General features: G+C 45.6%; 55 protein-coding genes (2 of these 55 cut by a window edge). 25 read left to right on the forward strand and 30 right to left on the reverse strand.

The window, feature by feature from the left end; translation table 11 throughout:
* Together LN893_RS01600 and LN893_RS01605 are read left to right on the forward strand one after the other, a co-directional pair.
* Positions 1-832 carry the 3' portion of a prephenate dehydrogenase gene (locus LN893_RS01600; RefSeq protein WP_229967628.1) on the forward strand. 11 nt of this gene lie to the left of the window's left edge, so 832 of the gene's 843 nt are visible here — the last part of the coding sequence; its start codon lies off the left edge, out of view; the stop codon is at positions 830-832.
* Between the two features lie 95 nt (positions 833-927).
* Entirely contained in the window at positions 928-1644 is a 717-nt protein-coding gene (locus LN893_RS01605) for a 3-ketoacyl-ACP reductase (protein ID WP_229967629.1), read from the forward strand.
* Positions 1645-1698: 54 nt separating this feature from the next.
* Here LN893_RS01605 and LN893_RS01610 read toward each other — a convergent pair whose 3' ends face one another.
* From LN893_RS01610 to recQ, 4 genes are all read right to left on the reverse strand, one after another.
* On the reverse strand, positions 1699-2493 hold the full coding sequence (locus LN893_RS01610; protein WP_229967631.1) for a thymidylate synthase: 795 nt from the start codon (positions 2491-2493) through the stop codon (positions 1699-1701).
* A 156-nt stretch (positions 2494-2649) separates the two neighbouring features.
* Complete coding sequence (locus tag LN893_RS01615; RefSeq protein ID WP_229967633.1) at positions 2650-3369, reverse strand: pirin family protein; 720 nt, start codon at positions 3367-3369, stop codon at positions 2650-2652.
* Between the two features lie 243 nt (positions 3370-3612).
* Positions 3613-4404 carry an XRE family transcriptional regulator gene (locus tag LN893_RS01620; protein WP_229967635.1) on the reverse strand — a complete coding sequence of 264 codons (792 nt, stop codon included), beginning with the start codon at positions 4402-4404 and terminating at the stop codon, positions 3613-3615.
* Between the two features lie 202 nt (positions 4405-4606).
* On the reverse strand, positions 4607-6751 hold the full coding sequence (gene recQ, locus LN893_RS01625; RefSeq protein WP_229967637.1) for a DNA helicase RecQ: 2145 nt from the start codon (positions 6749-6751) through the stop codon (positions 4607-4609).
* 148 nt (positions 6752-6899) lie between these two features.
* Here recQ and LN893_RS01630 point away from each other — a divergent pair, with 148 nt between their 5' ends.
* Positions 6900-7235 (forward strand): four-helix bundle copper-binding protein, encoded by a 336-nt coding sequence (locus LN893_RS01630; RefSeq protein WP_229967639.1) that lies wholly within the window; start codon positions 6900-6902, stop codon positions 7233-7235.
* A gap of 79 nt (positions 7236-7314) precedes the next feature.
* Here LN893_RS01630 and LN893_RS01635 read toward each other — a convergent pair whose 3' ends face one another.
* The 3 genes from LN893_RS01635 to speE form a co-directional block, all read right to left on the reverse strand.
* Positions 7315-7662: a phage holin family protein gene (locus LN893_RS01635; RefSeq protein WP_229967640.1), complete on the reverse strand. Its 348-nt coding sequence runs from the start codon at positions 7660-7662 to the stop codon at positions 7315-7317.
* A gap of 163 nt (positions 7663-7825) precedes the next feature.
* Positions 7826-8896, reverse strand: coding sequence for an agmatinase family protein (locus LN893_RS01640; protein ID WP_229967642.1), 1071 nt, complete (start codon positions 8894-8896; stop codon positions 7826-7828).
* Entirely contained in the window at positions 8889-10220 is a 1332-nt protein-coding gene (gene speE / locus LN893_RS01645) for a polyamine aminopropyltransferase (RefSeq protein WP_229967644.1), read from the reverse strand. Before speE ends, LN893_RS01640 begins: the two co-directional genes overlap by 8 nt.
* 468 nt (positions 10221-10688) lie before the next feature.
* Between speE and LN893_RS01650 the strand changes: the two genes are divergently transcribed.
* Together LN893_RS01650 and LN893_RS01655 are read left to right on the forward strand one after the other, a co-directional pair.
* Positions 10689-11963 carry a PAS domain-containing protein gene (locus LN893_RS01650; RefSeq protein WP_229967646.1) on the forward strand — a complete coding sequence of 425 codons (1275 nt, stop codon included), beginning with the start codon at positions 10689-10691 and terminating at the stop codon, positions 11961-11963.
* A 34-nt stretch (positions 11964-11997) separates the two neighbouring features.
* Positions 11998-12351: a histidine kinase gene (locus tag LN893_RS01655; RefSeq protein WP_229967649.1), complete on the forward strand. Its 354-nt coding sequence runs from the start codon at positions 11998-12000 to the stop codon at positions 12349-12351.
* Between the two features lie 32 nt (positions 12352-12383).
* On the opposite strand, the gene LN893_RS01660 is transcribed toward LN893_RS01655, so the two are convergent.
* The 10 genes from LN893_RS01660 to LN893_RS01705 all read right to left on the reverse strand — a co-directional run bounded on the left by LN893_RS01660 (position 12384) and on the right by LN893_RS01705 (position 23770).
* Entirely contained in the window at positions 12384-13193 is an 810-nt protein-coding gene (locus LN893_RS01660) for a putative phage abortive infection protein (protein WP_229967651.1), read from the reverse strand.
* 49 nt (positions 13194-13242) lie between these two features.
* Positions 13243-13887: a chemotaxis protein CheC gene (locus LN893_RS01665; RefSeq protein WP_229967652.1), complete on the reverse strand. Its 645-nt coding sequence runs from the start codon at positions 13885-13887 to the stop codon at positions 13243-13245.
* Between the two features lie 39 nt (positions 13888-13926).
* Complete coding sequence (locus LN893_RS01670; RefSeq protein ID WP_229967654.1) at positions 13927-15561, reverse strand: chemotaxis protein CheA; 1635 nt, start codon at positions 15559-15561, stop codon at positions 13927-13929.
* On the reverse strand, positions 15558-16652 hold the full coding sequence (locus LN893_RS01675; RefSeq protein ID WP_229967656.1) for a chemotaxis protein CheB: 1095 nt from the start codon (positions 16650-16652) through the stop codon (positions 15558-15560). Before LN893_RS01675 ends, LN893_RS01670 begins: the two co-directional genes overlap by 4 nt.
* A gap of 57 nt (positions 16653-16709) precedes the next feature.
* Entirely contained in the window at positions 16710-17084 is a 375-nt protein-coding gene (locus LN893_RS01680) for a response regulator (protein WP_229967658.1), read from the reverse strand.
* A 32-nt stretch (positions 17085-17116) separates the two neighbouring features.
* A complete protein-coding gene (locus tag LN893_RS01685) occupies positions 17117-17710 on the reverse strand; it encodes a chemotaxis protein CheW (protein ID WP_229967660.1) in 594 nt (197 codons plus the stop codon).
* A 2-nt stretch (positions 17711-17712) separates the two neighbouring features.
* Positions 17713-18669, reverse strand: coding sequence for a methyl-accepting chemotaxis protein (locus tag LN893_RS01690; RefSeq protein ID WP_229967662.1), 957 nt, complete (start codon positions 18667-18669; stop codon positions 17713-17715).
* Positions 18670-22263 (reverse strand): HAMP domain-containing protein, encoded by a 3594-nt coding sequence (locus tag LN893_RS01695; protein ID WP_229967664.1) that lies wholly within the window; start codon positions 22261-22263, stop codon positions 18670-18672.
* 149 nt (positions 22264-22412) lie between these two features.
* Positions 22413-23162, reverse strand: coding sequence for a ParA family protein (locus LN893_RS01700; RefSeq protein ID WP_229967666.1), 750 nt, complete (start codon positions 23160-23162; stop codon positions 22413-22415).
* Between the two features lie 125 nt (positions 23163-23287).
* Complete coding sequence (locus LN893_RS01705) at positions 23288-23770, reverse strand: SixA phosphatase family protein (protein WP_229967668.1); 483 nt, start codon at positions 23768-23770, stop codon at positions 23288-23290.
* A 167-nt stretch (positions 23771-23937) separates the two neighbouring features.
* On the opposite strand from LN893_RS01705, the gene topA reads away from it, so the two are divergent.
* Positions 23938-26388 carry a type I DNA topoisomerase gene (topA, locus tag LN893_RS01710; RefSeq protein WP_229967670.1) on the forward strand — a complete coding sequence of 817 codons (2451 nt, stop codon included), beginning with the start codon at positions 23938-23940 and terminating at the stop codon, positions 26386-26388.
* A 734-nt stretch (positions 26389-27122) separates the two neighbouring features.
* Here topA and LN893_RS01715 read toward each other — a convergent pair.
* Positions 27123-28403, reverse strand: a complete 1281-nt coding sequence (locus LN893_RS01715; RefSeq protein WP_229967672.1) for a Y-family DNA polymerase — start codon at positions 28401-28403, stop codon at positions 27123-27125.
* Entirely contained in the window at positions 28378-28854 is a 477-nt protein-coding gene (locus LN893_RS01720; protein WP_229967673.1) for a LexA family protein, read from the reverse strand. Before LN893_RS01720 ends, LN893_RS01715 begins: the two co-directional genes overlap by 26 nt.
* 230 nt (positions 28855-29084) lie before the next feature.
* Between LN893_RS01720 and LN893_RS01725 the strand changes: the two genes are divergently transcribed.
* The gene (locus LN893_RS01725; protein ID WP_229967675.1) at positions 29085-29780 is read left to right on the forward strand and encodes an SIR2 family NAD-dependent protein deacylase; all 696 of its coding nucleotides are present in this window, start codon (positions 29085-29087) and stop codon (positions 29778-29780) included.
* 648 nt (positions 29781-30428) lie between these two features.
* A complete protein-coding gene (locus tag LN893_RS01730) occupies positions 30429-32666 on the forward strand; it encodes a TonB-dependent receptor (protein WP_229967677.1) in 2238 nt (745 codons plus the stop codon).
* Positions 32667-32917: 251 nt separating this feature from the next.
* Here the strand turns inward: LN893_RS01730 and LN893_RS20445 are convergent, their stop codons facing one another.
* Positions 32918-33052, reverse strand: coding sequence for a hypothetical protein (locus tag LN893_RS20445; RefSeq protein ID WP_255709833.1), 135 nt, complete (start codon positions 33050-33052; stop codon positions 32918-32920).
* A 330-nt stretch (positions 33053-33382) separates the two neighbouring features.
* Positions 33383-34465, reverse strand: coding sequence for an o-succinylbenzoate synthase (locus LN893_RS01735; RefSeq protein ID WP_229967680.1), 1083 nt, complete (start codon positions 34463-34465; stop codon positions 33383-33385).
* Positions 34466-34684: 219 nt separating this feature from the next.
* Between LN893_RS01735 and egtB the strand changes: the two genes are divergently transcribed.
* The 5 genes from egtB (at position 34685) to LN893_RS01760 (ending at position 40397) form a co-directional block, all read left to right on the forward strand.
* Entirely contained in the window at positions 34685-35953 is a 1269-nt protein-coding gene (gene egtB, locus LN893_RS01740) for an ergothioneine biosynthesis protein EgtB (protein ID WP_229967682.1), read from the forward strand.
* 5 nt (positions 35954-35958) lie between these two features.
* Positions 35959-36966: an L-histidine N(alpha)-methyltransferase gene (gene egtD / locus LN893_RS01745; RefSeq protein ID WP_229967684.1), complete on the forward strand. Its 1008-nt coding sequence runs from the start codon at positions 35959-35961 to the stop codon at positions 36964-36966.
* A gap of 3 nt (positions 36967-36969) precedes the next feature.
* On the forward strand, positions 36970-38079 hold the full coding sequence (locus LN893_RS01750) for a pyridoxal phosphate-dependent aminotransferase (protein WP_229967686.1): 1110 nt from the start codon (positions 36970-36972) through the stop codon (positions 38077-38079).
* Positions 38080-38395: 316 nt separating this feature from the next.
* On the forward strand, positions 38396-39739 hold the full coding sequence (locus LN893_RS01755; protein ID WP_229967688.1) for an MATE family efflux transporter: 1344 nt from the start codon (positions 38396-38398) through the stop codon (positions 39737-39739).
* Between the two features lie 70 nt (positions 39740-39809).
* Positions 39810-40397 carry a DUF922 domain-containing protein gene (locus tag LN893_RS01760; protein ID WP_229967690.1) on the forward strand — a complete coding sequence of 196 codons (588 nt, stop codon included), beginning with the start codon at positions 39810-39812 and terminating at the stop codon, positions 40395-40397.
* A gap of 88 nt (positions 40398-40485) precedes the next feature.
* On the opposite strand, the gene LN893_RS01765 is transcribed toward LN893_RS01760, so the two are convergent.
* On the reverse strand, positions 40486-42027 hold the full coding sequence (locus tag LN893_RS01765) for an FAD-dependent oxidoreductase (protein WP_229967692.1): 1542 nt from the start codon (positions 42025-42027) through the stop codon (positions 40486-40488).
* Between the two features lie 216 nt (positions 42028-42243).
* On the opposite strand from LN893_RS01765, the gene LN893_RS01770 reads away from it, so the two are divergent.
* Positions 42244-42579 carry a tRNA-binding protein gene (locus LN893_RS01770; RefSeq protein ID WP_229967694.1) on the forward strand — a complete coding sequence of 112 codons (336 nt, stop codon included), beginning with the start codon at positions 42244-42246 and terminating at the stop codon, positions 42577-42579.
* Positions 42580-42655: 76 nt separating this feature from the next.
* On the opposite strand, the gene LN893_RS01775 is transcribed toward LN893_RS01770, so the two are convergent.
* A complete protein-coding gene (locus LN893_RS01775; protein WP_229967696.1) occupies positions 42656-43036 on the reverse strand; it encodes a DUF4296 domain-containing protein in 381 nt (126 codons plus the stop codon).
* Between the two features lie 58 nt (positions 43037-43094).
* On the opposite strand from LN893_RS01775, the gene LN893_RS01780 reads away from it, so the two are divergent.
* The 7 genes from LN893_RS01780 (at position 43095) to LN893_RS01810 (ending at position 48742) form a co-directional block, all read left to right on the forward strand.
* The gene (locus LN893_RS01780) at positions 43095-43976 is read left to right on the forward strand and encodes a DUF58 domain-containing protein (RefSeq protein ID WP_229967698.1); all 882 of its coding nucleotides are present in this window, start codon (positions 43095-43097) and stop codon (positions 43974-43976) included.
* Positions 43969-44877: a hypothetical protein gene (locus tag LN893_RS01785; RefSeq protein ID WP_229967700.1), complete on the forward strand. Its 909-nt coding sequence runs from the start codon at positions 43969-43971 to the stop codon at positions 44875-44877. The genes LN893_RS01780 and LN893_RS01785 overlap by 8 nt, the downstream gene beginning before the upstream one ends.
* Positions 44864-45916 (forward strand): vWA domain-containing protein, encoded by a 1053-nt coding sequence (locus tag LN893_RS01790; RefSeq protein WP_229967702.1) that lies wholly within the window; start codon positions 44864-44866, stop codon positions 45914-45916. Before LN893_RS01785 ends, LN893_RS01790 begins: the two co-directional genes overlap by 14 nt.
* A 156-nt stretch (positions 45917-46072) precedes the next feature.
* Complete coding sequence (locus LN893_RS01795; RefSeq protein WP_229967704.1) at positions 46073-46756, forward strand: YggS family pyridoxal phosphate-dependent enzyme; 684 nt, start codon at positions 46073-46075, stop codon at positions 46754-46756.
* A 33-nt stretch (positions 46757-46789) separates the two neighbouring features.
* Positions 46790-47251 carry a DUF2750 domain-containing protein gene (locus LN893_RS01800; protein ID WP_229967706.1) on the forward strand — a complete coding sequence of 154 codons (462 nt, stop codon included), beginning with the start codon at positions 46790-46792 and terminating at the stop codon, positions 47249-47251.
* A 119-nt stretch (positions 47252-47370) separates the two neighbouring features.
* Positions 47371-48282 (forward strand): glycerophosphodiester phosphodiesterase family protein, encoded by a 912-nt coding sequence (locus LN893_RS01805; protein ID WP_229967708.1) that lies wholly within the window; start codon positions 47371-47373, stop codon positions 48280-48282.
* Between the two features lie 82 nt (positions 48283-48364).
* Positions 48365-48742 (forward strand): DUF423 domain-containing protein, encoded by a 378-nt coding sequence (locus LN893_RS01810; RefSeq protein ID WP_229967710.1) that lies wholly within the window; start codon positions 48365-48367, stop codon positions 48740-48742.
* A gap of 37 nt (positions 48743-48779) precedes the next feature.
* Here LN893_RS01810 and LN893_RS01815 read toward each other — a convergent pair whose 3' ends face one another.
* The 4 genes from LN893_RS01815 to LN893_RS01830 all read right to left on the reverse strand — a co-directional run bounded on the left by LN893_RS01815 (position 48780) and on the right by LN893_RS01830 (position 52125).
* Positions 48780-49376: a hypothetical protein gene (locus tag LN893_RS01815; protein WP_229967712.1), complete on the reverse strand. Its 597-nt coding sequence runs from the start codon at positions 49374-49376 to the stop codon at positions 48780-48782.
* A gap of 160 nt (positions 49377-49536) precedes the next feature.
* Entirely contained in the window at positions 49537-49986 is a 450-nt protein-coding gene (locus LN893_RS01820; protein WP_229967714.1) for a DUF1573 domain-containing protein, read from the reverse strand.
* 79 nt (positions 49987-50065) lie between these two features.
* A complete protein-coding gene (locus LN893_RS01825) occupies positions 50066-51472 on the reverse strand; it encodes an ATP-dependent DNA helicase (protein WP_229967716.1) in 1407 nt (468 codons plus the stop codon).
* 173 nt (positions 51473-51645) lie between these two features.
* Positions 51646-52125, reverse strand: a complete 480-nt coding sequence (locus tag LN893_RS01830) for a PaaI family thioesterase (protein ID WP_229967718.1) — start codon at positions 52123-52125, stop codon at positions 51646-51648.
* 37 nt (positions 52126-52162) lie between these two features.
* On the opposite strand from LN893_RS01830, the gene LN893_RS01835 reads away from it, so the two are divergent.
* From LN893_RS01835 to coaD, 3 genes are all read left to right on the forward strand, one after another.
* Positions 52163-52645, forward strand: coding sequence for an NUDIX domain-containing protein (locus LN893_RS01835; protein WP_229967720.1), 483 nt, complete (start codon positions 52163-52165; stop codon positions 52643-52645).
* 92 nt (positions 52646-52737) lie between these two features.
* Positions 52738-53625: a DUF3822 family protein gene (locus LN893_RS01840; protein WP_229967722.1), complete on the forward strand. Its 888-nt coding sequence runs from the start codon at positions 52738-52740 to the stop codon at positions 53623-53625.
* Between the two features lie 106 nt (positions 53626-53731).
* Positions 53732-54211: a pantetheine-phosphate adenylyltransferase gene (gene coaD / locus LN893_RS01845; protein WP_229967724.1), complete on the forward strand. Its 480-nt coding sequence runs from the start codon at positions 53732-53734 to the stop codon at positions 54209-54211.
* Here the strand turns inward: coaD and LN893_RS01850 are convergent.
* Positions 54165-54845 carry an NUDIX hydrolase gene (locus LN893_RS01850; RefSeq protein ID WP_229967726.1) on the reverse strand — a complete coding sequence of 227 codons (681 nt, stop codon included), beginning with the start codon at positions 54843-54845 and terminating at the stop codon, positions 54165-54167. The two genes, coaD and LN893_RS01850, sit on opposite strands and share 47 nt — an antisense overlap.
* A 109-nt stretch (positions 54846-54954) precedes the next feature.
* On the opposite strand from LN893_RS01850, the gene pyrE reads away from it, so the two are divergent.
* On the forward strand, positions 54955-55590 hold the full coding sequence (pyrE, locus tag LN893_RS01855) for an orotate phosphoribosyltransferase (protein WP_229967728.1): 636 nt from the start codon (positions 54955-54957) through the stop codon (positions 55588-55590).
* 171 nt (positions 55591-55761) lie between these two features.
* On the opposite strand, the gene LN893_RS01860 is transcribed toward pyrE, so the two are convergent.
* Together LN893_RS01860 and gltB are read right to left on the reverse strand one after the other, a co-directional pair.
* Positions 55762-57234 carry a glutamate synthase subunit beta gene (locus LN893_RS01860; protein ID WP_229967730.1) on the reverse strand — a complete coding sequence of 491 codons (1473 nt, stop codon included), beginning with the start codon at positions 57232-57234 and terminating at the stop codon, positions 55762-55764.
* Between the two features lie 11 nt (positions 57235-57245).
* Positions 57246-57671: the 3' end of a glutamate synthase large subunit gene (gene gltB / locus LN893_RS01865; protein ID WP_229967732.1), read on the reverse strand. Its footprint extends 4089 nt past the window's final position; the window shows 426 of its 4515 coding nt (coding positions 4090-4515); the start codon falls outside the window, past its right edge; its stop codon occupies positions 57246-57248.

Consider the following 57671-nt stretch of genomic DNA (forward strand, 5'->3'; position numbering starts at 1 on the left):
TGTGATCGGTTTGGGCTTACTCGGTGGCTCCCTGGCTTTAGGAGTAAAGGCGAAGCATCAGGATATTAAAATACTAGGCGTAGATGCAAACGAGGCTAATGCTCAAAAAGCAATTGAACTGGGTATAGCCGATCAGGTGCTCGCTTTAGAAGAGGCTGTGCCCCAGGCCGACCTGGTGGTACTGGCAACGCCTGTAAGTGTAATAGCCCAACAAATACTTCCTGTGCTTGATCTGTTACCCGCTGATGCCGCACTTATTGATTTGGGCTCTACAAAAGAGCTGATCTGCAGAACGGTGGAGATCCATCCGAAGCGCGGGCAGTTTGTGGCCTCCCACCCTATTGCAGGAACAGAGTATTCGGGTCCTGAAGCAGCCTTTGTAAGCCTGCTCCAAAACAAAACCATGATCATCTGTGAAAAGGAAAAGAGCAACCCAAAAACGCTACAGTTAGTAGAGCAGTTGTGCCTGGACCTGGAGATGAACTTACGCTATATGAGTGCAACAGACCACGACCTGCACCTGGCCTATGTTTCGCACCTTAGCCATATTAGCTCCTTTGCACTTGGCATTACGGTGTTAGATAAAGAAAAAGACGAGGAGAATATTTTTGATATGGCAGGCAGTGGTTTCTCCTCCACCGTTAGATTGGCAAAAAGCTCCCCATCTATGTGGGCACCTATCTTTACACAGAACAGGCAGAATGTTTCGGAGGCATTGGGAAGTTATATAGAGCAGCTTCAGAATTTCAAAACTATCATAGACAGCGAAGACGAAGAAAAAGGCAAAGAACTGATGCTGCGCGCCAACGAAATACGCCGTATTCTCGGCTAAGGCTTCTACTCCACTCACCAAAAATTCCCTTTTCGTTCTTCTAAAACTTCTGTCTGTAGTATATTTGTAGCTACAAACATTAACGAAGATAAAACATGGAATCAATAGCAGGAAAGAACGCTTTGGTAACGGGTGCTGGCAAAGGCATTGGGCGTGCCGTAGCACTGGCACTTGCCAACGAAGGCGTAAACGTGGCGCTTTTAGCGCGTACCGAGAACCAGTTAGAAGAGGTAGCCGCTGAAGTTAGAGCAACTGGCGTGAAGGCAACCGTAGTTACAGCCGACGTAGCCAACATAGAAGCCGTAAACGCAGCAGTAGCCAAAGCTATCAATGACCTAGGCTCAATCGATATTCTGATCAACAATGCTGGTACTGCCAAATTCGGAAAGTTCCTGGAGCTCGAACCAGCAGAGTGGGAAAAAATTATTCAGGTGAACGTGCTGGGTGTTTATTATGCCACCCGTGCCGTTTTGCCAGGTATGATTGAGCACCAGACTGGCGATATCATTAATATCTCCTCTACCGCAGGCCTGAAAGGTGCGCCTGTTACGAGTGCTTATAGTGCCTCTAAGTTTGCCGTTATGGGCCTAACAGACTCTCTGATGCAGGAGGTGCGCAAGCATAATATTAGAGTAACAGCGTTAACGCCTAGTACGGTAGTTACAGAGTTAGCTCACAGCGCCAACTTAATTACAGGAGACCCTGAGCGTGTGATGCACCCAGAGGACCTGGCAGAGTTAATCATAGCACAATTAAAACTGAACCGCCGCGTGTTTGTGAAAGAAGCAGGCATGTGGTCTACAAATCCATAAAGTAAAAGGCCCGAAGTTTACGCTTCGGGCCTTTTACTTTATTTATACTTTAACTTACACCGCCACAGGGGCTTTTATGCCTGGGTGTGGCTCATAGTTAAGCAGCTCAAAATCCTCGTACTTAAAGTCGAAGATGTTTTTAACATCAGGATTCAGCTTCATCGTAGGCAGCGGCTTTGGCTCCCTTGTAAGCTGCTTCTGAGCCTGCTCCAGGTGGTTGAGGTATAAATGCGTGTCGCCACCTGTCCAGATAAACTCCCCTGGCTCCAGACCTGTTACCTGCGCCATCATGAGTACCAGCAAAGCATAAGATGCAATGTTGAAAGGCACGCCTAGGAACACATCGGCTGAACGCTGGTATAGCTGGCACGAAAGTTTACCCTCGGCTACATAGAACTGGTAGAAGGCATGGCATGGCGGCAGTTTCATGTTCTCGATTTCAGCAACATTCCAAGCACTTACAATAATGCGGCGGGAGTCAGGGTTGTTTTTCAGCTGATGTACTACCTGTGAAATCTGGTCGATGTGGCGGCCATCTGATGTTGGCCAGCTGCGCCACTGCGAACCGTAAACAGGGCCTAAATCCCCGTTTTCATCTGCCCACTCATCCCAGATGGTAACGCCGTTTTCCTTAAGGTATTGAATGTTGGTATCGCCTTTCAAAAACCAAAGCAGTTCATGCAAGATAGACTTCAGGTGCACCTTTTTAGTTGTGACCATAGGGAAACCATCAGCCAGGTTAAAGCGCATCTGGTAACCAAAAACACTTAATGTACCTGTTCCTGTTCTATCTTCTTTCTTTACCCCGTTGTCCAGGATGTGCTGCATCAGGTCTAAATATTGCTTCATGGTGTAATGTCCTATTTAATGTCGGGTGATAAAGATAAGGAGTAAAATTGAAAGGCAGGAAGCTAGCTTCACGTTTTTGAAGAGAAAAGAGCTAAGCAAAAAAAAGCTATACTTGCTTGCGCAAGTATAGCCAATCAGTACAAAATATTTCTCTTTTTAGTAGTTCACTTCTAAGGCAGGAACGTCTACCAAAATAAAAGAAGAATCGGCTGTGGCATGTATGGCAACAACCTCCTGGTCCTCTAATCGTACCTGGTCGCTAGCTTCTGTCTCTAAATTATTAATAAGGCAATTGCCGCTGAGCATGTAAATCAACGTCTTGCGTATTTTAAAGGTTCTGAAGTCTATCTCATCCCCTTGCTTCAGATTAGCATAATATACCGTAGAGTTAGAGTTCATGTAAAGCACATCTTCCAGAACCTTTTGCCCCGTTACCAGCGGTATAAGTTTATTATCAGCATTCAGGAAGTCTATCGGCATGTGCTCATAAGATGGCGCCAAACCGCGTTTGTTGGGTAAAAACCACAGCTGCAGCAAATGCGCCTCATCCTCTGTGTCATTGCTTTCGGAATGTGTAATGCCTGTACCAGCCGTTATACGCTGCACCTGACCTGCGGCTATGGTTGTATCATTTCCTAAGCTGTCTTTATGTGTAAATGTGCCACTCAATACAATCATTACGATTTCCATGTCAGCATGAGGGTGCGACGGAAAACCTGATTTTCCAGCTACATAATCATCATTGAAGGCTCGCAGAGGTCCGAACTGCACATTTGCAGGATCGTAGTAGTCCGCGAAAGAGAAAAGATAATTTGACTTTAGCCAGTCATCGATGCTCGCCTGATGTCTTTCGGCTGCGGTAATGAGTTTTATCATAGTGCTAGTGGTATAGGTTCAGCTACAGTTATATATCTATAGTTAGTTCTATAGCAATTACGAAGAATATCTTTAGTTGTTAGAAAAATGGCTTCTAAGAAGCTAAAAGCAAAAGAGCCTGCACATTGCTGCACAGGCTCTTTTGTTGTTTTATAATTCTTTTTTACCTTAAACAGACACAAGATATAAGGCTAAATGACTGCTGCTTTCAACGAACAACAATCAAAAAACAACGCTTAACGACTATTCCGCCTTTTTAAGCTTAAGGACTTCTTTCTGAAGATCCAGCACGATTGAAGACAGTTTATCTAAAGACAAATCTGCAATTGGGAAAGTAGAGCTAATGTATGATTTAGCTTCCCAAATCTCCAGTACATCCTCTACATGCAGCTCGTACGGAGAGTACACGGGGTTATCGGAGTGCAGGCGCAGCACAGCAGCATCTTTGATTTTATTGTATAGTCTTTTAAAGACAACGCCTTCTTTCTGGCTCACAATAATACATGGCGTACCGTCTTTTATAGCAGACCATTCTTCGATGAAGCGACCTACGATAACAGTTCCAGAGGCAATCGGCAGCATAGAGTCACCCGAAATTTCGAAAGCACGATAGGTACCACCACTTCCCAACATCGGCAGGTTGAAGCGAGGCAGTTCCTCCATAAACTCTGGATCGGCGTAGCCATTTAAATATCCAGCGCTAGCTTTATAAGGAACCAACTCAATATTTTCCTTATCCTCTTTATCAACCGTTATGGCCAGCACCCGCAGTTTACCGCCTGCCCCAGACGTACCATTACCATCGGAGGATAACGCATTGGTATCGGGCTGTGATAAATCAATTCTGATCAGACTATCCAGAGAAACATTGAATAGCTGCGCGATATTAACGAGTGTGCTTAGCTTAGGTTCCGCTCTCCCCTCTTCGTAAGCCCCTACTAAAGAGCGTTTTATATCTAAACGTTCTGCGAGTTGTGCCTGGGTATAACCAGCATTCTTTCTCAGAAACCTCAAATTTGTAGTTACAGTTTGCAAAATGATGCCAATTGTTTTAGTGTAAAACAAAAAAATTAACCTGCAACAGGTTTTTCATTTGTAAATATACGATATTTTACTAAAACAAGCTGTAGTACTACTAATTTATTTAGCATTTTTTTATTTCCTGTTTTTCCAAGTCCTTCTAAAGCAGGAAAGGCTACCTGAGTTAAGGCAGCCTTTCCTGCAAAATTATAATGCTCTATTGGTGCTCTTTCTTATAAACAGCCACTGAAAGCCTTATTTTAAAGTATTCGTACTGCTCTCCTAGCGCCTCAAACAGATCTTTCAGTTTTGCATCCGCCCCAAGTTTTGCAATAGCTTTGGCTATAGCATTGTATTCAGCCTTCGTCAGGTAGTTATTCAGCGATACATTATACCCCTGCTCATATAGGGTGGCAATATGAGAAAAGATAGTTACCGGGTTCAGGTTTCGCTGCTGGGCAATCTGCTCTACCGTATGGCCTTGCTGCAGTGCCTCAAACGTAACCAGGTGGGTTGCTCCCTTGATCTTATTCCCTTTCGATTGCTCTTCCGTCATAAAGCTCATAATCTCGTTGATGAACTCATGGCCGTAGCGTTCGTACTTCTGCGACCCCACACCAGAAATAGCCAGCATCGCAATTCGGTTTGTTGGTTTTTCTGCCGCCATTTCCTGTAGTGTGCTATCGGTAAACACTACATAAGGCGGCACGTTGGCTTCGTCGGCAATGCGTTTGCGCAGCTGGCGTAGGCGCTCGAACAGCGCATCTTTTACCAGCTCCCGCTTCGGACGTGAACGCACAGTTGCCTCCGCTTCCTGCTGCTTCACTTCCTCAAACTTCACAAGCTCTACCTTTTGTCCCTCAAACAGCACCTGCTTACTTTGCTCTGTCAGCTTTAAGGTATAGTTCTGGTCGTAGGCCAGCTCCACTAGCCCCGCATTCAGCATCTGGTGCAGGTAACGGTTCCAGTCCATGGTACTTATGTCGCGACCTGCGCCGTAGGTCTTGATCTTATCGTAGCCAGCAGACATAACCTGGCTGTTGCGGGAACCACGTAGCACATCCACTAACAAAGTCATATTCACATTTTCCTGCGTACGGGCAATGGCAGAAAGGGCCTTTTGCACAAGCAAAGTACCATCGAAGGTGCTGGGAGGGTTTCGGCAAATGTCGCAGTTGCCACAGTCTTTTGTTAAAGTTTCGCCAAAATACTGCAGCAAAATGCGCCTGCGGCAGGCGGCCGCTTCGGCAAACTGTTGCATGCGCTCCAGCTTCACCAATTGCAACTCCGACTGGTTTTTAGCAGCATCATTGTCCTGCAGCATGTTGCGCAGGTTCATCACGTCGGCAAAAGAATAAAACAACAGCGCATCCGACTGCGCACCGTCACGCCCTGCCCTTCCTATTTCCTGGTAATAACTTTCGATGTTCTTGGGCAGATTGTAATGTATTACCCAACGCACATTCGATTTATCGATACCCATACCGAAGGCAATGGTAGCACACACTATCTGCACATCGTCGCGCAGAAAAGCCTCCTGTGCCTTTGCCCGCTGCTGCGGTGACATACCCGCGTGATAATAGGTAGCACTAAAACCACTTGTCTTCAACTTATTCGCTATAGATTCGGTGGCATTACGGCTAAGGCAATAAATTATGCCTGGCTGCTTATGGTGCCGCTCCAGAAACTCTGTTATCTTATTAAAACGGTCTCGGCCTGGCTTTACCATCAGGTTTATGTTCGGCCTATCAAACGAGGAAATAAATACCTTTGGATTCTGGAGATACAGCTGCTCCTGCATATCCTTTTGTGTAAGCTTATCGGCTGTGGCAGTAAGTGCTACAACGGGAATCTGCGGAAACTGCTGTTTCAGTGCCTTTAGCTGTGTATACTCAGGTCTAAAATCGTGGCCCCAAGCAGAGATACAGTGTGCCTCGTCTACGGCAAAAAGCGATACGTTGATACGCTTCAGAAAAGAAAGGAAGCCAGAGGACAATAACTTCTCAGGGGAAACATAAAGCAGCTTCAACTCTCCCGCCAGGCACTGGTTTTCGATAGCATATTGTTGTTCAGAGCTTTGAGAACTGTTGATATAAGCCGCAGGTATACCGTTCACCAGCAGCGCCTCCACCTGGTCTTTCATAAGAGCAATAAGCGGCGACACTACAATACAGATGCCAGGCATTACCACGGCAGGCACCTGGTAACAAATCGATTTACCGCCACCTGTTGGCATTAGCACCACCACGTCCTGCTTCTGCAAAAGGTTTGAGATAATCTCCTCCTGCATGGGGCGGAATTTATCGTAACCAAAGTATAATTTTAGTGCTTCTCTTGCCTCTCTTATATCCATCTGAACCATAAAACTAGTGCTGCTTTTGCCTTGCCTCTAACACAAAGGTAACTATAAAAGTTTGCAAGCACAGCAGTGCATAGAAGCAGCAGAAACAACAATGGCAGAAAGAATGGCGTAAACAAAAAGCATTAAATCATTCACAAACAAAAAAGCTATGAAATCTGAAATAACGAACAACCTGGAACATGTATTGGTAAAATGTATAACTGCCTGCGAAGCATGTGCTACGGCTTGCTTACAAGAGGATAATGTAAAAATGATGGTGCGTTGCATTATGCTGGACCGTGATTGTGCCGATATTTGCGCCCTTACCTCCCGCTTTGTGGCCAGAGGCTCTGAACATGCCAAGCACGTTATGAAGGAGTGCATCGAAATTTGCCGTCAGTGCGAAGCAGAATGTCGCAAGCATGAAGCAGACCATTGCCAGAAATGTGCCGATGCCTGTGCAGAATGTGCGCAAGCCTGTGAAGAATGGATGAACAAGAAGTAAGCTAAGATATTAACAATAAAGGAATAGGGCCTGGAAGACATAAGCTTCCAGGCCCTATTCCTTTACAGCGCTCAGTTTCTTATTTAGATGTATCGAAAATCATATCTAAGATGTAGGTAATCAGGGCTAGCACCAGACTAAACAGTAGCGCATACAGAAAACCCGCCACTTCAAAACTGCTTCCCATCAGGGCGTCTGCCAGCAAGATAATAATGGCATTAATCACGAGCAGGAATAAACCCATTGTAAGTATTGTGATCGGTATTGTCAGGAATACCAGAATGGGTTTGACAATAGCATTTAGTACAGCCAGTATCAGGGCTAATAAAACAGCAGACAGAAAGCCGTCTATCTTAACTCCTGGTAAAACATAGGAGGAAAGCATGGCCGCTGCTCCTACAATCAAAATTCTTATAACAAATCCCATAGTATTGTTTTAAGTTTCAGAACAATAAGCTCTAGTTTTTATAATCCCTTATTTCTTACGGATGCAGGACTGCTAAAGATGGAAAGAAAGGTTGAGCTAACAAAGCCAAAAAGCCTTACATCAAGTTATGATGCAAGGCTTTAGGTTAACAAAATGTTACGGATTAAAACTGCGCTTCCAGTTTATGCTGCGAAACAGCCATTAAGTTGCATAGCTTATACAGCAAACGTGCACCTACGTTTCCGTTCCATTCTGAATCGCCTGGGGCCACCTCACAAAGGTCAAAACCAACTATTTCACGGCCAGACTTTACCAACTGCTTAATGAGGTATACCGCCTGCTCAAACTCTAAACCACCAGGTACTGGAGTTCCTGTGCCTGGGCATAGTTTCGGATCGAGTCCGTCTATATCAAAGCTGATGTATACTTTCTGCGGCAGCTGAGCTATTATCTTCTTGCACTCTTTCTTCCAAGTGTCGCCTTCGTACATGTTCTCCTTCATCACAGCATCGTAGAAAATAGCGATGCGGCCGTTAGACTGCTCCGCCATTTCCGCCTCCGACTGAGCCAGATCACGGATGCCCACCTGCACCAGCTTCTTTACCTGCGGCAGCTTAAGGGCATTGAACATAATGGAAGCGTGAGAATACTCAAAACCTTCGTAGGCATCACGCAAATCGGCATGAGCATCTATTTGCAATATACCAAACTCTTCGTGCTTCTCGGCTAGCGCATGCATCAGGCCTAGTGGTGTGCTATGGTCGCCGCCTAAAACGCCAACCAATTTGCCTTGCTCCAAATAACCAAGAGCCTTTTGTTTTAGCCATTGCAGTAGCTCCTCTCCTTTTTGAGTTACTTCAGCAGGCAGGTTCTCAAACTGACTCTTACTTTCAGCAGGGCTTCCTTCTTCCAACCAGCCTATGTATGCCTCTGCTTTCTGGCGCAGCTCCTCGCTTGTTGCCTCCCACTCTTCCGAGATTTCCTCCATACAGATACCCAGTTTCCAGGCATCTTTTATGCTTGCCTCGTACAAATCGAGCTGCGGCGATGCTTCTTTTACGGCTTGAGGACCTTGTGCCGTGCCAGCACTATAAGAGACAGTTACTTCCCAGGGCACAGGAATCAGCACTACTTCCGATTCTTCAATAGAAAAAGGCAAACCAAACAGGCCACCGTTGATGTCACCTACTCCGTTCGCGTCGAAGTTAGCTATTTTTTGTTCTTTGCTATTCATTTGTCGGTTCAGCTGAGTATTCTTCAATGGCGCCTTCAGATGGGCTGCTTAATAGTTCCTTTACGAAGTTTGGCAACGCAAACGCGGCTGCATGTATATCCTCGTTATAATACTTTAGTCCTTTTTCTTTTGAAAACTTGGCAGCAGCCTCACGGTCGAAGCGCAGCGGGTGCGACTCTCCTTTAGAAGAATAAGAGAAGCTCCAGGTACCAGTTGGGTAGGTAGGTATAGCAGCTAAATAGCAATGTACGTTGTCGTTGCCGAAGATCTTGCGGTATGTTTCATAAATCTCTACAAACACTTCGCTGTTGAAGCGCGGAGATTCGCTTTGCGTTATCATGACGCCGTCTGGCGTTAAGCAACGGTGTACCTGGCTGTAAAACTCTACGGTAAACAAACCTTCTCCTGGGCCAACTGGGTCAGCTGAGTCTACTATAATTAAATCGTAGCGCCCGTCTTCGCACTCGTTTATGTATTTGATGCCGTCCTCTACCAACAGGTTCAGGCGCGGGTTCTCAAAAGACACAGCAGTTTCAGGTAAATGCAATTTGCAGGCTTCAATTACCAACTCGTCAATCTCCACCAGCGTTACCTCTTCCAGTTGCTCATGGCGCAGCAGCTCACGTACGGTACCACCGTCGCCGCCGCCTATCACCAAGGCCCGCTTTGCTTTCGTGTGGCTGAACATTGGCACATGCGTAATCATTTCGTGGTACACATACTCGTCTTTCTGCGTGCACATCACCATACCGTCCAAAGTCAGCATATTGCCGTAGGCCAGTGTTTCATAAACCTCTACGCGCTGGTAATCCGACTCTTTTTTGTATAGCTGCCTGCCTGTGTGCTTCAAGGACAAAGCAATGTTCTCGTCGCGCTCCGTAAACCACACGTCGCGTGTAATCATGCCTGCTTGCTCCTGTGGCTTAGGCGACACATCGCGCAGCTGATCCAGATTAAAATCTTTACGTTTTAAAAGATCAAGCTGCCCGCGGCGGCACTCCATCGAGGAACCATGTCCTGCCTCGAAAGCTTCCTTTAAAAACTTATAAGAAACCCATGGGTCAACAGAATCGCCGCAGGTAAACAAGTCTACAGCTGCGTAGCCATACTCTGGCCATGTATGTATAGCCAAGTGGCTTTCCTGAATAACCACCACACCAGACACACCATAAGGCGAGAAGTGATGGAAGGTGCTGTTGATAACAGTGGCTCCGGCTGTTTCGGCAGCGGCAACCATGCTGTTTTCTATATGAACGACATCGTTCATGAGTTCAGGAGAGCAATCGTAAAATTCTACTAGTATGTGTCTTCCTAAGGCGTTCATCTATCTGAAAATAGGTTTAAAAAAGTATAAGTCAGCAAAAAAACGAAAACTATGGGTATAATCAAAAGCTGAACTCTTGCAAGAACGTATACCCTGTTACTAACCAATTAGTTAAATATTTGTCTTTTCTATGGTACGCCAATACCGCTCCACACGCTACTATTCATCAAAAAAATAAGGCAAACTATGCACAAGCAAAGCCGTAAAAAGGTTGAAATTTATTCAGATAAGTAAAGGGACACAAGTATCAAGACACAAGACATAAGACTTTTTACTGAAGACAGTACTGATGTTCAGCATATGGCAGAGCATGATACACTTTTCTTCAAGTAAAACTAATTTTGGCTCCTTACTCAAAACCTGTACTTTCAACAAAAGCTTATTTTTTAATCACTTACTTGCACCTCTTATCTCTATAATCTCCTCTAATGCCTGACAATCGATGTTTAAACTACAGTATGCTTTTAGATGGACTTCGCTAAAATATTTAATCATATTCCTGAAACTATTGTAGTTCTCTCTCCAGACTATGTGGTACTTGCGGCCACAGCAGAATATTTACAGGCAACGTTACGAAGCCATGATGAGCTGATCGGGCAAAACTTCTTACATGCTTTTCCTGATAACCCGAACAATACAGCCTCTAAAAACGAGAAACTACTGCGCACTTCGCTCGACAAGGTTCTGGAAACAAAAGAAGTTGATTACCTAGATGTGCTGAGGTACGATATTCCAAAACCTAAGGAACAGGGAGGCGGCTTCGACATTCGGTATTGGGAGGCTTCTCATACACCAGTGCTGAATGATGCGGGCGAGGTGATATATATTATACAAAGAACCATTGATGTAACAGAGCGAGAAATAGCAAAACTTGCCTTATCTGAAAGCGAAGACAAGTTCAGGTTTATGGCGGAAGCAATGCCTCAACTTATTTCTACAGCCAACGCTGCAGGCGACGCCACATACTTTAACCAACGCTGGACAGCATATACTGGTTTGCCAGTAAAAGAGTTGATAGACGCAGGCTTAAAAAAGGTAGCGCATCCAGAAGACCTTGAAATGTTGATGGACCGCTGGGCTTCTTCTTTTAAGAACAACACAGACTTTCAGGCAGAGATGCGGATACGGGCCAAAGATGGCAGTTACCGCTGGCATTTGCACCGAAGTGTGCCGATGCAGGATGAAAGCGGCAAAGTTATGATGTGGGTTGGCAGCGCTACCGATATACACGATACCAGGCAACTTGTGCAGGAACTGCTGCAGACGAATGAACAGATGTCTTCGCTATCTGACCAGGTGCAACATGCTTATCAGAAAGCAGAAACAGAACGCCAGACGTTGGAACGGCTAATCATGACATCACCAATTTTCTTTTGCACCCTGAAAGGCAGGGACTATAGGTTTGAGCTGGTAAACGAAAAGTATCAGCAAATTTTTCCTGGCAGAGAGTTAGTAGGCAAAAGATTAACAGAGGCCATACCCGAAGTGAGAGAACAAGGGTTTCTGGAGCTATTGGACCAAGTTTACACCACAGGCAAAGAGCTGATAGCAGAAAATGTTTTATTTAGAGTAGACAAAACCAACACAGGGAATTTAGAGGATATTCATGTGACTTTTACTTACCAGCCCATGTATGATGCTGGTGAAATAACAGGCATATTGGTTTGTGGCTACGAAATGACAGAGGTTTTTAAGCTTAAGCAACAGCTACAAGAACTAAATTATGGAACGCAGCAACAGTGATAGTGACACAAGAAGCTAAAAATAAGCACCATTCATGAACGAAGCGCAGGTAGATTTACAACAACTTCGCATTAAACATATTCTGTTTAAGTCGAAGGTGCGCTCTGTTTTGTATGGCGGCACCTACGATGAATTCTTTTTCTCTTCTTCTGGGCCTATCGGTACTTGGTTTAGTGCTGTCGGAAGAGTGAAATACGCTAGTGTGCCTGAAATTATAAAGCTAAGCCAAATCCATAACGCCTTATCTTTAACAGCCGCTAAACTTTTCCAGCTTTACAAAAGAGGCTTGATTGAACAAGCGCACGAAGGACTAAAAGAGATTGACAAATCTTCTGACTTGTTTCTGAGTTTGCTTGCTCGGCTGGAGACTCGGCTCGCAGCAACTTAATTTTACTTAAAACTTTTTTCGTAGCTTCCCTCCTACTTAAGTTCTCCTGCCACTATAGATTCAACTTTATACTCTTCCAACATATCTTCAAAAACATCGAAAGTATCTTGAAAGTAGCTAAATTCTGGTAGCAGGTTAAACAGCATTACGTGGTAGATCAGGAACAGCTCAGACTGCGTAAAGTTAGCTTTGGTTATAAAGCTGTAGTACTCGCCTTCATCTTCCGTTTCAGAGCGGTAACGCTGAATCAGCTTAAAGAGCACACTCAGGTTTTTGAGGTATGGGTTAAGGCTGGACTGGTAAAAGCTGAAATGGTAGGTAAAGTATTCTTTATATAGATTGTGCAGTGTTTCAGCATTCTTTTCCTGCGGAGTTAAGCTACGCACTTTCTGCACAAACGAGGTAAGCACTTTCTCCTGCAGAAAAACAAAGAAGTTTGTGCCCGACCACACGCTTTCATTTATATCGTAAGCGGTAAGGGAGTTGATGGCATCGTTGTGCTTATTGATAAAGCTGATGTAGAGGGTAGAAAAGTTTTGCTGCTGAAAAATCTTCTGGGTTTTATGCAGCTCGATGCGCTGAAGCTCAAATTCCCTTTTTTGGTAAGTAAGGGTGGCAAAGAAAAGAAAAACACCTGCCAGCGCCCAAAGCGATCCGACTATGCCTCCTACAAACTCTCCGAACTGCCCAAACACATCGCCTTTTCGCTCGGCTGGGTCCAGGTACAGTTCTCTTATCAAGTTAAATTTGACTGTGCCCCATACCAACACTAGTATTCCTGTTAGTATAAGTACGTAACCTGCAATTTCGTATCGGCTTAAGTTTGTTTTAGGCTTTAGCATTAGCTAAGTAAGAGTAGCTGTTTTTATGCTACACTTACTGTTTCTAGCTTCAATCGGTTTCCATCAAATTAGTATTTCCAAAATTGAATGTTCGGATGATGTCTAATATCTTCAGGAAAGTGTTTGTATCAAAGAACAGCAGTAGCGGCAACTCTACGGTTTTGGTGTTATGGGTAAAGCGTGTGATAACTGTAAACACAAGCGGTTGAAAAAGCGGATGCTGTACCAGTATGTCTTTCAAGGAATCGGCTATATGACTTTTAGGAGCCTTAGGAGGCGACCCATAGATATTGGATTTCAGAATATTAGCAAGCTGCGTCACCAGAGCGCCTGTTATGATATTGCTTATCTCTAGCAAAAGTGACTCCTGCATCGTGCTCAGTTCCCCTTTCTGCACATCAAGCATGGTTAGGCAAACTTCTGATAGCCTTACAATGTGGTCGTCGGAGAAAAGCATGAGCGTGGCTCCGTTGAAGTCTCCTTTTATATCAGATTGAATGATGATATGGGTACTCTCGTAGCTAGCTACCAGGTGCAGCAACTCTTTAACCTCTATAAGCTTGATATCAGGCACTTTTAAAAGCACTTTATCTTTGGCTATAACCGCAAAGGAATCTGCAGCACGGGCTAAGCCAATGTTCAGAATTTCTTTGATGATATCGCGCTCTAACTCCGTAATATGAGGTTCTGTCATAGTTCTCGTATTAGTAGTATTTTCGTCCATCGCCGCATCCTATCTTTTGTTTACATAAAAACGTGTAATGGCAGGCACATCTAAAACCAGGCATACTTTGCCTGTTCCCAGCAGCGTTACTCCGCCATATAGGTCTATTGTATCTAACGGCTTTCGAAGTGGTTTAACCACAATATCCTGCTGTCTGTACAATTTATCTACAATCAAACCAAGCTTGCGGTTATTATAAGATACAATAATAATGTTTTGCACCTGTCCTTTTAACCTTCTTTTATCGCCCAGCCTCATGTCTGAAGGGTCCGCATTCAAAAGCTCGTGCAGGTATACTACTGTCACGGTCTCTCCTAATATGTCGGTCACTAAAGCGCTTCCAACTTCATGTAGTTCATCTTTATCTAAAGACACCACCTGCTCGGTATGAATGAGCGGAATGGCGTAAAATATTTCATCAACCTCAAAAAGAAGCGCACCCTTAACAGCAATTGAGGTTGGTAGCCTCAACGTAAAAGTAGTGCCTTTCCCCTGTTTAGAATCTATGCTTATCCGTCCTCCAATGGAGTCGATGGCATTTTTCACGACATCTAAGCCAACGCCTCTGCCAGAAAACTCTGTCACCTCTTTTGCGGTAGAAAATCCTGGCTCGAACAGCAGCGATAAAGCATCTACTTCAGACAGATCGTTGGCTACATCAGCAGTTACGAGTTGCCGCTCTATAGCCGTATTCTTTACCTGCTTCAGGTCAATTCCTTTTCCATCGTCTGAAAATCTGATGAGCACATTCTCTCTATCATTCTGAGCTGTTAAAGACACCCGCCCCGCCCTAGGCTTTCCTTTTTTCTCCCGTTCTTCTGGCTTCTCCAAACCATGCGAAATGGCATTCCGCATTAGGTGCAGCAAAGAGTCTGTCATTATCTGCAGTATATTCCTGTCTATCTGAATATCCTGCCCTGCCAGTTCCAGGTCCACTTCCTTGTGTTCAGCGGCCGCAATGTCGCGCACAATACGCGGAAACTTGTTGAACAGCGTACCTATACTTACCAAACGAGCATCCATCACGCTATACTGCAGGTCTTCTGTAATGCGGTACAGGTGTGAACTTACGTTCTGCAGTTCATCATTATTCAGCTCTCTGCTGATAGAGATGATACGATCTCGATCTATCATCAACTCGCCCACCAGGTTCATCAGGTGGTCCAGCTTTTTTATCTGAATATAAATCAGGTCTGACAGCGATAAGTTTTTAGAAGTGTTATACTTCTGCACCTTCGCCAGTTCAATGGTGCTGTCAGAAAGATTATCTACTATAATATCGAGATTGCGCAGCAGCACAGGGTCTGCCTCCCCGTAATTTTCATTATCGATGTTATGAATCAGCTCGCCAAGCAAATCAATTCCATCGAAAAGCACTGTAACCACCTCATCGCTGAACGTGAGCTCTCTGTTCCGAATAAGGCTAAACGCCGTTTCCAGCTTATGAGACACATCAGAAATTTGCAGATAACCGATGGCTTTCGCATTTGCTTTCAGGTTATGCAGCAAACGGAAAACCTCCGCCAGAATCTGATCATCCTGTGGCTTGCGCTCCAGTTCACTTATGTGCCTGTTCAGGGCATCATAATATTCCAGCGCTTCCGCTACAAATATTTCTTTATATTCCTCTTCTCTCGATTTCATGCAATACCGCCAGTTACACTGACCTGTTGCTGCTCTGCCACATAATTATTTATAAACACAGGTATCTGTGCCAATGGCAGCACTTGGTTAATACAACCGCTGTCTATTGCGGATTTAGCCATCCCGAAAATGGCTGATGTTGCTTCATCTTGTGCCAGCACAATTCCGTTTCTGCTCTTGATCAGGTTGGCTCCTAAGGTACCGTCTTTGCCCATACCCGTCAGGATAACGCCAACTATATTTTTTACAGTGCTTTTGGCAACCGAAGCCATTAAAGCATCTATCGAAGGCAAATCCAAAGGGCCTGTACCGTCCTCCGAAAAACAAACTTTCAGATTTGCGCTGTTCCCCATCACAGGTTGCACTTCCATTCTTCTTCCTCCTGGCGCAACTATAAGCTTTCCTGGTTTCAGCAACAGTCCGTCTTTTCCTTCCTCTACCGTAAGTGGTGTCAGTTCCTGCAGCCTTTTGGCAAACGATTTAGTGAACCGAGCTGGCAAATGCACTGCTAACAACACGCAAGCTTTTAAGTTTGGCGACAAACTGCGAACTATGGTTTCTATGGCCTGTGTTCCTCCCGTAGAGGCTCCGATCACAATTACAGTTTCTGCTGTTGCCAATGTTTTTTTTAGGTACTGATGCGCTTTTTTGTGCTCCATCTCCAGCGATTGCGCCAGTAGCAGCATATCCCGCTTGTCCTGTTTATCAAAGGCTTTCACTTTCGCTACCAGTTCATCCTTCATGCCCCTAAAGCTTGGATACTTCTCAGACCCTTGTTTTATAATGATAGCATACACACCTAAAGCAACAGCTTCTTCAACCAGTTTAAAGGATAGTTGGCCATAGCTAAGAATTAAAATAACAGGTACAGGCACTTCGCTAAAAATCCGTTTCAGTGCCAAAAGCCTGCTGTTTTGTGGCAGGTCGATATCTACTATTGCCAGATCAGCGTTTGTTTGCATTAACTGATTTAGAAGCGAATCGCCATCAGCAGCCACTCCAACTACATCAACATCTTCTTCCTCGCCTAAAATATCCTGCAACACTATTCTTGTGTAGCTCGATTTATCAGCGATTATTACCTTCGGCATGTTTATCCAACCCTACGTCTATCCTCTCCTGTCCTTTGTTAGCTATACAAAAACTCGTTAAGCTTTCGTATCGTCCTGCAAGGCCTTACTAACTACCTCCAGCACCTTTTCCTCCGAAAAAGGCTTTACGATGTAAGCAAGAGCGCCATACTCTATTGCTTCATTTACTATCACCTCCTGGCCAACAGCGCTCACAATGATCACTTTCATGTCTGGCTGTTCGCTTTTTATACCTTTCAGTACATCAAGGCCTGTATTATCTGGCAAAATCACATCCAGCGTAACCAGATCTGGCTTAGTAGATTTTGCCAATTCAAGGGCTGTCTGCCCGTTTGGCGCCTCACCTACCACCTCGTACCCAGCGTCGGTAAGCATGTTCTTTAACATGGTGCGCATGTAGAAAGAATCATCTACAACTAAAATCCTTTTCATACTTCTATTTGGTTTCGTCTTAATGTACTGGATTATCCTATCAATTCATTTACTTCATCTTGTGTCAGCACCTTATACATGTCCAGCACAATGACCAAGCGGTTGTTTACTTTAGCAATACCCTCTATATAATTCTCCTGAATGTTAATGTCCTGAAGAAAAGAAGGCGTTTTATCTATTTTAGAGACAGGCAGGTTAATGGACTGCGGCATCTCCCGCACTATAATTCCTAAGTTATAGTCTTTCGCTTCTAATACTAAGGTATAGGTTACATTAGGATTATGCAGCCCCTGCTCTACAGGCGTAGGCTCTATGTTAAAACGCTGCTCCAGGTCCATCACCGCTATAATATCGCCCCGTATGTTGGCCACACCTTTAATAAAATGAGGTGTGCGTGGCATACGGGTTATTGTAGGTGTTATGGTTACTTCTTTTACCAGCCCGATTTTGATAGCATAATATTCACTACCCAACCTAAACATGATCAGGTGTACCATCTCCTCATTAGCTCCCCCCTTTGCTGGAACTGTTTCTACTGCCCGCGGTTCCTTTGTGTTTTGAGCAACTGCTTCTGCAACGGGCTCCTTCTCTCCAGAAACTTGCTTCTTCTCCTCTTTTTTCTCCATGGCTATATCTGAGAGTCACCTGTTTTAGCATTATTATTTCCCGTAGCTGACCTGTTGTTACCGACTGACTGCCGCAGCGGTTTGCGCGTAGTTGGTATCGAAGCCAATCGTCGGTTTTTAGAACTGTTCGTGAAAACAAGGTTGCCATCTATCAGCTTAAACGCCGATATACTAATTTGTAGGTCTGCCGCAATATCGTTCAGGTTCTGCGAAGAAGATGTAAGCTCCTGCATGGAAGCCGATAGTTGCTTGGCTGTACTTGCCACTTGCTGTGTACCAGAGGCCGTTTGCTCGGCAATAGCCACTACTTCCTCCACATACTTCACAACGTCTCCGATAGATGACTTCTGCACCTCGGTTGCCGTTAAGATGTCTTGTGCCGTACGGAGTGTCTCACCGCTTCCTGCTGCAATATTTTTGAAGGCCCCAGATGCTTCGAAGGTTGCGTTTTTTCCTTTTAGTACACGGCCTTCCATGGTAGAAATCGCTGTAGCGGCAGAGGCTGTATCTTTCTTCACATCATCTACCAGCGTGGCAATTTCACTTGCTGACTTACGCGAACCTTCAGCCAGTTTCCTAATTTCTTCAGCTACCACTGCAAAGCCTCTGCCTGCCTCGCCTGCACGGGCTGCTTCAATGGCTGCGTTCAAAGCAAGCAAGTTTGTTTGGGAGGCAATATCTGTGATGACACCAAGCGATTTGGAAATTTCTTGAGAGCGTGTGCTCAGTACTTCAATGGTTTTAGCTGTAAGGGCTGCTGAACTGGAAATTTCTTCCATGTTTCTCACCACTTCGGCCACAGTTTTCAGACCGTTCTGAGAGCTTTCCTCTCCTATTAAAGCCGCTTTGTTTACTACTTCCGCTCTGTTAGCGGTTTCTTTCGTGGCCTTCATAATCTCCTCGATCAGTTTGAAGGCCTGATCTGTTTTAAGCGCTTGATTTTGAGCACCTTCTGCCATCTATTGCATAGCAAGGGCCACATCTAGCGTTACGGTGTTCATCTCCAATCCTTTATCAGCCATCTCTTCTGAAGAGCTTCCTACAATCAGGGAGGAGTCGTTTATTTCACCTAGCAGTGCGTTCAGGTTGTCCACTGCAAGATTCAAAGCATTCGCCATGTCCAGGATGTCACCTGCTGTTACGGTTTCTACTTTCTGCGTCAGGTCACCTTCTGAGATGGCACGCACTACGCGAGACACTTCCAGTACTGGTGTTACAATAGATTCCAGCAGGTCGTTTACAGTATCTACCAGTTCTTTCCAGCTACCGCCTACACCTTGTAGTGTAGCACGCTCCGTTAGTTTACCTTCCACACCCGCTACTCTGGCCACACGGCTAACCTCACCAGCTAATCGGTTCAGGTCCACCACCATGGTGTTGATGGTTTCTGCCAACTCGGCCACTTCGCCTCTTGCATCCAGAGTCAGTTTCTGCGTCAGGTCACCTTTCGATACCGCTGTTACCACTTTCACGATGCCTCTTACCTGTGTGGTAAGATTTGTAGCCATGGTGTTTACATTATCTGTCAGATCTTTCCAAACACCTGCCACATTCGGCACGTTGGCCTGTCCGCCTAGTTTACCCTCTGTACCCACCTCACGTGCCACACGCGTTACCTCACCAGCAAATATATTGAGCGAGTCCACCATCTGGTTTAGGTTTCCTTTCAAGTCAGCTAGCTCGCCTTTTACATCTACCGATACTTTCTGCGTCAGGTCACCTTTCGCTACAGCGGTTGCTACGTTGGCAATGTCCCGCACCTGTAGTGTCAGGTTGCTGGCCATTGTATTTACATTGTCGGTAAGTTCTTTCCAGGTACCACGCACTTTCGGCACGTTGGCCTGTCCGCCTAGTTTACCCTCTGTACCCACCTCACGAGCCACACGGGTTACCTCGTCTGCAAATACGTTCAGCGAGTCCACCATCTGGTTCAAGTTTTCCTTTAGGTCGAGTATCTCACCACGTGCTTCAACAGATACTTTCTGCGTTAAGTCTCCTTTCGCAACCGCGGTAGCTACTTTGGCAATATCCCGTACCTGTGAGGTAAGGTTAGAAGCCATGGAGTTTACATTATCGGTTAGGTCCTTCCAAGTTCCAGCCACGTTTGGCACGTTGGCCTGACCGCCAAGCTTACCCTCTGTACCCACTTCACGGGCCACACGGGTTACCTCATCACCAAATATATTCAGCGAGTCCACCATGAAGTTGATGTTCTCTTTCAGTTCTGCAATCTCGCCACGGGCCTCCACTGTAATTTTCTGTGTCAGGTCACCTTTGGCAACACCAATAGCTACTTTAGCTATACCTCGCACCTGCGTTGTCAGGTTAGAAGCCATGGTGTTCACATTGTCAGTCAGGTCTTTCCAAACACCTGCTACATCTGGCACATTGGCCTGCCCACCTAGTTTACCCTCTGTACCCACTTCACGTGCCACACGGGTTACCTCACCTGCAAAGATGTTCAGCGAGTCCACCATCTGGTTCAGGTTCTCTTTCAGCTCAGCCATCTCGCCCTTTACATCCACAGATACCTTCTGGCGCAGGTCACCCATGGCCACAGCAGTTGCTACGTTTGCTATATCACGCACCTGGCTGGTTAAGTTGGCAGCCATGGTGTTCACGTTATCGGTCAGGTCTTTCCAAACTCCGCCCACATTCGGTACCGATGCCTGGCCACCCAGCCTACCTTCCGTACCCACCTCACGAGCCACACGCGTCACTTCGTCTGCGAAGATGTTCAGTGAGTCAACCATCTGGTTCAGGTTTTCCTTTAGGTCCGCCAACTCACCTTTCACATTTACAGATACTTTCTGACTCAAATCACCTTTCGCCACGGCAGTTGCTACATTGGCAATATCCCGTACCTGAGAGGTTAAGTTAGAAGCCATGTAGTTCACATTATCCGTCAGGTCTTTCCATACCCCTGCCACGTTTGGCACACTTGCCTGGCCACCTAATATACCCTCTGTCCCCACTTCACGTGCCACACGCGTTACTTCCGCGCCAAACACATTCAGTCGGTCCACCATTTCATTCAGGATATCTTTCAGTTCACCAAGTTCTCCTTTTACATCTACTGATACCTTCTGTGTCAAGTCACCTTTAGCCACGGCAGTTGCCACGTTGGCAATGTCTCGTACCTGCGAAGTCAGGTTGCTGGCCATCAGGTTCACATTATCGGTGAGTTCTTTCCAGGTACCTTCAACTCGTGGTACAGTGGCCTGACCACCCAGTTTACCTTCTGTCCCCACTTCACGTGCCACACGGGTTACCTCACCAGCGAAGATGTTCAAGGAATCCACCATCTGGTTGATGATGTCCTTCAACTCGGCCATCTCCCCTTTTACATTCACTGTTATTTTATGGGTCAGGTTACCTTTCGCCACCGCAGTAGACACATTAGCAATGTCTCGCATCTGCGCTGTCAGGTTGCTGGCCATGGTATTCACATTGTCGGTCAGGTCTTTCCAAACTCCGCCCACATTCGGTACTCGGGCCTGTCCGCCTAACTTACCCTCAGTTCCTACCTCACGTGCCACACGGGTTACCTCGTCTGCAAATATATTCAGCGAGTCCACCATTTGATTCATGTTATCCTTCAACTGTGCAAACTCACCACGCACATCCACAGACACTTTCTGTGTCAGGTTACCCTTCGCCACAGCAGTTGCCACATTCGAAATGTCGCGCACTTGTGAGGTCAGGTTAGAAGCCATGGTGTTCACATTATCGGTTAGGTCTTTCCATACCCCCGCCACGTTTGGCACACTTGCCTGGCCACCTAGTTTACCCTCAGTACCTACCTCCAGGGCCACACGGGTTACCTCACCTGCAAACAGGTTCAGGTTATCGATGGTACGGTTTATTGTTTCCGCCATCACCTTAAAATCACCTGAAACTGGAATCTGAAATGTCTCATCCAGGTTACCTCGGGAGATATTCTTAAGTACTTTCCCCACCTCCAGTACTGGCACCGCAATAGAATCTACCAGACCGTTGATGTTGTTGATCATGTCCTTCCAGAAACCAGAGGCATTTTCAGCAGAGGCACGGGCCTTTAGGTTACCTTCCACACCGGCCACCTTCGAAATCCTGGACACCTCACCACCTACACCACCGATCATCTCCACCATGGAGTTATAAGCTTCGGCTATTTCAGCGAATATATCGCTGTTCTGCTTTGTCAGTCGAACAGAAATATCTCCCTTTTTAAAAGCATCAAGGGCATACAGCACCTTGTTTAGCTGCTCGTTTAGGTATTCTGGGCTAGTAGGCAGCGCCTGTTTCTCCTGCTCAGGTGTGTCTGTATCGTTTTCACTATCTGTTACAGTAGGACTGTCCACCTCTTCTTTGGCCTGAGCAGTAATCTCATCCCTCAAAGTATTTTTGGGTGCATCTGGTGTTTCTTCCGTCGATGGCTTATTTGGAGGAGTAGTTGCAGTAGCTGGCTTGCTTTCCGCTTTGGCTTTTGGTGCAGGCTTTTTCTCTTGATTGGCTTCCACGTCACTAATGAGCTTTTCTTTGCTCAACTTCAAGTTTTTACCTAAGGCCATATGTAAGATTAATTGAGTTGGGTGTCATTTATTTATAAAGCAAAAGACGGGGCCAAAGCCCTAAATCAATATGCTGCTATAGTTCAAGTTTATGCAATTTAGCTAAATTACATGAATGTCGGAAACGGCAAAGCATGCTTATAGCACCATTAGTGCGCATTCAGAAATTCTTTCCCGAGCGCCATGTAATCTTTGGCTCCATTAGAAGACGCATCGTAGTTAATAACGCTTTTCCCAAAAGAGGGCGCCTCTGCAAGTTTAACATTAAGACGGATGTGGCTATCGAAGATTTTTTCTTTCACGTTTTCGCGCAGATATTCCAATACCTCCTGGCTTAGTTTTCTCCTGATATCAAACATCACCACTACGATTCCCTTTATCTTAAGTTTCGGGTTAAACGCCTTTTTTACTTTGTTAACCGTATTCATAATCTGGTCGAGGCCCTGCAGGGTCAACACTTCCATCTGAAGCGGTATCAGCACCTCCTGGGCAGCCGTAAGCGCGTTCAGCGTCAGCACCGACAGCGAAGGCGGACAGTCAATCAACACATAGTCAAAGCCTTTTACATCGGCCAGCATGTTTTTAAGAAATTTCTCTCTTTCTGGCTGAGACACCAGCGATATTTCTATATCAACTAAATCATTGGAGCCTGGTGCAATCCACAGTCCGTCTTTCTCAACAAGAATGTCTTTGAGTGATTGATTTCCGAGGAAAACATCGGCCAGTGTGGCCTCTGGGGCCGTTACAGCCAAAGAATAAGACAGGTTGCTTTGTGGGTCCAGGTCCAGGAGCAGCACTTTTTTGCCTTCTTTAGCCAGGGCGCTGCCAAGGTTAATGGTGGTAGTGGTTTTACCCGTACCGCCCTTTTGATTGATAACAGCTACAATAGTCGATTTCATAGAGAGATTTGAAGTAAAAACCACAAAAGAAAGGCTACATGCGCTTGTGTGGCGTCTAAATATAGGGAATCTATTGTTAAAACAGAAAGACTACGCACACGACAACACCCTAAAAGCTGCTTTCGCTACATGTTCTGTTTTTCTATACGGCCTGTAACAGAGTGAATTTCCTCCCATTTTTCTATATCAAGACTAACTGCTACAACATTGGCAGGATCTAAGTAAGGAATGCGCTGCTCGGTCAGGTTCCGAATCAATTGCGTGACACCTGGGTTGTGTGCCACTAGAAGCACAATTTTCACTTCGTCGGGCAGTTTGCCCAAAGCATTTTCTAAATTTGCCTCTCTTGCATTGTACAAATCAGGATCGAAAGAAATATTTTCCTCCTCGAAGTATAAGCGTTGTGCCAGCGTACAGGCTGTGGCAGCGGTTCTTTTAGCTGGACTGGCTAGTATAGCATCTACCTTTCTGTAGTTTTCGCGAAGCCACAAACCAGTTTGGTGCGCTTGTTGCAGCCCATTTTTTGTAAGTTCGCGTTCAAAGTCTGGTTGTAGAGGATACGGTTCGTGTGTTTCGGCATGCCGACAAATAAGTACGAGTCGCTGCATATATTTCGGGTGTGGTGCGTATAGATGCTTTTTAAGTACTTTCGTTAAGAATTGGAGACGTTTAGCTGGTTTTTAAACCTAACTTATACGTTTGTGGTTGTAATAGTTTGAAAAAATATTTGATCTTTGGGCAAATTTGGAGCCTTGCTCGCCTGTAACTACATAGAATGATTAAAAACTTAGTAATAGTGGAATCGCCTGCAAAGGCGAAAACAATTGAGGGATACCTGGGGAAAGACTTTGTTGTAAAATCTAGCTTTGGCCATGTGCGTGACCTGCCTAAAGGCAACGGCGCCATTGACATAGAGCATGGTTTCAAGCCAACATATGTTGTGTCCAGCGATAAGAAGGATGTTGTTTCGCAGTTGCGCAAACTGGCGAAAGAGGCGGAAACTGTATGGTTGGCATCGGACGACGACCGCGAGGGAGAAGCTATATCCTGGCACCTGACACAGGCGCTTGATCTGAATAATACCCAAACCCGACGAATTGTTTTCAGGGAGATTACCAAAAACGCCATACTAAATGCCATCAGCACGCCGCGCGGCATTGACATGGACCTGGTAAACGCCCAGCAGGCAAGGCGCATTCTTGACAGGCTAGTAGGTTTCGAACTTTCTCCTGTGCTCTGGAAAAAGATCAAGACTGGTTTATCGGCTGGTAGAGTACAGTCGGTAGCCGTGCGACTGGTGGTAGAGCGCGAGCGCGAAATTGAAGCACACAACGCTGAATCTTCTTTTAAAATTTCTGCTCAATTTGATGTGCAGGGCAAGACTTTGGAAGCGGAGCTACCTACTAAGTATAAAACAGAGGAAGAGGCACAGGCATTTCTACAGCGTTGCATCGGAGTAAGCTATAACATCGAAAACCTGGAGACGAAGCCATTGAAGCGAAGCCCAGCTGCTCCCTTCACCACTTCTACCCTACAGCAGGAAGCAAGCCGTAAGCTGTACTTCTCGGTTGCCCAAACCATGACGGTGGCTCAGCGCCTGTATGAAGCAGGTAAGATATCTTACATGCGTACCGATTCTTTGAATTTATCAGATGAAGCTATAAACGGTGCCTCCAGCGCCATCCGCAACTCTTATGGCGAGCAATTTGTAAAAACCCGCCGCTTCAAGACAAAATCTTCTGGAGCACAGGAAGCACACGAAGCCATACGCCCAACTGACTTTTCAGCAATGGTGGCCAGCAGCGACCGCAACGAGCAGCGCCTTTACGAGCTGATCTGGAAGCGCGCCATTGCCTCCCAGATGGCAGATGCCGAAATAGAGAAGACAACAGCTACCATTGGTATTTCTACCCAACCCGAAAAACTGGTTGCCACAGGCGAGGTAATTAAGTTTGAAGGTTTCCTGAAAGTATACATAGAGTCGAAAGATGATGAGGAAAGCCAGGATGATGACACAAAAGGCATGCTACCTCCGCTAAGTATAGGGCAGCAATTAGGACTGCGCCAGATGCAGGCTACACAGCGTTTCTCTCGTCCTGCTCCACGTTTTACCGAAGCAAGCCTTGTGAAGAAGCTGGAAGAATTGGGAATTGGTCGTCCTTCTACCTATGCTCCTACCATCTCTACTATTCAAAAGCGAGGTTATGTAGAAAAAGATACACGAGAAGGCAAAGAGCGTAATTACCAGGTGCTCACCCTAAAGAGCGACAACATCACAACGCAAACCAAGACCGAAATTACTGGTGCCGAAAAAGGCAAGTTATTTCCGACGGACACGGCTATGATTGTGAATGACTTTCTGGTAGAGCACTTCCCCAACGTGATTGACTATTCTTTCACGGCACGTGTTGAGGCTGAATTTGATGAAATTGCGCAAGGCCACAAGGAGTGGGAAAACATGCTGGATAATTTTTACCAGAAGTTTCACCAGCGCATCGAGTCGAGCGAGAATATATCCAGGGCAGAAATTTCTGGAGCCAGAGAATTAGGCACAGACCCTGTTACAGGTAAAAAAATACTAGCGAAACTAGGGCGCTTCGGTCCGTTTGTGCAATTAGGAGAAGAAGACCCTGAGACAGGTGCAAAGCCAATTTACGCCAGCTTGCGCAAGGGGCAGTTTCTGGAACGACTGAGCCTGGAGGATGCCTTAGAACTCTTTAAGCTGCCACGCAATGTGGGTGCTTTCGAGGAAAAAGAAATGATCGCTGCCATTGGTCGTTTTGGCCCGTACATCCGCCACGACAGCAAGTTCTATTCTCTTCCGAAAACCATGGACCCTATGCTGGTAACAGCAGAAGAGGCCGTAGACCTGATCCAGGCGAAGCGAAAAGCTGATGCAGAAAAGCTGATCAAGTCCTTCCCCGAAAACCCTGATGTGCAGGTGCTGAACGGACGCTACGGCCCATACATAGTGGCAGATAAGAAGAATGTAAAAATTCCGAAAGATAAAGAGCCAGCTGACTTAACGCTGGAAGAATGTTTAGCCCTAGCTGAGGCTACCCCTGAGAAGAAAGGCCGAGGCGGCTTTAAGAAGGCTGCAGCCACTACTGCAGAAAAGAAACCAGCGGCAACCAAGAAGCCTGCTGCTACAAAGAAAGCAGCCGCTAAAAAACCTGCTGCAAAATCAACTGCCACCAAAAAAGTAGCTCCTAAAAAGAAAGCTTAAGCAGTATAAGCCATATAAATAAGACGGCCGCCACATCTCTGGTGGCCGTCTTATTTATATGGCTTAGCAATTTGATAAACAAAAGATTAGCTATAACAGATAATTCTATACTTGAGGTAGAACAAGGTTTGAACTATTGGCTTTTGCTGTTGTAGCTACTGTTCATCCTCAGTTTTACCAGCCTATTGTTTTATAGTTCTTTTTGGTGCGCTCCAAGTTGGGGTAGGGGGCCTATATTAGCGGGGACTTGTTTTCCTATTCGGTGCTGCTTTTGTTTCCTGCCTAACGGCTGCCGCTCCCGCGGCACAAGAAACTTTCGAGGCGCCTCATGGAAAAACGGGGAAAGCTTCTTTCTTCGATCATCAAAAAAATAATCATCTGCTTCCGCTAGAACACTAACCTGGTAGTTGATTGAAATAAGAAATTTCTTTTCTCTACTACAGAGCAAGAGCCTTAGCGAGGTGCACCAACGACGATTTTTTGTTTGAGCGTTCAGCGAGTTCAAAATCGTCTTGATTCTTTTGCACTCCGCTCCTTTTTCAAGGAGGGGTGCCGCAGGCGGGGTGGTTAATCTCATCAAGGAGAAAAGTAAGCCCCGCCGGCGAGGCGAAAAGCTAGCAGAAAGAACAGCAAATAAAGGTTCGATAAAAACTACAAAACACCCATTTTATATATTTAATATACAGTAATTTATGAACCAAATATATTAGAAATAATTACGTATAATACTAAACTTACCTTGCCCGAAGCAACTGCTCGAACCTAGTCGTGTAACATTGTGACAGATGCTCATGCTTCATGGCCCATTTGCTGTTTTTCTCCTCCCCCTGTACTGCATATTTTACGGCTGCATGTCCAAACCTCTGGCGCAGGTTGTCTAAAGTCATCATAAGCTTATCCTGCTTTTCTGTGTTTTCTACAGAAAAAATATCTAACTGTACCTGTTCTGCAGGCACCAGTTCAGACAGTACTACTCCCACTTTTACATAGCGCTCGCCTTTTCGGAACATCTGTTTCAACAAAGCATTGGCATATCGGAGTAACTGCGTTTCGCTGTTAGATGCAGCAGGCAGTCTGGCGCTCTTACTGCTGTAATAATCAGAAGAAGCATCTTTAGCAAAACGGTTCGTGAGCAGAAAAACAGTGATAGCGCCAGCATAAGATTCCTGTCTTCGCAGCTTGGTGGAGCAGCGCACCGTGTGTGTGGAAAGTGCTTCTTCTATTTCTGAGAGCGTGGAGATAGGTTGGCCGAAGGAGCGGGAGGTGCAGATGTTCTTTTTGGCAGGAACTTCATCAGCCTCTAGATTGATACAGGAAGAACCTCTGAGTTCCAGCACCGTGCGCAACCCTGTTACGGCCATGTTCTTTTTCACCCAGTCAGCAGGCAAATCGCGGAACTGCCGTGCATTACCCACGCCAATTGCCTGAAGCCTGGCCGCATGCTGCCGACCAATCCCCCACACATCCCGCACCTCTGTCTGCTCTAAAGCCGCTTCTATGTCCGATGTATTAGTTAACACCATCACACCCTCGTCGGCAGCCTTTTTCTTGGCCAGGCGGTTAGCCACTTTTGCCAGTGTTTTGGTGGGCCCTACTCCCACCGACACAGGTATACCTGTCCATTGTAGCACCCTCTCTCTTAGCTGTTTGGAGTGGCTTATTACATCCTCTTCTTTCAGGTGGCTGAAGTCCATAAAGCTCTCGTCAATGGAATATACTTCCAGGTTAGGCGTAAACTGCAGGAGCACGTTGGTGACGCGGCGCGACATATCGCCATAGAGCTCATAGTTAGAACTAAACACCGCCACCCCCTGCTTTTCCATAAAATCCCGAAGCTGAAAATAGGGGGCTCCCATTTTTATACCTAAGTTTTTGGCCTCGTTAGAGCGTGCAATAATACAGCCATCGTTGTTGCTAAGTACCACTACAGGTTTCCCCTCCAGTTCGGGCCTAAACACTCGTTCGCAGGAGGCATAAAAACTGCTACAATCAACTAATGCGAAACGTGTTGTCATGTTTATGATCTTTATCAAACTTCCTTACTACTCCTACTACCACACCCCAAACCTGGCCCATTTCAGGACTGCTAACCTTTATGCTCTCATATTTCGGGTTCTCAGGCTCCAGATATGCTCCATCTGGCTTCAGCACGAAGCGCTTAATGGTGAACTCTCCCGCCACAAAAGCAAGCACGATGTTGCCGCTTACAGCCCGCAAAGATTTGTCTACCACTACCAGATCGTCGTTATCAATGTGGGCGTTTATCATAGAATCTCCCTCTACACGAACCAAGAAAGTGGCAGCAGGATTTCGGGTAAAGTAGGTATTTAAATCTACTGGGTCGGAAGCGTAATCAGTAGCTGGACTTGGGAACCCAGCCCTGACAGATGATGAAAACAGCAGCAATTGCTGTGTTGGCCCTCCTGAATCATTGTTATAAACTGTCCAATATATTGTCTCCCTCATAGTTTTATTCTCTTTCATGCCTCTATTTTACTAAATATATTAGTAAAAGATATATTTATTGACAATATATTTAGTATTTAAGATGTAAAAAACTTATTTCCAGAGCTTTATAGTTAAACCAAAAAGTCCCTCCTAAGCAAGGAAACACACTTATAACCTGCATCAAGTATCTTCACGTAGACGATATAAAAAACCAACTTCTTACCAAGATAAGCAAGCTTAACATCAGGATGAAAAAGCGTTTAGTAGTTTTAACAGGAGCAGGCATTAGTGCTGAAAGTGGAATCGCCACCTTCAGGGATTCCAACGGATTGTGGGAAGGCCATGACGTAATGGAGGTAGCCTCGCCACAAGGATGGCGTAAAAACCCAGAGTTGGTGCTCGACTTTTACAATCAACGACGCAAAAATGCACACGAGGTAAGGCCTAATGCTGGTCATTTGGCGCTAGTAGAACTAGAGCAGGATTTTAATGTGCGGATCATCACCCAAAATGTAGATGACCTGCACGAAAGAGCTGGCTCCTCTATTGTAATGCACCTGCATGGCAAGCTGTTTGAGAGCCGCAGCACCCTTGATGAAAGATTGATATACCCTATGAAGGGCTGGGAACTGAATATCGGGGATAAATGCGAAAGAGGATCGCAGCTTCGCCCGAACATTGTATGGTTTGGAGAAGCTGTGCCCATGATGGAGAAAGCCATGGAAGAAGCCTTAAAAGCCGATGTGTTTCTGGTGGTTGGCACGTCGCTGGTAGTATACCCAGCTGCTAGTTTAGTAGACTTTGTGCCTGACGAAGCGCCCATTATTGTAGTAGACCCCAACCTACCCTACATGCGTCCGCGCCCTAACCTGCACCTCTTCGAAGAAAAAGCCACCACAGGTATGGAGAAGGTCAAACAACTACTACGGGAGAAATATCTGTAGTGTAATTCATATCCTAACCTTGTTAAAGTTCATCTTGTAAGGTTGTTCAAAGCTTTCCTATTTTAACTTCATATCTCTGATTTCATGCTTCAAGTCCTCAAATGTGAGGATTTGCAGGTCGAAAACACCAGGTACGAAAGATGAAAACTTTCCCTATGTGATCCACAAGATAAAAACTTGCTGTAGTTTGATTTTCCTTTTGAGTAGCATCTAGTATATATATTCTGTTCTATAGAAATTTAAGCCAGCCGTTGTTGTGTGTTCTCACCAACAACCTCCTAACTGCTTAACCCAACTATGGCGCAAGTTTAGCGGTAGCGTAACTTGTGGTTCTATATGAGGCCAGTTTGTAACTGGTGAAAGTTTACTTTGGAACCTAACTTCGTTTAGCCTTTGCCGTCTCAGCTTTTTTATCCTCATTATTTATAGAATACCGATGCAGGCAAGAACTTCACTTGCTTTGCATATATGCTTTAAATCGCATCAATCTATACTTTCTATATTTCCCAATCTTACTCAAGAACTAAAAATATATCTAATCAATATTTTAGATAAATCTAAATTAATAATTTAGCGTATCGAATCAATAGCAGAAACAGAACTAAAATTATGAGATACGCTTTACTTCTACTTATAACCTTCATAACAATGGCAGCTTGGGCACAAACAGCCACGATACAAGGAAAAGTTACTTCTATAGATCAGAAGCCTGTTCCGTTTGCCACGGTTATGCTGAAAGGCACCCCCTTCGGCACCTCCAGTAGTCTAACAGGAGATTTCAAAGTAGAGAAAATTACACCAGGTAACTACAGCTTGCGTGTTACCGGCATCGGATATAAGCCACATGAACAGAAAGTAGGTATTACAGCAGACTCCATACTTAACATAACAATCAAACTCGAAGAATCAGCAGCCTCGCTGAATGAAGTGGTAGTAACTGGTACCCGCACCAGCAGGCGCAGATTAGAGAGCCCTGTGGCCGTAAACGTTCTAGACAGCAAAACCTTCGGCCTGACACAATCTACCACGCTTTCGGAAGGGCTTTGCTTTCAGCCAGGGCTACGGGTGGAGACAGACTGCCAGACCTGCAATTATACACAGTTGCGTATGAATGGCCTCGGAGGCGCCTATTCCCAAGTACTCATAAACAGTCGCCCTGTTTTTACTTCGCTGATGAGCCTGTATGGGCTGGAGCAGATCCCCGCGAACATGATCGACAGAGTAGAGATAGTACGTGGAGGCGGTTCGGTACTATATGGCTCCAGCGCGATAGCGGGCACAGTGAACATTATCACTAAAGAGCCGCAGGAAAGCTCCTACTCCATCGCCACCAACTCCGCTGTGATAGAGGGGCAGGCTTGGGACCACATACTGAATGCAAACCTGAATGTCGTGAGCGAAAACGGTAAGTCTGGCGTGTCCTTTTTTGGGGCGCGCAGAAATAAAGAAGCTTATGATGCCAACGGCGATGGCTTTTCGGAACTGGCGCAACTGAAGAATAACTCCTTTGGCTTTAACTCTTTTTTTAAGCTGAATGAGCGGGGCAAACTGGAAATTAACGGCTGGAGCATTTACGAGAACAGGCATGGAGGCAATAGGTTAGACAAGCCTGCCGATCAGGCCGATCAATCGGAGTACCGCCTGCACCACATTCTATTAGGTGGCTTTAACTATGACCATGTATCACCCAATGGCAAAAACTCTTATAGCATTTATGGCTCGGCACAAAACACCGATCGCACCCACTACACAGGCATTGATGGGCAAAACGGTTGGGGCACTACCGACAACCACACCATACAGGGCGGCTTCCAATACAACTATACTTCTGGCAATTTTCTTGGCGGCAGTAATACCTTCACTTTCGGAGCAGAGCACCAGTATGATTATACTTTTGATGAGATAGAAGCTTATGATTACCTCATAGACCAGCGCACGCACCTGACAGGTATGTTTCTGCAAAGCGACTGGAATGTAACGCCAGCCCTTACCCTGCTTTCAGGTATAAGAACCAACAAGCACAACTATGTAGATAAGCTGATTCTTACCCCACGCCTCAGCGCCCTTTACAAACTCGGCACCACCACCCAACTGCGCGCCTCCTACGCCCTTGGCTTCAGAGCTCCGCAGGCTTTTGAGGCCGACATGCATATTGCCTTTGCAGGCGGCGGCATCTCACGCATACAAATTGACCCTGCTTTAAAAGAAGAAACTTCCAACAGCTACAACTTATCCCTGGATTTTAACAAGGCAAACGAAGCCATGATTTACGGCTTTACAGTAGACGGCTTTTACAACCGCCTCTACAATGCTTTTATACTGGAAAAAATAGGTAAAGATAAGCTAGATAACCAACTACTGTTGAGGAAGAACGGCAGCAACTCTACTGTAAAAGGCATCACGCTGGAAAGCCGCCTCAACTGTAGCCAACTATTTCAGCTAGAGGCAGGCGTAACTTTCCAAAACTCTAAGTATGATTCACCTGTGGCCTGGTCTGCTTCCGTGACTGGCACGCGCAACTATCTGCGCACCCCGAACACCTATGGCTACTATGTGCTCTCGCTGTTGCCGCAGCGCAGTTTTACAGCGGCTTTTTCGGGTGTACTGACAGGACCTATGCAGATACCGCATTTTGCTGGTGCACCAGGTGTAACGGAGGATGAACTGACAACCTCTCAAACTATCTGGGAAAACAATCTCAAGCTAGCTTACCGTTTTACCTTGAAAAGCATACAGCAGGACCTGCAACTGCACCTGGGCGTCCAAAACATTCTGAATGAGTATCAGCAGGACTTTGATATCGGCAAAAACCGCGACAGCAATTATGTATACGGCCCCGCCCGCCCACGTACTTTTTTTTTGGGGATGAAATTTGGGTTGATGTGAGTTTCGTTGTTCGTGTACTTCTTTGGGTTTTAAACTTCTTAGAATGGCACAGCTTCCAACGTCGTGAAAGTTTGACTGACTATATGGGCTTTAGGAGCAACAGAATGCAGTCTTTAACCAGAGCTTCAACACATTAAATAAAAAGCCTCTGTTTTACACCTTTTTAAAGTACAAAGCAGAGACCTAAACTAATAGTTGCTTAAACTTGCCTTTGCTGCCGTAGCCCTTGTTCATCCTCAGTTTTTGGGAATCTATGTTTCATAGTTTGCTTTGTGCGCTCCAAGTCCGCGGGGACTCGTTTTCCCATTCGGCACTGTGTAGCTGAAGCTGCCCTCGCTGTGCTCGTGCTGCCCTTCGGGCACCGCAACACCTACAAGGCGCCTCATGGAAAAACTGGTGAAGTTTCTTCTTCGTTCAGATAAGCGAGATACTTTCTTTCGTATCTGTGTTTTACTATAGATCAAGTACCTCCTTTATACTTTGATTTCAGATCAAGTAGCCTATGCCAGGTGCACCTTTCGACGATTTTTTGTATGAGCGTCAGCGAGTTCAAAATCGTCTTGATCCTTTTGCACTCCCCTCCTTTTTTCAAGGAGGGGTGCCGCAGGCGGGGTGGTTAATCTCATCAAGGAGAAAAGCAAGGCCCCGCCGGCGAGGCGAAAAGCTAGCAGAAAGCATTACAAGTAAAAGTTGTATTAAGAGCACAATACACCTCTCTACAAAATCTCACTAACTCCCCAAACATCTACTTGCCGATACCACAACTCCCCCTGAGCAATCTGCAAAGGAGAAGAGATATTGTTATGATAGAGCTGACCAGTGCCAAGGCCCTGTGGCATAGAGATGTTATAGTTGCTGGTAAACTGACTGATGGCATTCAGGCCGATGTTGCTTTCCAGGGCAGAAGTGACCCACCAGCCGATGCCGCGTTCCTCAGCCTGTTGTATCCAATCAGCACTCGCAGCAAGACCTCCCACTAAAGTCGGTTTAAGAATGATGTACTGCGGTTTTATTATTTCTAGCAAGGCTGTTTTCTCCATTTGCTCCACGCCTATTAATTCCTCATCCAGCGCAATGGGCACAGGCGTATAAGCACACAACTGCGCCATCTGCTCGGGCTGCCCCTGCTTTATGGGTTGCTCTATGGAATGCAGATCATATTTGGCCAACCGTTCCAGCTTCTTGAAGGCCTCCTGCGGCAAGAAAGCGCCGTTGGCATCTACACGTACCGTCAGTTCAGCGGCGGAGGCAGTCTCTCGGATACTTTGAAGGATCTCCAGTTCAGTGGTGAAGTCGAGGCTGCCGATTTTTAGTTTCAGACAAGTATAGCCTTCTTGCAATTTCTTTCGAATGTGCTCCTGCATAAAATCACGGTTGCCCATCCAGATCAGGCCATTGATCGAAATACCTGCTTCGCCCCTACTAAAGCCGTTGTCGTAGATCTGGCGCTTGCCGCCGTTTTGCCAGTCCAGCAGAGCTGTTTCCAAAGCAAATTGCAGGGCAGGCCAGCCTTCCAGCCGTAGCTCCGACAGATTAGCTTTACCATCCTCTACACCTATACTTACCTCCCCGCTACTCACCTGTCGGCATACCTGCTGTAGTTGCTGTTCCAGGTCTGGTCGGTCGTCTATGCTTAAACCTGCCAAAGGAGCACACTCGCCTATCCCCACTTTTTCAGGCTGATCTTCCTGCCACAACTTCAGGTAATAGACCTTATGTTCAGAGATAGCGCCACGGGAAGTACGGGCATCAAATTTAAACTGCAAAGTATGTGGTGTGTAACCGAGAGAGAATTTCATAGTTAAAGGAGGTATAAATCAGGGACAAGTTAAACCATAATTCTTGAAACCGACGTAAACAGCTTTCGAAACGATACCTTTTTGCGCAACCAACAGGGCAGCAAGAGCATCCATAGTGTACCTCTTTTACAGAACCCCCTGAAGCCACCACTTCCGATAACATTCTGTAAAACTAACTGTTAAGCCTTTATAGCACCTGCTTTACTTAAAAAGAACTGTATGAGCACCCTCTCTACCACTATTACCCATGAAACGCTGAAGCGCTTCAACAAGATCAGAAAACAAACCGAATATATCTGTGAGCCACTGGAGCCAGAGGATACCGTAGTACAACCCATCGTGGATGTGAGTCCGACCAAATGGCACATGGCACACACTACCTGGTTTTTCGAAACCTTTGTACTGATGCCTCACCTGCCCAACTATAAGCTGTTCCACCCCAACTATAGCTTTCTATTCAACTCCTACTACAACAGCGTAGGCAACCGTGTGCAGCGAAACCAGCGCAGCACCCTTACACGTCCGCCGCTGCGCGATATATATGCCTACCGCCGCCATGTAAACGAGCACATGGCAAAGCTACTGGAAAGTATACCCGAAGACAAAGCCGTGGAAATTCTGCCTATACTGGAGCTTGGTCTGCAGCACGAGCAACAGCACCAGGAGTTGCTCATTACCGACATTAAGTATATCCTGAGCACCAACCCACTGCTGCCTGTTTACAGAAAGCAGCTCAATGGGCAAAGCATCGGCAGCACGAAGGCTCAGTTTATGGAGGTGCCTGGTGGTATGTATAAGATTGGGTTCAGAGGCGAAGGCTTTTCTTTTGATAACGAACTGGGCGTGCATGAGGTACTGGTAGAAGATTTCGAGATCATAAACCGCCTAGTTACAAACGGCGAATACCTGGAGTTTATGCAGGATGGCGGCTACGCTGACTTTAAGCATTGGCTAGACGAAGGTTGGGCGATGGTGAACGAGCAGAAACTGGAGGCGCCGTTGTATTGGGTGAAGCAGGACGAGGAATGGCACCGCTTCACGATGCACGGTTTGCAGAAACTAAACCCGAACGAGCCTGTCACGCACATCAGCTTTTACGAAGCCGATGCTTTTGCCAATTGGGCGGGAAAGCGCCTGCTGACGGAGTTTGAATGGGAAGCCGCTACACAGGTGTATCCTCCTAATAAAGGAAACTTTGTGGAGTCGGAGCTACTGGAACCAACCGCAGCCGACCCTGCCGCCATTGGTGTGCAGCAACTTTATGGCGATGTATGGGAATGGACCTATAGCGCCTACCACCCATACCCAGGCTTTACAAAGGCACCAGGAGCTATTGGCGAGTATAACGGCAAGTTTATGGTAAACCAAATCGTTCTGCGAGGCGGCTCCTGCGCCACCCCCGAGAGCCATATACGTACAACTTATAGAAACTTCTTTCACCCTGATAAGCGCTGGCAATACAATGGTATCAGGTTAGCCCAAAAATAAGCACCATGCAAACAAAAATAAGTAACCAAGCGATCGTAGACCTGAGCAAAAAAACAAATGGCTCCAGCGACACCGCAGCTTTTGCACAGCACGTGGCAGAGGGCCTGAGCCAAAACCCGAAGAAGCTTTCCTCCCGTTATTTCTACGATGCCACAGGCAGTAAACTTTTCCAGAAGATTATGGACCTGCCCGAGTACTACCTTACCCGCTGCGAGTTTGAGGTGCTGAACGATAACCGCCAAGCCATGGCAAATCATTTTGCCCAGGACAGCTTTTTCCATTTGATTGACCTGGGAGCAGGTGATGCCTTAAAGACAAAGATATTGCTAAAAGCGCTGCAAAATCAGCAGAGTGACTTCGATTATGTGCCTATTGATATTTCAGGTGATGCTATAAGCCATTTACATCAAAATCTTGACTTTGAGTTCCCTAACATAAAGTCAAATGCGGTTATAGGCGAGTATTTCCAGGCGCTGGAGTGGTTGCAACAAAACAAGTCGGAGCGCAAAGTAGTCTTGTTCTTAGGCTCTAACATCGGTAACTTCGACGCAACTGAAAGCTTAAGTTTCCTGCATAGCATACGCAGCTACCTGACCGCTGGCGATAAACTGCTGCTGGGTGTGGACCTGCGAAAAGACCCTTATACTATTTTGAAAGCGTATGACGATGCCTCAGGTGTAACGGCCGCCTTTAACCTGAATCTGCTGAAGCGTATAAACGAGGAATTGGGTGGCAATTTTGATCTGTATAAGTTCCGCCACTACCCACTCTACAACCCGCAGGAAGGGGTAATGAAAAGCTTTTTGCTGAGCGAGCGAAAGCAGGAAGTATACCTGGAGGCACTCGACAGGACGTTCTCGTTTGAAGCCTGGGAGGCAATTCATACCGAAAACTCTTATAAGTATAGCTTACCGCAGGTAGAGGAAATGGGCAGACGATGCGGCTTTAAAATAGAAACCGTCTTTCAGGACAAGCGTCAGTTTTTTGCTGATGTTTTATTCTCAGTAGACTAACACATGGAACACATCACCCTTGCCTCCGGAGGTAGCTATTTCCGAAGCCCTGGGGCAGCTACCGCTGCTGCCATTTCATCGCTGCGCGAAGGCCATACCACCTATGGCCCCACCGAAGGAACCGTGGGCTTGCGTACCGCTTTGGCAAAACGATATCAAAACGAAGGTATAGAGGCTAGTCCAGCGCAGATCCTCATCACACCAGGCACCAAACAGGCGCTTTTTAACCTGTTCACGGTACTGCTGCAGGAAGGCGATGAGGTTGTAATTCCTACGCCTGCCTGGTTCGGATTTCATGAACTAATGAAGTATAGCAAGGGCAGTATCAAAACAATCGAAACCAAATTATTAGACAGTTATAAGCTTACACCAGAAGCTTTACAAGAAATATTGAGCGAGCGCAGCCGAATACTTCTTCTGACGAACCCAGGCAACCCAACAGGTAAAGTTTATAGTAAAGAAGAACTGGAGGCTATACTTCAAATCACGAATCAGTACCCAAACCTATACATTATTTCAGATGAGATTTATGACTTTGTTACTTACGGCAGGCCTGTTACTTCTCTCCTTTCCTGCGAAGGGGCGTCGGCAGAAAGAACAATCCTCCTAAACGGATTCTCAAAGTCTTTCGCTATGTCGGGCTGGCGAGTCGGCTATATACTTGGTCCTGAACCTGTAGTTAAAAAGTGTATGGATTTTCAGGGAAGCACCTTTTCGGGTGTGAGCATTTTTGTGCAGGATGCGGCAGAAGCCACTATCAAAAACCCAGATAAAGCATTGGCTCCGATGTTGAAGGTGTTGCAGGAGAACCGAACGATCATGCAGCAGGCTTTGGCAGCTATACCCAAGGTTAAGTTTTATGTTCCTGACGGCGCCTACTACTTCTTTCCCGACTTCAGCCACTACCTCGGTAGCAATAAAACAACTGGCAAAACACTAAATACCAGCATAGAACTATGCCAGCACCTCAGCCAAGACTTTAAACTTGATTTAGTACCAGGTGATTACTTCGGAGGTGCTGGCCATGCCCGCATGTCTTTTGCCGTAGAGCAACCGAAGCTGCAGGAGGCGATGCAAAGGCTACAGCAGGCCCTGGGGCAGTTGACTCACTAGTACTGCTATAGCGGACCCACCCCTAGCCTCTCCAATGAAGGGAATTACAAAACTGACGCGATTTTCCAGATTCGTGACTTCCTTACAAAGTGGAGTCTGTGACTGCACGGACTCACAGAGTCCCACAAAGTCTGTTCAACTAGCTTGACCTACAGCTAAAGGAGCACAATTAAAAAACCACGCGAATATAGATCTCACGCGCACTTCGAAAGGTTCGAGACAATTCCAGCACCAGTAAAGGTAAAGCCAAACTCTCTCCTCCATCTCCCGAAATCTTGCTACCTTTGCAGGCCTTTTGAAACAGGCAAAACACAGCATGAATATTCCTGAGTACAAAGAGCACTTCTCTAAAAATTTCTTCCTGGCTTACCCTGTAGTGCTGAGCCAGCTTGGGCATATTATGGTCAGTGTGTTCGATAGTTTAATGGTCGGGCAATTGGGTACCGTGCCGTTGGCTGCCGCCTCTTTAGGTAACAGTATCTTTACCATTACCCTTGTTTTCGGTTTGGGGGTTTCTTATAGTATTACACCACTTATTGCAGGTGCTGAAGGTAGACGAAACTACACGCGCATTTCACTTCTACTACTAAACGGATTGGTGTCTAATGTGCTGCTAGGTATACTACTGTTTATTGCAGGCTATTTTTTCTCCCCTTATATTACGGTTCTGGATCAACCTCCTAAAGTGGTAGGATTAGCTGTTCCCTACATCAATATTCTGTTCCTGTCTATGGTGCCGCTGATGGTGTTCCAAGCATTTAGGCAGTTTGCAGAAGGACTATCGCTCACGAAGCAGGCGATGTATATTTCTATTGTAGCCAATTCCCTGAACATCTTTCTCAACTATATCTTTATCTGGGGCAAGTTTGGAGTACCAGCCATGGGTCTGGTAGGCGCTGGCTGGGCCACTTTAATTTCCCGCATCATTATGGCCATGATGATGGCAGGCTATGTGCTATATGCCAAACGATTCGAGATTTTTCGTAAGTACCTGCGTTTAAGCCACCTTTCACTGCTGCACATGTACCATATTTTTAAATTGGGGCTTCCTATTTCAGTACAGATGATTTTTGAAATGGGCGCCTTCAGCTTCTCGGCAGTTATGATCGGATGGCTCGGTGCAAAAGAACTAGCTGCACACCAGATTGCTATAAACGTAGCCTCTGTTACCTATATGATGGCTAGTGGCATAGCTGCTGCTGCTACCATTAGAGTAGGCAACCAAAAAGGTTTGGGCAATTACAGAGCGATGCGTGTGGCAGGGTTAAGCAGCTTTGCCATGGGCGTTATGTTTATGCTTATCAGCGGCTTATTTATGGTTGCAGGTAATAAATTTATTCCTTTACTTTACATAGATGATATGGAGGTAGTACAACTGGCCTCTACCTTACTTATAATTGCCGCTTTATTCCAAATATCTGACGGTGTGCAGGTTGTAGGTTTAGGCGCTTTAAGAGGGTTGGAAGATGTACGAATTCCAAGTATCATCTCGTTATTAGCGTACTGGGTCGTAGGACTGCCAATTGGATATTTGCTTTGTTTTGAAGCAAATTTAGGTGTGAGTGGAATATGGACGGGGTTATTGGTTGGGCTGTCAGTGGCGGCATTGCTTCTCTTTTACCGTTTCAAATTACTAAGCCATCAACTTCAAAAAAGATAAAATCCTAGGCTGGCACTTTTATAATTCAGAACGTGTTTCGACGTTATAGAATCATATAAACTTTTAGCCGATGTTTATCTTTTCTCTACTCTTATCACTTGTGGTGGGCATAGCTACGCCTGCCTTTGCACCGCCTCCTGCCCGTATCGTTAAAGCTGTCGTCAACGGAAGCAAGCTGGATAACAATACGAGCCAACTTTCTTGGTCAACATCCCGCAGATTAACCTGGGAAGATTTCCAAGGGCTTCCTGATGATAAAAACCCGCACCATGCCCTTACGGCAGCTAACCTTGCTGTAGATGTAAAGTGCAAAAACAACCTTTTCCTATACGAAGTGAAATGTGTGTTTTTACCAACGGAATCTTGGTCTAAAAACAAAAATTCTGAGAGACTGTTAGCGCACGAACAACTGCACTTCGACCTGACAGAAGTACATGCACGCCAACTCCGTAAGAAGCTTCAGGAAATAGGAAAAACCTGTGGAACACTGCAGCCAACCTTAAACAATGCGATCAATGCTGCTTTCGAAGCATGGAAAGCGGAGCAAGATGAGTTTGATAAGCTATCCAGGCATGGGCTTGAAGCATCGGTACAGGAAGAGTGGACCACAAGCATAGAAGCAAGATTAACGAATTTAGAAGCTTACAAAACACTTTAGTTTTACTTTATACAAACTAATCTAAGTTACTAACAGAAAGGCCACTGCTTTATAAAGCAGTGGCCTTTCTGTTAGTAGATGCTTAACGTTATTTCTTGGCTGGGCCTAAGTCTGTTAAGGATGGCCCTGTGATTACTTTACCAAAAGGATCGAAGCGAGAACCGTGGCATGGGCAGTCCCAAGAGCTTTCCACATCATTCCAATTCACAATACACCCTAAATGCGGGCATATGGCAGAACACTCATGCTTCACCCCATCCTGGTCGCAGTAAACCGCAACCTTGCTTGTGCCCCTGCGAATAATACTACCTGTGCCTGGTAGCACCTCCGTTGCGTCTTCAACATCACCAGGCGTAATGTAATCTTTGTATTGTGCAGCTACATTGATGTTTTCTTTGACGTACTCCCCTACCGCTTTAAGCGGGCTTCGACCTGGATCGTATAGGGCTGCCCAAGGATTTGGCCTATCCATGATCAGGTCTGTAATGATCATACCTCCTAATGTGCCGTGGGTCATGCCATGGCCTGAATCGCCTGTTATGATGTAAACATTATCGCTATCGCCAGGATTACGCCCCAAATAACCAAGGCTGTCGGCTGGCTCAAATACCTGCCCAGACCAACGGTAGGAAAACTTGTCGATCATCGGAAACTTCAGCATCGTCCACCTTTCCAGGTCAAGGAAATGTTTCTCCAGATTCTCATCCTGTCCCGTTTTATGATCGCTGCCTCCTACAATAAGAAGATCTGAACCCTTACCGTCTGAAGCAGCCCCTTTAAGCAAACGAACATAGTGGTAGGGTTCCTCCATGTCCCAGTACAAAGCATCTGGCACCGCCCCCGCTGGCACAGCCGCTCCTACCACATACGTCCTGTAAGGGTATAGTTTTGTATGCATGGTGGTTTTATCGTTTACAGGCGTGTTGGTTGCTACGACTAAATGGTTGGCAGAAACGGCATGTCCGTCCACTGTAACTACTGTTGCAACAGGCCCTCCAGTATCAAAACGCTCTACTTTAGACTCTGTATATATTTCCCCTCCCATATTAAGTATAGAGGCGCTAAGGCCAGCAAGGTATTTAAGCACATGGAAGTGCCCTTGGTTCGGGAAATGCAGGCACGGGAATGTTGTTAAGGTGTCGATAGGGCTTTTTTTCTGCATCACCACATCAAGCCATCCAATTTGCTGCACGGCTTCCAACTCCTTCATCAAGGCCTCCTCCTGCTCTTTGTTGTTTGCAAACATGTAGCCATCCACCCGCACAAAATCACAGTCAATGCCTTCATCCTTGGCAATGGCTTCAATCTTATCTATGGCCGCTCTGTGGCTAAGCACTGCCTGCCGAGCACCTTCTTCTCCAAACTTACTAATCAGGTTCGGGAAACCATCATCGAGGGCGTGCGCCAAGTGCGCTGTCGTACGGCCCGTTTCGCCGCCTGCTATTTGCTTTGCCTCTACCACCACCACATGCTTTCCTTCTTTGGCTAACAAATACGCTGTGGTAATACCAGCTATACCAGCGCCTACCACACATACATCGCACGTTACATTTGTTCGTAGCGGATGAGTGGCTGGCATTTCGATTCCTTCAACCCATACAGGCAAAGTTGCTCCTGATTCTCTTTTCATAGTTTAAGATTATGTGGTGCTTTTCGGCTTTAACTTTATATATAGTAATTGTTTAGGAGTACGAAGCAAAAAAGCTAAGTGTTGCTAAAGCTGCTTTTGCCTCCTTTCTAGATCATGCACTACATTTTTAAAGCAGTACTTGCGTAGCTACAGCAGACAAGTATATTTGCCACTATAAAACCAATAAAGTAAACTATGTTCGCTCCCGAAGAAACTATGGAAGAAATTACCTGGCAGCATTTTCAGCAGACAGATATCAGAGTAGGCACAATTGTAGAAGTGCAGGAATTTCCAGAGGCACGCAAGCCTGCCTATAAACTGGTGGTTGATCTGGGGCCTTTAGGGCTAAAAAAATCGAGTGCCCAGGTTACAAAGCTCTATAGCAAAGAAGAACTGGTGGGCAAGCAGGTGCTATGTGTGGTAAACCTGGGAAAGAAACAGGTAGGCAAATTTATGTCGGAGGTGCTGGTAACAGGCTTCGAAGACGAGGAGAAAAATATTGTGCTGGCACAGCCAGCAACTAAGGTGCCTAATGGTAGTAAACTGATTTAAGCTTTTCTTACACAAGGCTATCTGTATCAGCTAATTATCAGCATAATATATTTTATGCTAAAGCTAATTATAATTACTACTGCCCTGCTGTTTCCTGGATAGGCTCAGGCGTATTATTTGCGTTGAACTTGGCTTCTCGCACACTGAGTGTGTCTATAATAATTTCGTAGAGTTTGTCCATCTGGTCTACGTTTTCCAGATAGTAGGTGTAGGTCGCCCGAAACTTTTCTTCCGATACCTCATGCTTCTCCAATATTTCACGCTTTGCACGGTTATAGGTCATCAGTGCCGTATCAGGGTAAAGCTGCTTTGCTTCAACTAAAGCTTCTACCGTATGCACATCGGCCATAATCCGCACCATTTTCTCCTCTGGAATCAGATTATCAGGTCTTTGGGTCTTCTGTTTGGTACAGCTCAGCAGTGCAATGCTAAAAAGTATGTAGAAAAGTTTTTTCACGGATGAAAATTACGATAATATGTTCTAATTTTAAAATCTTACACTATCCAAGAGGTTTATGAAGGAGCTTGTTCAGAAGCTACGAAAGTACGAGATACAAATCAGGAAAGCCATTACCACCCAAATGCAAGGCGACTTCCATTCTGTGTTTAAAGGCACGGGACTGGAGTTCGATGATGTGCGGGCATACCAATACGGTGACGATGTGCGTTCTATAGATTGGAACGTAACAGCGAAGGGCCATGGTACATTTGTAAAAACATATCGGGAGGAAAAAGAGCAATCGGTGTTTCTGATGCTGGACGTAAGCGCCTCGCAGGCAATAGGCACGGGCAAGCAGCAGAAACTGGATATTGGAAAAGAAATCTGTGGCGTGCTGGCTCTTTCGGCAGCCAGGCAGCAAAGCCAGATCGGCATTATCTGCATCAGCGACCAAAAAGAAAAATATATAAGACCAGCAAAAGGCATAGAGCAGGCTTATACTATAGTAAAGGCGCTCCACGAGCTTCAGCCAAAATCAACTAAAACAAACCTTGCCGCAGGCATTAAGCTTACGCTAGATATTATCAAGCGCCGCAGCATCATCCTGCTCATCTCCGATTTTATAGACATCAACTATGAACGGGAACTGGCGATGCTGGCAAAGCGCCACGACCTGATTGTTATACAGCTGCTGGACATGCGCGAGCAGGAAATGCCTGGCTTAGGAATTGTGCCTGTGCTGGATAAGGAAACGGGCCGCACCGTCTGGTTGAATACCTCTGGTGAGGAATTTCAGATAAGATACTTTGCCCAATACACCGAAAACCGTGATAAAGTAGTGCGCATCTGCCAGAAGTACCAAGCCAATTATCTTTCTATACAAACCAACGAGGACTATGTGCCTCAATTGGTAAATTTGTTCAGACTACGAAACAGGTCGACCAAAAGAAGTGCTTAAGATCATACTCTTTCTACTTATACTGCTGCCTACATGGCAGGCATCTGCCATGCAGTTGCCCCAGCCCCAAGGGAAATTTAGCAGCGACACCGTAAAGATGGGAGAACTGGTGCAGTACTCCCTCGTGTACAAGCACCCTGCCATGCAAGAAGTTATACTACCAGATTCAAACTATAGCTTTAGCCCTTTCGAGTTTGTACGCAAGAACTTCTACCCTACCGTTACAAGAGGCGGCATTAGTACGGATAGCGCAGTATATGTACTGCGCACCTTCGACACAGCGCCTGAACAAGCCATAGCGCTACCTGTTTATATTCTGCAGGACGGAGACACTGTGGGAGTGCCCACAGCCCCCTCAAGAGTAGTGCTGCAGCAACTGGTAAAGCAGGTAAACGAGCCCTTGGATTTTAGAGCAGATACAAGGTTAGTACAGGTAGAGGAGCGTTTCGACTGGCCGCGCCTGCTCGTATGGTTAGTTGCCTCCGTTGTTTTCCTGAGCCTGGTATGGTTTATCTTTGGTGAGGCCATCCGAATGCGCTATCGGTTGTACCGTCTTCGCAAAGATCACCTGTACTTTAACTCACGCTACAACTCACATGTCGATCGTTTTGTGAAAGCAGGCTCCACACAAAGCTTAGAGAAGGCAGTATCGCTGTGGAAAAATTACCTGACTAAACTGGAACGCAGCGCTATCAACTCCTTCACTACAAAAGAAATTGTAGAGTTCTACAACGACGACGAAAAAGTGAATACTGCCCTCCGCCTTTGCGACAAAGCCATATACGGCAACTTGCTTACAGAAACAGACGGAGAAACAGGAAAAGCGCTTAGCATGCTTCGTCGTTTCGCTAAAGGCCGCTATAAAACTCAACGAGAAATAACACGCAATGCTAAGATATAGCGATGAAATCTGGGATTGGCTGGACCCGCAGTGGTTCACCTATAGCACGCTTCGCTCCTTCGATTGGGTGTACCCGCTGGTGCTGTATGGTTTGCCTGCCGTTCCGCTGCTTTTCCTGATCAAGGGGATAGCCAGGGCTAATACCCGCAACAAACTAGACATGGCCATGTTCGAGGGGAAAGTACGTTGGCAATGGTCCAGCCTGCTTAGGTTTATACCAGATACTGTGTTCATGCTTTTTATGATGCTGGTGCTGGTGGCGTTGGCCAGGCCTCAACGCGTAAACGAACAACTGGAACAGACTGCCGAAGGTATAGACATTGTACTGGTGCTGGATGTTTCAGGATCGATGGAGTTGCAGGACTTTAGCCCTAACCGCCTGGAAGCCGCGAAAGAGGTGGCAAAAGAATTTATAAACGGGCGCGTACAGGACAGAATTGGATTAGTCGTGTTTGCAGGCGACGCTTATTCTCTTGCGCCCCTAACCACCGATTACCAGTTGCTGCACGAGAGCATAAATTCAATCGGTTTCAGAATGATTGCGAATGATGGAACAGCCATCGGAAGCGCACTCGCTGTAGCCATAAACCGCATGCGCGATTCGGATGCGAAAAGTAAAGTGGCTATACTTATAAGCGACGGCGAAAATACTGCTGGTAACCTTGATCCAGTTATGGCTGCCAGGCTTGCTTACGGGCACCAAGTAAAACTTTATACCATTGGTATAGGTAAAGATGGACAGGTGCCGTACGCAGTTGATTCAACAGGGCAAACGATGTACGTGGACACACAGTTGGAAGAAACAAGCTTAAGGGAAATAGCTGAAATAAGCGAGGGACGTTTTTACAGAGCAGACAGCAAGGATGCTTTGCAGGAAGTTTTTAGAAGTATAGATAAACTGGAAAAGACAGAGATAAGTGAGCGCCGCTTCCGCGATACCCGCGACTATTATCAGGTATACCTGAAGTGGGCACTGCTGCTCCTGCTCTTCTGGATGCTTCTGAAGAACACTTTTATTTCTAACGTGTTGGAAGATTGATATCAAGTTAGGAGGTTAAAAAGTTAGAGGGTTAGAGAGTTATCAATTTTTGAGAAGTTGATCATTGCTTTACAGAAGACAAAATAATCCGACACTACAACTTAATTAGCTTTAAATCAACTTATATAGACAAAATACAGAACCTTTACTTAAACTATGAGCATAAGAGAAAATATACTTTATTTTGATGAAAAACTGCGGGGTGTTACCTGCCGTTTGGTGGCTGTTTCTAAAACGCATTCCGTAGAAAAAATACAGGAGGCTTACGATGCAGGTCATCGGCTGTTCGGAGAGAACAAGGTGCAGGAACTGGTAGAGAAACGAGAACTGCTGCCGCACGATATTGCCTGGCACCTGATCGGACACTTACAAAAAAACAAAGTAAAGTACATTGCCTCTTTTGTAGATACTATTCAGTCTGTAGATAGCCTGAAGCTGCTGGTGGAGATAAACAAGCGGGCAGAACAGGTAAGCCGCACTTTCCCAATTAACTGTATGCTACAGATTTCCATAGCCGACGAAGAAACCAAGTATGGCATGAGCTATGAAGAAGCTGTGGCATTAGTTCAATCAGAGGAATACAGAAATATGAAGTATATTCGCTTGGTGGGTGTTATGGGTATCGCCACCAACACCGACGATGCAGGTAAATTACGTCAGGAATTCAGATACCTGCGTGAGTGCTATCAGCAACTGAAAGAAACTTACTTTTTTGCCAACGAAGATTTCGCAGAGATATCTATGGGCATGACCTCCGATTGGGAGCTGGCAATAGAAGAAGGCAGTACAATGGTTCGGGTAGGAAGTGGTATATTCGGGAACAGGAACTATAACAAATAGAAAGGAATCAAAACCATCAATTTTAAATAAGCTATGCAAAAAGCAGCATCAACAGAAAAAAGTTATCAGGAGTTTATTGAAAGTATTGTAGACACAAACAAAGTATGGGGACTGACAAATAACGACACCTGGGCAACCTCCAGTTCTGGCGAATACGAGGATATTGAGGTAATACTCTTTTGGTCTGAGCAAGAGTACGCCACCGCGTGTGCCGAAGATGACTGGTCTTCCTATAAAGCAGAATCGATCTCGTTGGTAGAATTTTTAGAGAATTGGTGCGTTGGCATGTTTGGCGATGAACTGCTTTTAGGTGCCAATTGGTCCCCTGACCTAACAGGTAAAGAAGAAGAGCCGCTGGTAGTAGCACTAGACGTCGTAAACCAACTAAAGCAAAAAGGCATTACCCTGGAATTTACCCAATACGACAGCCAGGAAGAGTTTGAAGAACAACTGATAGAAGCGCTCGAAGATGATGGGGATTCTGAAGATGCTTAATTAAACAAATACTAGAATTTTACACCTGTAAAGGTTTAGTTTATAAGCCCCTTTAGCTTATAACTTACCTTAAGCTATTGCTATAAAAGAGGAAATCAAAGGCGTTGTTTCACCTGAGTATGATAAACCGTATACCTCCTTTTGCAGTTATTGCCATGCTTTTTTTAGTTGGCTGTAGCTTAGCAAAAAACACAGAAAATGAAGGGCCAGGCCTGCCTGAATTTGATAAAGCAGGCCACCGTGGAGCTCGGGGCTTGATGCCAGAAAACACAGTGCCTGCCATGCTTAAAGCACTCGATTTAGGAGTGACTACACTTGAAATGGATGCCCATGTTACGAAGGATGGGTATGTTGTTCTTTCGCACGACCCGTACTTTAACCCTAGCCATGAGCTGCTGCCGAATGGTGCTGAAATACCGCCTGCCGATAAACGGAAGTATGCGCTGTACCAGATGAACTACAGCGAAATAAAGAAGTTTGATATTGGCTCTAAAATATATACACAGTTCCCGCAGCAGCAAAAGTTAAAAACGTACAAGCCGCTCCTGAGCGAAGTAATAGACAAAGCACAGGCACACATTCAGGCCAAAAACCTGCACCAGGTCTATTACAACATCGAAACCAAGTCCAAACCTGAAACGGACGGACAGTACCACCCAGCACCAGAAGAGTTTGTAGACAGAATAATGGCGGTGATCAGGCGCAAACAATTAACAGACTATGTTATTATACAATCTTTTGATGTGCGGACGCTGCAGATTGTAAACCGTAAATACCCAAACGTAAAAACTTCTCTGCTGGTAGATAACAAGGACGGATTATCGGCAAACCTGCAAAAACTTGGCTTTACCCCCACTATTTACAGCCCGCACTATAAGTTGGTAGACGCTAAACTTGTAGAAGCTGCCCACATCCGTAACATAAAAGTTATTCCTTGGACAGTAAATGCTGTTGCAGATATGCAGCAACTAAGGCAATTAAACGTAGATGGTATTATCTCTGATTACCCAAATCTCTTCAATCAGTTATAATGTTTAGTTAAAAAAACTGAAATTTGTAAGGCTGCTACAGGAACGTTAATCTGAAAGCAGCCTTCATTTTATACCACAAAACATGACACAAAAAGTAATACTACTGATAGCCAGTGCACTTGGCGCTTTAACCGTAATGATCGGAGCTTTTGGTGCACACGCTTTATCTGCCACGCTACAGGCTTCTAACCGTGTAGATACGTTTGAGACGGCCGTAAAATACCAAATGTACCATACGTTGGCACTGCTAGCTGTTGGTATGCTGCTCTTCAGAGTAGAGCAACCTGCGCTGCAAGTGGCTGCCTGGTGCTTCTTTATAGGAATAATTATCTTCTCGGGCTCGCTTTATACCTTGTGCATGACGGGCATCACCTGGCTGGGAGCCATAACACCAATCGGTGGCACCTTGCTTATTGTGGGCTGGGGAGCACTGTTTTACGCCATTCTAAAAGCACTATAAAACACAAGACAGCCACTACTAAAGTGGCTGTCTTGTTTTAGAAACGAATGTTTGCGCCTGCATTCACCACACCATCAAAGCCAGCCCCACCTTCTACATAAAAACCTACTTTTTTACCGAACCGCACACCTAAGGCTGTTAAGTGCAAAGCAAGTATAACACGGTGCTGCTCATCCAATCCGTTTTCAGGAAATCTATCTTTGTAGCATACGCCTGCCTTTGCACCTGAATAGAAATAAGCACCGCCCAAATCGCCCCAATAGTATTGTGTGTGGGGCATTAGTACGTAATAATAGTTACGACTAGTTAAGTTATCAGTACTAGTTTCTCTGCTTGTGAAAGATGTATAGCTCCCTTGCAACCCAACGCTAACCTTATCAGATACAAAATAGCTGTACCCCAGCATTATTGGCCCAACAAAACTCTTGCGACTACTTCCAGAAAAAAAGGCTTCCAGAAACGCATCTCCCAAATAGTGCACAAGCACGGGTCCAGAAAGTAACCCATAGCCAGCATACAGCTCATGCTGACCTTTTGCTATTTTACCTGTTATTTCCTCTTCAACGGTTTGCGCGTGAGCTTGCAAGCAGCCGATTAGCAGCACAAGCACCATTATTGTTAAAAGTTTCCGCATAGTCAGGAATAGTTTTATTGAACTGATAATCTAAATACATTATAATTTTTCAGGAAAAGTACATTTTCTTTGGATGTTACTGAAAGCATTTTTAAAACTAAAAGCCATAAAAAAAGCCCTCTTTTAGAGGGCTTTAAGTATTTTGTGAAAGCGGAAACTGCTAGTTAGCTTTTGCGCTGGCAGTTGATTTCTCTTTGATATTCGTAACGATGAACACATACGCGGCACCAGCTGCAGCGTTAGAGTGAACCGTGATGGCTTTCTTCTGCTGACCTAATTTGCCTGCACTGTTGAATTTAGCTACAACTGTACCTGTTTTACCTGGCATTACAGGTTCTTTTGTCCAAGAAGGTGTTGTACAGCCACAAGTTACGTCTACACGCTCAATTACAAGTGGTTGTGTACCTGTGTTCTTAAATGTGAAGGTATGTTCAACAACATCACCTTGCGTAATATCGCCAAAGTTATGCTCTGTTTCTTCGAACGTAATGGCTGGGCCATTTTTAGCCTGCTCTTGTGGTGCAGTAGTCTGTTTCTTAGGTTGCTGCTGCGCCATAGCTCCTCCAGCTACAAGTGCTGCGAATGCGAAGGAAAGAACAATCTTTTTCATTTTATAAAGGGTTAAGTAAGTTGATTCTGCTATTATACTCTATTTAGTAAAAAACGATACAATATACTATTTTAGTTTGTTAGTTAACTAATAATTGTGCATTAAAGTTCAGCAGGAAAAGCTCTTCCGACGACCTGGTTAAAGCGGTATAGAGCCATCGGGCAAACTCTTCGTTCACCATATCATCTTTCAAAAAACCTTGGTCTACAAATACTGCCTGCCACTGGCCACCCTGCGCCTTATGGCAGGTAAGGGCGTAGGCAAACTTCACCTGCAGCGCATTCAGGTAAGGGCTTTTTTTTATTTCTTTGCTTCGCTCCCGCTTTGTTTTAATGTCCATGTGGTCCTGCAGTACTTCTTCGTACAGTTTTCTATTCTGATCGGCTGGAAGGGCTGGGGCATCGGTATACAGCGTATCCAGCATAATCTTTACCTCCTGCTCCTCCGCATCAGGGTAATCTACAAAGCGAACACGCACATCGACAAAACGGAAACCATACATTTCTTCATCACGAATAATTTTTGTGATTTCTACAAAATCGCCGTTGGCCATAAAGCCAATATCAGAATCCTTGGGCAACCAGAAATAGTTGTTCCGCACAACCATCAGGTAATCGCCTACGCCTATTTCATCTTCCGAGAAAAATATTTGCCTGCGTATATGCTGGTTATACATGTTGGCAGTTTTGTTCGAGCGGCAGATAACAATAGTATTCTCTATGCCGAACTTATCGTAAGCATAGCGCAGCCCGTCCTCCAGCTTCTCCCCTGTCATTTTGTAGATGTCGCGCCAGCCTTTTGTGTGCAGCTTTATCTCCAGCGGCTCCTTTTTTAATTGATTTCGCAGGTTGGTGGCGTTCATCAGAATACCAGACGCCTCCGCCTGACGCATCACCTGTGTAAGTTCCATCTCCCGCACATGGCATCGGAAATTTTGTTTTAGGTATTCACCATCCAGCGATGGGCTCATCGCCTGGTTTACGGGTGGCAACTGCGCCGTATCGCCTATGAGCAGGAGCTTGTTGTTTTTCTTTTCAAATACATAGCCCATCAGGTCCCGCAACAAGCCGTTTTCGCCAAAGCCACTGTCGTCAGAAATCATCGAGGACTCATCTACAATATAGATTGTACTGTCTGTTTTGTTGGGCTGGCGAGTGAACGATAGTCCTTCGGAATATGGGTTGGCTGTTTGGCGGTATATCTTTTTATGAATAGTAAAAGCTGCCTTGCCGCTGTACGAAGACATTACCTTAGCGGCTCTACCCGTAGGAGCCAGCAGCACATATTTGTAGCCAAACTTGTTAAGGATTTTTACCAGCGACGTTACAACTGTAGTTTTACCTGTACCCGCATAGCCTTTCAACAAGAATACCTGCCGCTCCTCCTGTTTTGAAATTATAAACTCGTCCAGCTTACCGAAAAGCTTTGCCTGGTCTTCGGTAGGTTCAAACGGAAAATTTGTCTTAAGCGCTTCTACTGGACGCATTGGTGGGATTTAAGAATTACGAATTAATAACGGGGCTTCACCGACTCTTGCCGCTAGTGCTAGCTTACAGCTCGTACTTTTTAAGTATGAATACATCTGTAGCATAAGGCTAATGCATTCAACCTTATGCTACATGCTGTGCGGCACGAGCTACAAGCCCGCGCCAGCGTACGTTATGTCTCAGGTATTGTGTCCTGCGTCTTATGTCTTTTCACGGCATCTTCTGGCACAACGGTAGCCATGGTAGCGGTGGCTTTAGCTATTAGCTTGGGCTCCTGTTCACCCTTTACCACATAAATCTCGGCTTCACAGAAATTGAGCTTACGGCCTGACTTTATAACATATCCTTTACCTATATTCTCGCCTACGCCTGGGCTAAAGTAGGATACTTTTATTTCGGCAGTTACTACGTGATGGTCTTTAGGAACCAAGGTAACAGCCGCAAAACCTGCCACTATATCGGCTACACTCGCAATAAAGCCGCCGTGGGCAAAGCCCTTGTTCTGGCGGTGCTTGTCTTCCAGCACTACTTCGCCCTCTATGCGACCAGCCTCTACCAGGGTAGGTATAAAATCGATCAGGTTGGCAAAATTCTGCCGCAGAATCTTTTCCAGAACATCTTCTTTAAAGTCTGGGTTGTGGGTTTGAATCATTTTGTAAATTTACAACCAATCCCTATGGTTCGCAAAAATGACGAAACTCAATCCTGCTGCCTCCGCTTACGCCGATAAACTTCGTGTAAGAGTGTGCGGCATATATATACATGAAGAGAAACTATTGCTTGTTCGCCATGGCCATACCATGAACAATAGCTGTTTTTGGGCTCCGCCTGGTGGGGGCTTAGATTACGGTGAGACAATGCAACAGTGCCTGCAGCGGGAGTTTCTGGAAGAGACTGGTCTGGAGGTGGAAGTAAAGCGTTTTCTTTTTGTAAATGAATTTCTGCAACAGCCTTTACATGCCGTTGAAATGTTTTTTGAAGTAGAGCTAAAAGGCGGGAATTTGATAACAGGCACAGATCCAGAATCTGAACCAGACCAGCAACTGATACAGCATGTTGCCTTTCTGGCGCTGGATGAGATAAACCAGGTGCCGTTACAAGACAAACACCGTGTGTTACACCACCTTTTCTCGATAGACGACCTGCTAGGCATGCCTCATCACTTCCTGTAGTAAAAAGGTCGTGCTGCCTTATTCCCATATTTTTTTTATACTTGCACTACAGCTATGCATTTACAGCAGGCAATTTTTCACAGCACTATACTTTGAATACGATTAGTACACACTACAGACTTTCGCATAAAATCCACGACGAAACATTTGCAACGTCTCAGGCTGGCAATTGTAACTTGTACATTACCATTAGTCCTCGTACGATTCGATTGGCTGTTGCCGATGTGCCCAGGAACAAGTTTGTGGTGCTGGAAGACTATGAACTCATCACTGTTTTCACGCCTTTACAGGTAGCAGAGCAGCTGCGTTTAATTGCCAAAGAGAGTGGCTTGCTACAAGAGCAGCGCTGGCAGAATGTGCGTGTGTCAATAAGCAACCAGCATTTCACCTTAGTTCCTGCTACACTTTTCGATCCAAGTCACCAGGAAGACTACCTTCGCCTGCACAGCAACCTGAACCTGGAGCTAGACGTGGTGCTATCGAACCATATAGATAACATAGAAGCTGTGAACATTTTTGCGATGGAAGGCGTGATTTATCGCATGGTACAGAGCCTTTTTTCAGAGCGCCCCGTGCAGTTTATGCACCAGACGAGTTCCCTCATCACGAGTGTACTGCACCAGCCCCCACGCAAACGCGATCGTGATTTTTATATTTATGTGGAGCGGAATTATGTAACGGTAATGGTGGTAAGCGAAAATGGCCTACAGTTCTGTAACATCTTTCATTACCTTAGTCCAGAAGATTTTATCTATTTCATCGTATTTGTAATGCAGGAGCAGAAATTAAACCCAGAACAGGAAACAATTACTGTTTGGGGTGATATTTCGCATGATTCTGCCCTGTTCAACACCATGACGAAGTACATCCGGCAGGTTCGTTTCGGCAAAAAGCCTGTAGAAGTAGCTTACAGTTACAAATTCGATGATCTGTTCGAACATCGCTATTTTGAAGTATACAGTCTTCACCTTTGTGAGTAAACATAATTAATGAATAAAGGAATATGACTGGCAGAACAAAAAGGCTTCACCTCATTGGTTCCTGTTCATTCAACAATTCAATTATTCAATCATCCAAAATTAAAAAATGAAAAGGATAGCTATTTTCCCTGGTTCGTTCGACCCGTTCACCAACGGGCATTATGATGTGGCACTTAGGGGCACAAAGCTTTTCGATGAGGTGGTTGTGGCTATTGGCAACAATAGCAGCAAGCAGCGCTACATTCCTGTAGACAGAATGGTGGAGGTAATTGCTGAGCTTTTCCAGGATACACCACAGGTACGCGTGCAGTCTTTTAAAGGATTAACAGCTGAGTTTGCGAAGGAAGTTGGCGCTAACTTCCTGCTGCGTGGCCTGCGCAACACCACCGACTTTGAGTATGAAAATACGATAGCACAGGCCAATCGGCATGTAAACAAAGGCTTAGAAACAGTTTTCCTAATCACTTCTCCTCCCCTTGCAGCCATCAACTCCTCTATCATCAGAGAGATTCACCGTTTTGGAGGCGATGTAAGCGAATTTATACCTTTCCCGATTTCAAAGATTGAAGATAGTGCCTTACGATAAAAGCAATAGAAGTATAAGCTTTTGGTAGCACCTCCATTACCTCTTCAGGTGTCATCCAACGCACTTCCTCTATAAACTCTTCTGCTTGTGGCTTCATCAAACTATCATCGGTACACTGCATGATAAACCAACTGGTTCGCTTTAGTATCTTTTTCCCTTTATAGGCATAGGAGTGCCAGGTTTTAGGCAGCTTATCCAGCACTTCCACCTGTATGCCGCATTCTTCTTCTACTTCACGGATGGCGCCTTCCACTACCCTTTCTTTCTTCTCCAGCTTTCCTTTTGGCAGGTCCCACACGCCAAGCCGATACATCATCAGAATTTTATCGTCTTTTAGCACCAGGCCACCAGCTGCTTTTACAATTTTAAACTGATCCTTCAGGTGCTCAGTCAGCTTCTTGGTTTTATCAGCTACCAAGGTCAGAGATTTCAGCTTTTTCAGCTTCTTCACCTCCATCAGGCGCACCAGTCGGTCTATCAGTTGGGTGTTAGCTCCTTTTATCAGCACATCACCCACCAGATCTTTAGAAGTAAATTGGTCTTCGGCATTGAATATCAAGTCGTAATGATGCTTGTAAACCTTTTCTTTTGACCTTTTTAAAATCAGAGGAATATCATTAATAAAAACGTTCATGCCGTTTGGAGCTTCAGATGAAATCGAAATTTACACAAATCAAGGAATAAATCTTTTCAAAGAAAACAAGATGGATTAAAAACCAGAAATTAAATATGTAAATTCGGCCATGGAATCTACTACAGCACACCAGGTAGCCTCTTACCTTTTAGAAACAGAGGCTGTAAAATTAAGACCTGAGCAGCCTTTTAAGTGGAGCTCAGGCTGGAACTCTCCCATCTACTGCGATAACCGCGTTACCCTCTCGTTCCCGTATATACGCAGCTATATAAAGCAGCAGTTGGCAGAATTAGTAAAAAACAATTTTCCAGAGGCTGAAGCCATAGCGGGTGTAGCTACAGCTGGCATAGCACAGGGTGCCTTGGTGGCAGACCTGTTGGAGATGCCTTTCCTGTACGTTCGACCCGAACCTAAGAAGCACGGCATGGGCAACCAAATAGAGGGACGTCTGCTGCAAGGCCAGAAAGTAGTGTTAGTAGAGGACTTGATCTCTACAGGTGGTAGTTCTTTGAAGGCTGCTGATGCCGTAAAGGCCGCAGGTGCTGAGGTAGTAGGTATGGCAGCCATCTTTACCTACGGCTTTAGCGTGGCAGATAACAACTTTAGAGCAGCAGGCATTACCCTACACTGCCTGAGCAACTATAACGCACTCACAGAAGCCGCAGCAGCTCAAGGCTACATCCCTGAGTCAGCTATGGCAACACTTGCTGAATGGCGACAATCTCCTGAAACCTGGGGAATATAATCTGGAAACATATTTATTAAAAAAGAGGGAGATAAAATTAAAGTTTTATCTCCCTCTTTTTTGAGCATTACTATTGCGTACCTAAAGTATAAACATAGTTAATAAACAAAAAAGCTGCAGTATAACAAGGGGTTATACTGCAGCTCAAGAAGCTATAGTTTAAATAAAATATTACATCGACATTAGGTCTAGCACCGAGAGGTTTTTAGACGGAAGGGCTGTTTCTCCCATCAAATAAAGATCTACTGCACGTGCGGCCTCACGGCCTTCAGAAATAGCCCACACCACCAGAGACTGACCACGATGGGCATCACCTGCTGTGAAGACTTTCTCTACGCTTGTACGGTACTGCATATCCGACACCACATTGCCTCGGTTGTCAAGTTCCACACCCAGGTTCTGAAGCAGACCTTTTGACTCTGGGCCTTTAAAACCAATAGCTAGCAATGCCAATTCGCAAGGCAGTTCGCGTTCTGTGCCTTCAATCTCTACATAATGCCTTCTACCTTCTGGTGTGATCTCGCTCTCCAAGTCAGCTACTAGCAATGCCCTTAGGTTACCGTCTTCGTCACCTAAAAAAGCTTTTGTTAACATTGCCCAAGCACGGTTAACGCCTTCTTCATGCGAGCTGGAGTTTTGCAGCACCATTGGCCATTGTGGCCACGGATTATCGATAGGACGCTCTGTTGGCGGCTGCTTCATGCGAGCAATCTGCGTTATAGTCTTAGCTCTTTGACGGTTAGAAGTACCCACACAGTCAGCACCTGTATCGCCACCGCCTATTACCATTACATTTTTGCCTGTTGCCAGAATCTCTTCTCCCTCTACTGGCAAACCCTGCACACGGCGGTTCTGCTGCACTAAAAAGTCCATAGCAAAATGCACACCTTTCAGATCTCTGCCTTCAATAGGCAAATCCATAGGCATTTCGGCGCCAGTACAAAGCACAACGGCATCAAAAGATTCCATCAGTTCATCTGTAGAAACTGTAACGCCAATGTTCGTATTCGTGAAGAAAGAAACACCTTCTTCTTCCATTATTTTGATGCGGCGCTCGATCACCCATTTCTCCATCTTGAAATCTGGGATGCCATACTGCAGTAATCCACCAAGATTGTCATTCTTCTCGAATACACTTACCCAGTGGCCTGCCGTGTTTAGCTGTGCTGCAGCTGCCATACCTGCAGGACCAGAACCGATAACGGCTACTTTCTTGCCTGTCCTTTTCTGCGGCGGCTGCGCTTTGATCAACCCTAATTCAAATGCCTTTTCAGCGATAGATTTTTCTAGGTACTCTATAGTTACAGGCGGTTTATTAATGCCTAACACGCAGGAAGCCTCGCATGGCGCAGGACAGATTCTGCCCGTAAATTCAGGAAAGTTATTTGTAGTGCTAAGCACTTCAATGGCTCCTACCCAGTCTTTTCTATAAACGGCGTCGTTAAAATCTGGTATTTTATTGCCTAGCGGACAGCCGCTGTGGCAAAAAGGAACGCCGCAGTCCATGCAACGAGCTGCCTGTTCGTGCGCGTGCTCCTCTCCTAGCTTTTCGTATATTTCGTTATAGTCGTTTACCCGCACTTTCGGATCTCTGGCAGGTGGTAAAGACCTGTCGAACTTTAAGAATCCTGTTTCTTTTCCCATGGTTGTATCTCTTAAACGGCTTGTTTCAATGAATTTTTCTTTTTAGAAAGTACAGCCTTGTACTCTCTCGGCATTACTTTCGTGAAGCTGGCTAGTGCAATTTCCCAGTTATCTAATATGATTTGGGCCAACTGGCTACCAGTATATTTCACCTGGTTCTCTAGTAGCTGACGCAGCAACATGTGGTCTTCTAACTCCACTTGCTCCAGATCAACCATTTCGGTATTGCAGCGAACACGCAGCATTTCCTCAGGGTCATATACAAAAGCCACACCTCCACTCATACCTGCCGCAAAGTTTCTGCCTGTAGGGCCAAGCACCACTACTACACCACCCGTCATATATTCGCAGGCATGGTCGCCAGCACCTTCCACCACGGCATTGGCACCAGAGTTTCGAACGGCAAAGCGCTCACCAGCCATACCGTTTATGTATAC

This window comes from Pontibacter harenae, from assembly GCF_020907245.1.
Lineage (GTDB): Bacteria > Bacteroidota > Bacteroidia > Cytophagales > Hymenobacteraceae > Pontibacter > Pontibacter harenae.

Bases quoted from the DNA above. Each gene is read 5' to 3' on its own strand.
- LN893_RS01770 (WP_229967694.1), top strand. From the start codon at position 42,244: ATGGAAGAAATTACCTGGCAGCATTTTCAGCAGACAGATATCAGAGTA.
- LN893_RS01735 (WP_229967680.1), bottom strand. From the start codon at position 34,465: ATGAAATTCTCTCTCGGTTACACACCACATACTTTGCAGTTTAAATTT.
- LN893_RS01670 (WP_229967654.1), bottom strand. From the start codon at position 15,561: ATGAAATCGAGAGAAGAGGAATATAAAGAAATATTTGTAGCGGAAGCG.
- topA (WP_229967670.1), top strand. From the start codon at position 23,938: ATGATTAAAAACTTAGTAATAGTGGAATCGCCTGCAAAGGCGAAAACA.
- LN893_RS01750 (WP_229967686.1), top strand. From the start codon at position 36,970: ATGGAACACATCACCCTTGCCTCCGGAGGTAGCTATTTCCGAAGCCCT.
- LN893_RS01655 (WP_229967649.1), top strand. From the start codon at position 11,998: ATGAACGAAGCGCAGGTAGATTTACAACAACTTCGCATTAAACATATT.
- LN893_RS01685 (WP_229967660.1), bottom strand. From the start codon at position 17,710: ATGGAGAAAAAAGAGGAGAAGAAGCAAGTTTCTGGAGAGAAGGAGCCC.
- LN893_RS01830 (WP_229967718.1), bottom strand. From the start codon at position 52,125: ATGATTCAAACCCACAACCCAGACTTTAAAGAAGATGTTCTGGAAAAG.
- LN893_RS01610 (WP_229967631.1), bottom strand. From the start codon at position 2,493: ATGAAGCAATATTTAGACCTGATGCAGCACATCCTGGACAACGGGGTA.
- recQ (WP_229967637.1), bottom strand. From the start codon at position 6,751: ATGGTTCAGATGGATATAAGAGAGGCAAGAGAAGCACTAAAATTATAC.
- LN893_RS01720 (WP_229967673.1), bottom strand. From the start codon at position 28,854: ATGAGGGAGACAATATATTGGACAGTTTATAACAATGATTCAGGAGGG.
- LN893_RS01765 (WP_229967692.1), bottom strand. From the start codon at position 42,027: ATGAAAAGAGAATCAGGAGCAACTTTGCCTGTATGGGTTGAAGGAATC.
- LN893_RS01635 (WP_229967640.1), bottom strand. From the start codon at position 7,662: ATGGGATTTGTTATAAGAATTTTGATTGTAGGAGCAGCGGCCATGCTT.
- LN893_RS01780 (WP_229967698.1), top strand. From the start codon at position 43,095: ATGAAGGAGCTTGTTCAGAAGCTACGAAAGTACGAGATACAAATCAGG.
- egtB (WP_229967682.1), top strand. From the start codon at position 34,685: ATGAGCACCCTCTCTACCACTATTACCCATGAAACGCTGAAGCGCTTC.
- LN893_RS01810 (WP_229967710.1), top strand. From the start codon at position 48,365: ATGACACAAAAAGTAATACTACTGATAGCCAGTGCACTTGGCGCTTTA.
- LN893_RS01805 (WP_229967708.1), top strand. From the start codon at position 47,371: ATGATAAACCGTATACCTCCTTTTGCAGTTATTGCCATGCTTTTTTTA.
- LN893_RS01800 (WP_229967706.1), top strand. From the start codon at position 46,790: ATGCAAAAAGCAGCATCAACAGAAAAAAGTTATCAGGAGTTTATTGAA.
- pyrE (WP_229967728.1), top strand. From the start codon at position 54,955: ATGGAATCTACTACAGCACACCAGGTAGCCTCTTACCTTTTAGAAACA.
- LN893_RS01705 (WP_229967668.1), bottom strand. From the start codon at position 23,770: ATGCAGCGACTCGTACTTATTTGTCGGCATGCCGAAACACACGAACCG.
- LN893_RS01630 (WP_229967639.1), top strand. From the start codon at position 6,900: ATGAAATCTGAAATAACGAACAACCTGGAACATGTATTGGTAAAATGT.
- LN893_RS01790 (WP_229967702.1), top strand. From the start codon at position 44,864: ATGCTAAGATATAGCGATGAAATCTGGGATTGGCTGGACCCGCAGTGG.
- LN893_RS01650 (WP_229967646.1), top strand. From the start codon at position 10,689: ATGGACTTCGCTAAAATATTTAATCATATTCCTGAAACTATTGTAGTT.
- LN893_RS01815 (WP_229967712.1), bottom strand. From the start codon at position 49,376: ATGCGGAAACTTTTAACAATAATGGTGCTTGTGCTGCTAATCGGCTGC.
- LN893_RS01850 (WP_229967726.1), bottom strand. From the start codon at position 54,845: ATGAACGTTTTTATTAATGATATTCCTCTGATTTTAAAAAGGTCAAAA.
- LN893_RS01725 (WP_229967675.1), top strand. From the start codon at position 29,085: ATGAAAAAGCGTTTAGTAGTTTTAACAGGAGCAGGCATTAGTGCTGAA.
- LN893_RS01715 (WP_229967672.1), bottom strand. From the start codon at position 28,403: ATGACAACACGTTTCGCATTAGTTGATTGTAGCAGTTTTTATGCCTCC.
- LN893_RS01755 (WP_229967688.1), top strand. From the start codon at position 38,396: ATGAATATTCCTGAGTACAAAGAGCACTTCTCTAAAAATTTCTTCCTG.
- LN893_RS01680 (WP_229967658.1), bottom strand. From the start codon at position 17,084: ATGAAAAGGATTTTAGTTGTAGATGATTCTTTCTACATGCGCACCATG.
- LN893_RS01820 (WP_229967714.1), bottom strand. From the start codon at position 49,986: ATGAAAAAGATTGTTCTTTCCTTCGCATTCGCAGCACTTGTAGCTGGA.
- LN893_RS01835 (WP_229967720.1), top strand. From the start codon at position 52,163: ATGACGAAACTCAATCCTGCTGCCTCCGCTTACGCCGATAAACTTCGT.
- LN893_RS01660 (WP_229967651.1), bottom strand. From the start codon at position 13,193: ATGCTAAAGCCTAAAACAAACTTAAGCCGATACGAAATTGCAGGTTAC.
- LN893_RS01860 (WP_229967730.1), bottom strand. From the start codon at position 57,234: ATGGGAAAAGAAACAGGATTCTTAAAGTTCGACAGGTCTTTACCACCT.
- LN893_RS01615 (WP_229967633.1), bottom strand. From the start codon at position 3,369: ATGATAAAACTCATTACCGCAGCCGAAAGACATCAGGCGAGCATCGAT.
- LN893_RS01690 (WP_229967662.1), bottom strand. From the start codon at position 18,669: ATGGCAGAAGGTGCTCAAAATCAAGCGCTTAAAACAGATCAGGCCTTC.
- LN893_RS01640 (WP_229967642.1), bottom strand. From the start codon at position 8,896: ATGAATAGCAAAGAACAAAAAATAGCTAACTTCGACGCGAACGGAGTA.
- LN893_RS01825 (WP_229967716.1), bottom strand. From the start codon at position 51,472: ATGCGTCCAGTAGAAGCGCTTAAGACAAATTTTCCGTTTGAACCTACC.
- LN893_RS01795 (WP_229967704.1), top strand. From the start codon at position 46,073: ATGAGCATAAGAGAAAATATACTTTATTTTGATGAAAAACTGCGGGGT.
- egtD (WP_229967684.1), top strand. From the start codon at position 35,959: ATGCAAACAAAAATAAGTAACCAAGCGATCGTAGACCTGAGCAAAAAA.
- LN893_RS01730 (WP_229967677.1), top strand. From the start codon at position 30,429: ATGGCAGCTTGGGCACAAACAGCCACGATACAAGGAAAAGTTACTTCT.
- coaD (WP_229967724.1), top strand. From the start codon at position 53,732: ATGAAAAGGATAGCTATTTTCCCTGGTTCGTTCGACCCGTTCACCAAC.
- LN893_RS01665 (WP_229967652.1), bottom strand. From the start codon at position 13,887: ATGACAGAACCTCATATTACGGAGTTAGAGCGCGATATCATCAAAGAA.
- speE (WP_229967644.1), bottom strand. From the start codon at position 10,220: ATGAACGCCTTAGGAAGACACATACTAGTAGAATTTTACGATTGCTCT.
- LN893_RS01695 (WP_229967664.1), bottom strand. From the start codon at position 22,263: ATGGCCTTAGGTAAAAACTTGAAGTTGAGCAAAGAAAAGCTCATTAGT.
- LN893_RS01605 (WP_229967629.1), top strand. From the start codon at position 928: ATGGAATCAATAGCAGGAAAGAACGCTTTGGTAACGGGTGCTGGCAAA.
- LN893_RS01760 (WP_229967690.1), top strand. From the start codon at position 39,810: ATGTTTATCTTTTCTCTACTCTTATCACTTGTGGTGGGCATAGCTACG.
- LN893_RS01675 (WP_229967656.1), bottom strand. From the start codon at position 16,652: ATGCCGAAGGTAATAATCGCTGATAAATCGAGCTACACAAGAATAGTG.
- LN893_RS01700 (WP_229967666.1), bottom strand. From the start codon at position 23,162: ATGAAATCGACTATTGTAGCTGTTATCAATCAAAAGGGCGGTACGGGT.
- LN893_RS20445 (WP_255709833.1), bottom strand. From the start codon at position 33,052: ATGAGGCGCCTTGTAGGTGTTGCGGTGCCCGAAGGGCAGCACGAGCAC.